47 protein-coding genes and 1 tRNA gene (2 of these 48 cut by a window edge) are annotated in these 57,671 nt (G+C 44.7%); 25 read left to right on the top strand and 23 right to left on the bottom strand.

Annotation, left to right across the window (positions count from 1 at the left end; all coding sequences use genetic code 11):
- The 4 genes from EPL05_RS04750 to EPL05_RS04735 all read right to left on the bottom strand — a co-directional run.
- On the bottom strand, positions 1 to 290 hold the 5' portion of the coding sequence (locus EPL05_RS04750) for a glycosyltransferase family 2 protein (RefSeq protein WP_128532607.1). The gene continues 661 nt to the left of window position 1, outside the view; only the first 290 of its 951 coding nucleotides appear in the window; its start codon is at positions 288 to 290; the stop codon falls past the left edge of the window.
- Positions 283 to 1,938 (bottom strand): hypothetical protein, encoded by a 1,656-nt coding sequence (locus EPL05_RS04745; RefSeq protein ID WP_128532605.1) that lies wholly within the window; start codon positions 1,936 to 1,938, stop codon positions 283 to 285. Before EPL05_RS04745 ends, EPL05_RS04750 begins: the two co-directional genes overlap by 8 nt.
- A gap of 333 nt (positions 1,939 to 2,271) precedes the next feature.
- Positions 2,272 to 3,687, bottom strand: coding sequence for an oligosaccharide flippase family protein (locus EPL05_RS04740; RefSeq protein ID WP_128532603.1), 1,416 nt, complete (start codon positions 3,685 to 3,687; stop codon positions 2,272 to 2,274).
- Between the two features lie 5 nt (positions 3,688 to 3,692).
- Positions 3,693 to 4,499: a glycosyltransferase family 2 protein gene (locus EPL05_RS04735; protein WP_128532601.1), complete on the bottom strand. Its 807-nt coding sequence runs from the start codon at positions 4,497 to 4,499 to the stop codon at positions 3,693 to 3,695.
- A gap of 279 nt (positions 4,500 to 4,778) precedes the next feature.
- Here EPL05_RS04735 and EPL05_RS04730 point away from each other — a divergent pair, with 279 nt between their 5' ends.
- The 5 genes from EPL05_RS04730 to EPL05_RS04710 are packed head-to-tail and all read left to right on the top strand — an operon-like array spanning position 4,779 to position 8,655.
- Positions 4,779 to 5,420 carry an RNA polymerase sigma factor gene (locus tag EPL05_RS04730; protein WP_128532599.1) on the top strand — a complete coding sequence of 214 codons (642 nt, stop codon included), beginning with the start codon at positions 4,779 to 4,781 and terminating at the stop codon, positions 5,418 to 5,420.
- Positions 5,417 to 6,691 carry a RodZ family helix-turn-helix domain-containing protein gene (locus tag EPL05_RS04725; protein WP_128532597.1) on the top strand — a complete coding sequence of 425 codons (1,275 nt, stop codon included), beginning with the start codon at positions 5,417 to 5,419 and terminating at the stop codon, positions 6,689 to 6,691. Before EPL05_RS04730 ends, EPL05_RS04725 begins: the two co-directional genes overlap by 4 nt.
- 1 nt (position 6,692) lies before the next feature.
- Entirely contained in the window at positions 6,693 to 7,244 is a 552-nt protein-coding gene (locus EPL05_RS04720; protein WP_128532595.1) for a YceI family protein, read from the top strand.
- Between the two features lie 20 nt (positions 7,245 to 7,264).
- Positions 7,265 to 8,209: a DUF5777 family beta-barrel protein gene (locus EPL05_RS04715; protein ID WP_128532593.1), complete on the top strand. Its 945-nt coding sequence runs from the start codon at positions 7,265 to 7,267 to the stop codon at positions 8,207 to 8,209.
- A 20-nt stretch (positions 8,210 to 8,229) separates the two neighbouring features.
- Complete coding sequence (locus EPL05_RS04710) at positions 8,230 to 8,655, top strand: QcrA and Rieske domain-containing protein (RefSeq protein ID WP_128532591.1); 426 nt, start codon at positions 8,230 to 8,232, stop codon at positions 8,653 to 8,655.
- 68 nt (positions 8,656 to 8,723) lie between these two features.
- On the opposite strand, the gene EPL05_RS04705 is transcribed toward EPL05_RS04710, so the two are convergent.
- The 4 genes from EPL05_RS04705 to EPL05_RS23885 all read right to left on the bottom strand — a co-directional run bounded on the left by EPL05_RS04705 (position 8,724) and on the right by EPL05_RS23885 (position 12,855).
- Complete coding sequence (locus tag EPL05_RS04705) at positions 8,724 to 9,695, bottom strand: zinc-binding alcohol dehydrogenase family protein (protein WP_128532589.1); 972 nt, start codon at positions 9,693 to 9,695, stop codon at positions 8,724 to 8,726.
- Positions 9,696 to 9,788: 93 nt separating this feature from the next.
- On the bottom strand, positions 9,789 to 10,391 hold the full coding sequence (locus tag EPL05_RS04700) for a Crp/Fnr family transcriptional regulator (RefSeq protein WP_243837214.1): 603 nt from the start codon (positions 10,389 to 10,391) through the stop codon (positions 9,789 to 9,791).
- A 213-nt stretch (positions 10,392 to 10,604) separates the two neighbouring features.
- Complete coding sequence (locus EPL05_RS04695) at positions 10,605 to 12,626, bottom strand: beta-L-arabinofuranosidase domain-containing protein (RefSeq protein WP_128532587.1); 2,022 nt, start codon at positions 12,624 to 12,626, stop codon at positions 10,605 to 10,607.
- Positions 12,627 to 12,684: 58 nt separating this feature from the next.
- Positions 12,685 to 12,855: a hypothetical protein gene (locus EPL05_RS23885; protein WP_166727630.1), complete on the bottom strand. Its 171-nt coding sequence runs from the start codon at positions 12,853 to 12,855 to the stop codon at positions 12,685 to 12,687.
- Between the two features lie 181 nt (positions 12,856 to 13,036).
- Between EPL05_RS23885 and EPL05_RS04690 the strand changes: the two genes are divergently transcribed.
- Positions 13,037 to 13,687, top strand: coding sequence for an START domain-containing protein (locus EPL05_RS04690; RefSeq protein ID WP_128532585.1), 651 nt, complete (start codon positions 13,037 to 13,039; stop codon positions 13,685 to 13,687).
- A gap of 221 nt (positions 13,688 to 13,908) precedes the next feature.
- Positions 13,909 to 14,598, top strand: a complete 690-nt coding sequence (locus tag EPL05_RS04685; protein ID WP_128532583.1) for a hypothetical protein — start codon at positions 13,909 to 13,911, stop codon at positions 14,596 to 14,598.
- Between the two features lie 11 nt (positions 14,599 to 14,609).
- Here EPL05_RS04685 and EPL05_RS04680 read toward each other — a convergent pair whose 3' ends face one another.
- Positions 14,610 to 14,816, bottom strand: a complete 207-nt coding sequence (locus tag EPL05_RS04680; protein WP_128532581.1) for a hypothetical protein — start codon at positions 14,814 to 14,816, stop codon at positions 14,610 to 14,612.
- An 81-nt stretch (positions 14,817 to 14,897) separates the two neighbouring features.
- Positions 14,898 to 15,197 (bottom strand): hypothetical protein, encoded by a 300-nt coding sequence (locus EPL05_RS04675; protein WP_128532579.1) that lies wholly within the window; start codon positions 15,195 to 15,197, stop codon positions 14,898 to 14,900.
- A gap of 241 nt (positions 15,198 to 15,438) precedes the next feature.
- On the opposite strand from EPL05_RS04675, the gene EPL05_RS04670 reads away from it, so the two are divergent.
- From EPL05_RS04670 to EPL05_RS04660, 3 genes are all read left to right on the top strand, one after another.
- Positions 15,439 to 16,209: an SDR family NAD(P)-dependent oxidoreductase gene (locus EPL05_RS04670; protein ID WP_128532577.1), complete on the top strand. Its 771-nt coding sequence runs from the start codon at positions 15,439 to 15,441 to the stop codon at positions 16,207 to 16,209.
- 286 nt (positions 16,210 to 16,495) lie between these two features.
- Positions 16,496 to 18,994 (top strand): TonB-dependent receptor, encoded by a 2,499-nt coding sequence (locus tag EPL05_RS04665; protein ID WP_128532575.1) that lies wholly within the window; start codon positions 16,496 to 16,498, stop codon positions 18,992 to 18,994.
- Positions 18,995 to 19,062: 68 nt separating this feature from the next.
- A complete protein-coding gene (locus tag EPL05_RS04660; RefSeq protein ID WP_128532573.1) occupies positions 19,063 to 20,064 on the top strand; it encodes an FAD:protein FMN transferase in 1,002 nt (333 codons plus the stop codon).
- Here the strand turns inward: EPL05_RS04660 and EPL05_RS04655 are convergent.
- Genes EPL05_RS04655 through EPL05_RS04645 form a run of 3 tightly spaced genes read right to left on the bottom strand, consistent with a single transcriptional unit; the run spans position 20,061 to position 24,298 of the window.
- Positions 20,061 to 22,256 (bottom strand): PepSY domain-containing protein, encoded by a 2,196-nt coding sequence (locus EPL05_RS04655; RefSeq protein WP_128532571.1) that lies wholly within the window; start codon positions 22,254 to 22,256, stop codon positions 20,061 to 20,063. The genes EPL05_RS04660 and EPL05_RS04655 overlap by 4 nt on opposite strands.
- A 16-nt stretch (positions 22,257 to 22,272) precedes the next feature.
- A complete protein-coding gene (locus EPL05_RS04650) occupies positions 22,273 to 22,758 on the bottom strand; it encodes a DUF2271 domain-containing protein (protein WP_128532569.1) in 486 nt (161 codons plus the stop codon).
- Between the two features lie 4 nt (positions 22,759 to 22,762).
- Entirely contained in the window at positions 22,763 to 24,298 is a 1,536-nt protein-coding gene (locus EPL05_RS04645) for an ankyrin repeat domain-containing protein (protein WP_128532567.1), read from the bottom strand.
- 220 nt (positions 24,299 to 24,518) lie between these two features.
- Here EPL05_RS04645 and EPL05_RS04640 point away from each other — a divergent pair, with 220 nt between their 5' ends.
- Complete coding sequence (locus tag EPL05_RS04640) at positions 24,519 to 26,045, top strand: rhamnogalacturonidase (RefSeq protein ID WP_166727629.1); 1,527 nt, start codon at positions 24,519 to 24,521, stop codon at positions 26,043 to 26,045.
- A 315-nt stretch (positions 26,046 to 26,360) separates the two neighbouring features.
- Entirely contained in the window at positions 26,361 to 27,182 is an 822-nt protein-coding gene (locus EPL05_RS04635) for an alpha/beta fold hydrolase (protein ID WP_128532563.1), read from the top strand.
- Positions 27,183 to 27,556: 374 nt separating this feature from the next.
- Here EPL05_RS04635 and EPL05_RS04630 read toward each other — a convergent pair whose 3' ends face one another.
- From EPL05_RS04630 to EPL05_RS04620, 3 genes are all read right to left on the bottom strand, one after another.
- Positions 27,557 to 28,930, bottom strand: coding sequence for an alginate export family protein (locus EPL05_RS04630; protein ID WP_128532561.1), 1,374 nt, complete (start codon positions 28,928 to 28,930; stop codon positions 27,557 to 27,559).
- A gap of 134 nt (positions 28,931 to 29,064) precedes the next feature.
- Positions 29,065 to 31,005 carry a sigma 54-interacting transcriptional regulator gene (locus tag EPL05_RS04625; RefSeq protein ID WP_128532559.1) on the bottom strand — a complete coding sequence of 647 codons (1,941 nt, stop codon included), beginning with the start codon at positions 31,003 to 31,005 and terminating at the stop codon, positions 29,065 to 29,067.
- The gene (locus EPL05_RS04620) at positions 31,002 to 33,116 is read right to left on the bottom strand and encodes a tetratricopeptide repeat-containing sensor histidine kinase (RefSeq protein ID WP_128532557.1); all 2,115 of its coding nucleotides are present in this window, start codon (positions 33,114 to 33,116) and stop codon (positions 31,002 to 31,004) included. The genes EPL05_RS04625 and EPL05_RS04620 overlap by 4 nt, the downstream gene beginning before the upstream one ends.
- A 315-nt stretch (positions 33,117 to 33,431) precedes the next feature.
- Here EPL05_RS04620 and EPL05_RS04615 point away from each other — a divergent pair, with 315 nt between their 5' ends.
- The 4 genes from EPL05_RS04615 to EPL05_RS04600 are packed head-to-tail and all read left to right on the top strand — an operon-like array spanning position 33,432 to position 38,072.
- Positions 33,432 to 34,235, top strand: coding sequence for an alpha/beta hydrolase (locus tag EPL05_RS04615; RefSeq protein WP_128532555.1), 804 nt, complete (start codon positions 33,432 to 33,434; stop codon positions 34,233 to 34,235).
- 21 nt (positions 34,236 to 34,256) lie between these two features.
- Complete coding sequence (locus tag EPL05_RS04610; RefSeq protein ID WP_208394675.1) at positions 34,257 to 36,053, top strand: amidohydrolase; 1,797 nt, start codon at positions 34,257 to 34,259, stop codon at positions 36,051 to 36,053.
- A gap of 40 nt (positions 36,054 to 36,093) precedes the next feature.
- Positions 36,094 to 37,131, top strand: coding sequence for an MBL fold metallo-hydrolase (locus EPL05_RS04605; protein WP_128532553.1), 1,038 nt, complete (start codon positions 36,094 to 36,096; stop codon positions 37,129 to 37,131).
- Between the two features lie 8 nt (positions 37,132 to 37,139).
- The gene (locus tag EPL05_RS04600; RefSeq protein ID WP_128532551.1) at positions 37,140 to 38,072 is read left to right on the top strand and encodes an alpha/beta fold hydrolase; all 933 of its coding nucleotides are present in this window, start codon (positions 37,140 to 37,142) and stop codon (positions 38,070 to 38,072) included.
- 80 nt (positions 38,073 to 38,152) lie between these two features.
- Here EPL05_RS04600 and EPL05_RS04595 read toward each other — a convergent pair whose 3' ends face one another.
- Together EPL05_RS04595 and EPL05_RS23880 are read right to left on the bottom strand one after the other, a co-directional pair.
- Positions 38,153 to 38,878, bottom strand: a complete 726-nt coding sequence (locus EPL05_RS04595; protein ID WP_128532549.1) for a LytR/AlgR family response regulator transcription factor — start codon at positions 38,876 to 38,878, stop codon at positions 38,153 to 38,155.
- A gap of 79 nt (positions 38,879 to 38,957) precedes the next feature.
- Positions 38,958 to 39,119 (bottom strand): hypothetical protein, encoded by a 162-nt coding sequence (locus EPL05_RS23880; RefSeq protein WP_166727628.1) that lies wholly within the window; start codon positions 39,117 to 39,119, stop codon positions 38,958 to 38,960.
- Positions 39,120 to 39,206: 87 nt separating this feature from the next.
- Between EPL05_RS23880 and EPL05_RS04590 the strand changes: the two genes are divergently transcribed.
- Positions 39,207 to 40,292: a sensor histidine kinase gene (locus tag EPL05_RS04590; protein WP_128532547.1), complete on the top strand. Its 1,086-nt coding sequence runs from the start codon at positions 39,207 to 39,209 to the stop codon at positions 40,290 to 40,292.
- Here the strand turns inward: EPL05_RS04590 and EPL05_RS04585 are convergent.
- Positions 40,261 to 43,197: a lantibiotic dehydratase gene (locus EPL05_RS04585; RefSeq protein WP_128532545.1), complete on the bottom strand. Its 2,937-nt coding sequence runs from the start codon at positions 43,195 to 43,197 to the stop codon at positions 40,261 to 40,263. The two genes, EPL05_RS04590 and EPL05_RS04585, sit on opposite strands and share 32 nt — an antisense overlap.
- 272 nt (positions 43,198 to 43,469) lie before the next feature.
- Between EPL05_RS04585 and EPL05_RS04580 the strand changes: the two genes are divergently transcribed.
- The 5 genes from EPL05_RS04580 (at position 43,470) to EPL05_RS04560 (ending at position 47,239) form a co-directional block, all read left to right on the top strand.
- Complete coding sequence (locus EPL05_RS04580) at positions 43,470 to 43,682, top strand: hypothetical protein (RefSeq protein WP_128532543.1); 213 nt, start codon at positions 43,470 to 43,472, stop codon at positions 43,680 to 43,682.
- 61 nt (positions 43,683 to 43,743) lie between these two features.
- Positions 43,744 to 44,850 (top strand): BF3164 family lipoprotein, encoded by a 1,107-nt coding sequence (locus EPL05_RS04575; RefSeq protein WP_128532541.1) that lies wholly within the window; start codon positions 43,744 to 43,746, stop codon positions 44,848 to 44,850.
- Positions 44,847 to 45,407: a hypothetical protein gene (locus EPL05_RS04570; protein ID WP_128532539.1), complete on the top strand. Its 561-nt coding sequence runs from the start codon at positions 44,847 to 44,849 to the stop codon at positions 45,405 to 45,407. Before EPL05_RS04575 ends, EPL05_RS04570 begins: the two co-directional genes overlap by 4 nt.
- Positions 45,407 to 46,078: a signal peptidase I gene (gene lepB / locus EPL05_RS04565; protein ID WP_128532537.1), complete on the top strand. Its 672-nt coding sequence runs from the start codon at positions 45,407 to 45,409 to the stop codon at positions 46,076 to 46,078. Before EPL05_RS04570 ends, lepB begins: the two co-directional genes overlap by 1 nt.
- A gap of 138 nt (positions 46,079 to 46,216) precedes the next feature.
- Positions 46,217 to 47,239 carry a TlpA family protein disulfide reductase gene (locus EPL05_RS04560; RefSeq protein ID WP_166727627.1) on the top strand — a complete coding sequence of 341 codons (1,023 nt, stop codon included), beginning with the start codon at positions 46,217 to 46,219 and terminating at the stop codon, positions 47,237 to 47,239.
- Positions 47,240 to 47,405: 166 nt separating this feature from the next.
- On the opposite strand, the gene EPL05_RS04555 is transcribed toward EPL05_RS04560, so the two are convergent.
- The 3 genes from EPL05_RS04555 to EPL05_RS04545 form a co-directional block, all read right to left on the bottom strand.
- Positions 47,406 to 49,553, bottom strand: a complete 2,148-nt coding sequence (locus EPL05_RS04555; protein WP_166727626.1) for an outer membrane beta-barrel family protein — start codon at positions 49,551 to 49,553, stop codon at positions 47,406 to 47,408.
- A 226-nt stretch (positions 49,554 to 49,779) separates the two neighbouring features.
- Entirely contained in the window at positions 49,780 to 50,109 is a 330-nt protein-coding gene (locus EPL05_RS04550; RefSeq protein ID WP_128532531.1) for a LytTR family DNA-binding domain-containing protein, read from the bottom strand.
- Positions 50,110 to 50,435: 326 nt separating this feature from the next.
- Positions 50,436 to 50,509, bottom strand: a tRNA-Met gene (locus tag EPL05_RS04545).
- Positions 50,510 to 50,665: 156 nt separating this feature from the next.
- Between EPL05_RS04545 and EPL05_RS04540 the strand changes: the two genes are divergently transcribed.
- From EPL05_RS04540 to EPL05_RS04530, 3 genes are all read left to right on the top strand, one after another.
- Positions 50,666 to 51,046 carry an START-like domain-containing protein gene (locus EPL05_RS04540; protein ID WP_128532529.1) on the top strand — a complete coding sequence of 127 codons (381 nt, stop codon included), beginning with the start codon at positions 50,666 to 50,668 and terminating at the stop codon, positions 51,044 to 51,046.
- 99 nt (positions 51,047 to 51,145) lie between these two features.
- Positions 51,146 to 52,576 carry an LptF/LptG family permease gene (locus EPL05_RS04535; RefSeq protein ID WP_128532527.1) on the top strand — a complete coding sequence of 477 codons (1,431 nt, stop codon included), beginning with the start codon at positions 51,146 to 51,148 and terminating at the stop codon, positions 52,574 to 52,576.
- A 102-nt stretch (positions 52,577 to 52,678) separates the two neighbouring features.
- Positions 52,679 to 53,884: a bifunctional 3,4-dihydroxy-2-butanone-4-phosphate synthase/GTP cyclohydrolase II gene (locus EPL05_RS04530; RefSeq protein WP_128532525.1), complete on the top strand. Its 1,206-nt coding sequence runs from the start codon at positions 52,679 to 52,681 to the stop codon at positions 53,882 to 53,884.
- Here the strand turns inward: EPL05_RS04530 and EPL05_RS04525 are convergent.
- A protein-coding gene (locus EPL05_RS04525) for a translocation/assembly module TamB domain-containing protein (protein ID WP_128532523.1) crosses the window boundary here: on the bottom strand, positions 53,881 to 57,671 show its 3' portion. Its footprint extends 664 nt past the window's final position; only the last 3,791 of its 4,455 coding nucleotides appear in the window; the start codon falls outside the window, past its right edge — the gene reads right to left on this strand; it ends in the stop codon at positions 53,881 to 53,883. The two genes, EPL05_RS04530 and EPL05_RS04525, sit on opposite strands and share 4 nt — an antisense overlap.

Here is a 57,671-nt window from a genome sequence, read left to right as displayed (position 1 = left end):
GTGTGGTAGCAAATATCATCCGCATCAAAACGGGCGATGTAGGGTGCGCGGGCATATTTTAGCCCGGTATTAAGCGCTGCCGCTACGCCTTTGTTGGCCTGGTGGAGAACCACAATACGGGCATCATTAAATGAACCGATCACGTCAAGCGTGTCATCTGTAGAGCCATCGTTCACGATCATTAGCTCAAAATCGCCGAAGGTTTGGGCCAGTACCGAGCTTATGGCCTCGTGGATATATTTACCGGCATTATAGGCGGGTATTAAAACGGTGATCTTTGGCTTAGGCATGCGCGAATTCTCCTTCCTGTTCGGCGGTTTCTTTGATGTTGAGGAACAGCAACAGTTCAAAAAATACCAGGATGGATAACTGCTCGAACCAGTAATCAACAAAAAGCACAGCCATCAGCAATAATAAAATGGGCAGCCCATAGGTAAGCTTGCGGTAATGCCGCGCAAAAAACCACAGGTAATAAACAAAGAAGATAACTAAGCCGATGAGGCCGTATTCGGCTAATAGCTGGTCGTAAACCGAAAAAGGGCTATTGGTTAAGGAATGCAGCCCGGTTTGCTTGCTGAAAAAATCGAGGTACACATCCAAATGGTTCGCTAAAAAATCGGGGTTAATGTAGGTGTATTGGTGCGGGTACCCGCCGGCAATACCCAGCCCTGTGGCCCGGAAGGCCAGTTTGGAGGAGAAATTCCCCATGCCATCACCGGTAAGTATTTTGGAAGGGTGCTGTATCAAAAATTTACCGGTTTGTAAAACGCTTATAGCCTTACCCGGCAAGGTGGGCACGCGGATGGTTTTGGCAGAAATAGGCAGCGCCGTATCGTGCGTATTGATGAACCGGATGAGCGGTTGCTGGGCCGCCTGCGGCACTTTTATACTTTGGTAAGTGGCCGAGTGAATGTTAGCCTGCGGCATTAATATGCGCCCATCATCGTTACGGATAACCGGTTTTACCATAATTTGCGGCTTGCCCCTCGTGTCTTTAATATACACGGCACTGCTTAGGCTATCCAGGTAAAGCTTCGCGAATTTTTCCTTTCGCTCTTCAGAGTTCAGTGTGGAATCCGGCCGCTCGCTTACCGGCAGTAACGCGGTTTGTATAACCGCATGGTGCGCAGGTTTTTCAAATGTGTTCTTGATGGTTTCGGCTACATAGGTGTTATTTTGCGGCGATACTTTCACCATAAAAGTAGCCAGGAGCATGAGGCAGATAATCACCAGGCTTTTCTGTATGCGGGTGCTTTTGAATATAAACAGCAGGGCGAGGATCAGCAGTAAAACAATATTGATAAAGTTGCTGCCGGTTAAAAGCAGGGTGGCCATGCAGGCCATCAGCATCAACGGTTTTTGGCGCACCAAAAAATAAATAACGCCCATGGCATTAATGGCGGCATTGGTGGTACTGGTATCAAAGGTTACGCCTTTGATATAGTCGCCCGTGCCGATAAAGTATTTTTGATAATTGCCCTGGTAGGTATAGGGATTGAGGGCATGCGTTTCGATGATAATACGGAGCAGGTTGATGGCAGATACCCCGGCGTTGATGGCAAAAAAGAGAAGGAGCGTATTGTGAAGCGTTTGGGCGCTTTGTTTTTCTACGGAAAGTTTTACCTGGTGGATAGCCAGTATGCAAAGCAGCCAAAAAAATAGCCCCGTGGCGAAAACGATAAGGTAATTGATGTTTTGGAAACCTTTGCCGATGAACAGGCCGATAAACGACAGCGGAATAATAAGCAGGTAGAATAGCGGCAGCCGCGAGTTTTGAAAACTGAAGCCAAACTTAAAATCGAACTGTAGCAGGTAGATCAGCGCTAAGGCGGGGATCTTTATCGCCAACTTTACATTTAAAAACAGCAGGAGTAAGGCAAGCAGTTTCCAGTCTGCATAACTCTTCCATTTTTTAATGTCGATGGGGCTTGTGGCCATTGCGTGTTATAGTTTTAGCTGAATTGAGGAGCAAACGGCAGCAGCCGTTTATCCGAAGGGAATTACATCCGTTTGGCTTAATTCTCTAAAAACATTACGCTTTGGAATTTGGAATGGTTGCCTGTGGTGAGCGGCGGTGGAGGATATTTATATTGATATATCGTGGATATTTTTGCGGCGCGAGTTGACTCCCCCGCATGGCGGCGATTTTTTTTTCTTTTCTTTCTTCACCTTCTTTGCGGAGCAGAAAGGGTCGAACAGCGTAGCGTATTCGGGGTGAGTAAAATATGCGAGCGATCAGAAATGGATTTTAAAAACCTCAAATACTAATATTTACGCCGAAAACGCAGCTGCCACGGTTTCCCTGTCGCTAAATCTTAATTGCTTGGTGATATAAAGCAACACGAGATATAGGAAAGCGCCCAGCAGTAATGCCAGCCAGCAATTGATCGCGCATAATTTCATAGCTGCCCCGCTTGCGAGCGCGCAACCCACGCAGATGGCCAGGTTTTGCCAAATGGTATTTAATTGTTTTATGCGATTATGGCTCATGTAAAATACCGCCTGCACTACGTACGATGCCAGGAAGCCAATGGCAGCGCCTTCGTTGCCAAAGTAGGGTATCAGCACAACATCCAGCCCGGCGTTTACCAAAAAGGTAATGATGAATCCTTTCAGGATCATCTTCATTTCGCCTTTGGCGAAAAAGATGGTCCACAAAAAGTTATTGAGGTACAGGAAAGGGATGCAAAGCGATAAGATGAACACGGTGCCGGCGTTAACCGCGCCATATTTGCCATTGGTAAGCGCATCAATAACCGGCGACCAAAGAAGGTTGAGCGCCAACCCGGTAAAAGCGGCGATGGCCATTTCGGCACGTAGCAGGTTTTGAAGGCCCGCGGTATCTACGCTACTCTGCTTAAACATTTTGGTGAATTTGGGTATCAGCAGCGGCGCTATGGCCAATAACGGCAGGGTGCTCATCTCAAAAACTTTATAAGCAAAACTGTACTCGGCCAGTTTAACCGCCGACGCCATGAAGCCGATAAACACCCAATCGAACCGGGCGATGGCCGAGGTGAGGATATTAACCCCCGTTTGCGGCAGCGCTTCGCGGAGTAGGGCGGTATATTTCGCCTGATGCAACAAAACACTAAAGGAGATTCTGGTGCAGCGACTGAAAACAACCATGGTGATCAACAACTCCAGCACATCGCCCACTATAAAAATAATAACGGCATTTTGCAGCGAAACGCCATGTGCCAGAGCCAGCACGAGTAAAGCCGCGCTCCGTACAAAGTTAGATATCACCAGCATAGTGCCAAGCATTTTGAAACGTTCCAGCCCGCTGGCTGCTTGTTTAAACGGGGTGGAAAAATAGATCATCAGCTTGCCCGCGCCAATGAGTAACAGCAAGGGGTAAACGCCATTTGTGGGACTAATGAATAAGCTGCCCAGCAGCAACGCGCCGTAAAACAAAAAACCGGTGAGCAATACATGGAACAGGTAAAGCGACAACACCTCCCGGGCATCCTCGCCAGAGGCGATCTTGCGGATAGAGACCTGGTCGATACCCAGCGAGAGGAGGTTAAAGGCCATCATCAGGATAGCCAGCGCGAGATTCAATTGCCCAAAACTATTTTTATCGAGCCCGGTGGAGAGCAGGTAAAAAATAAGCAGGCCTGCCAATTGGTTAATAACCAGTTGCAGGGTATTTGCCGAAAGATTTTGAAATAGTTTGCTTTTCAAAACGATCAATATTCAACCACCAGCTTTTTGGATGCCGATAACTTAGCCGAAGGTAGGTATTTGCCTTCTTCAAAAAGTTTTAAGTAATGATATTTAAGCCGGGTGTTTTTGTAAAGCATCAGCGCTATATCCAGCCCTTCTAGCCCATCTAAAAAGCCTAAGCGGATAAGGTAGCTGATGAGAAACCCAAAAACAGGAGAAAAGTAACATTTAAATAAAGTAGCTTTTTTGCCCGCATTCAAATATTTTAAGGCGCTTAATTGCGCGTAATGCACCGCCTTTTTATCGCACTCGGCTATGTTTTGTACCGAATAATGGTGCAGGTAGCCACCCACCCTTTTTATTTTCGCGCCATGCGGGAGCAGCAAAGTTTCATGCACTTCCGTTTCCGACCACCGTACCCGGGTGCGGTTAAACAGGCGGCGGTGGTGGTCGCGGCCCCATGTACCATATTTAATCAGCTTATCACCAAAGTACGAACGGAAACGGATATCGTAAACCACATCGGGGTCGTCAAAAGCCAATTGGTGCAGGGTGTGGATGAGCTGCACATCGGCTATTTCATCGGCATCAATACTCAAGATCCAGTCATGTCGTGCAAGCGCGATGCCCTTGTTTTTATTAGCGCCGTAGCCGTCCCAGTTTTTATGGTAAATGCGGCAACCGTAGGCTTCAGCAATTTTTAGCGTGTCATCAATGCTGCCATTATCTACCAACATAATATCATCGCTGATAAAACTTGCCATTTTAAGGCATCTGCCTAATATGGCCGCTTCGTTTTTGGTGATAATTACTACAGAAACCGGTATCATTTTAACGATATTGTATGATGAATAATAGGTTGTAACCCGCCGGGTAAGCCAGGAGGGTTATAGAGTATATCGTTTGCAAGGGGTTGAGGGTTGCCTCGGGATAAACCGGTAGGAGAAATAAACGCCGGTTGATTTTGCAGAAGGAATTTAACCGCTTTAAAATCAAATATTTAAACAGTGGTTAAATATTTTTTAAATAAACAGGCAACCTTTAAACCTGCATTTACGTGATGTAGAAAGAATAGGTTAAATTTATAGGCATATAGTTTAATAACCCGCATGGGCGACGAAGAGTTACATCAACTGATACGAGGCTGTGTAAAGCAGGACAGGAAATGTCAAAAAATGCTGTATAAAGCATTTTACGGCTTTTCTATGGGTATTTGCCTGCGCTATGCCAACAACCGGGATGAGGCCGCCGAGGTAATGAACCAGGGCTTTTTTAAGGTATATACCCATATAGAAAGGTTTGATATGACACGGCCATTTAAAGCATGGCTGGGCCGTATTATGATGAATGTTTCTATCGATTACTATCGCGCTAACCTAAAAATGGCGTATACCGACGACCTGGATAAAGCCGAGCATTTAACGGATGGCGAACTGGTAGACGGCAACTTAAACTATGAGGACCTGTTGCGCATGGTGCAGCAATTGCCGCAAGCCTACCGTACTGTGTTTAATCTTTTCGCGATAGATGGTTACTCGCACGAGGAGATCGGCGATATGCTGCACATCAGCCCGGGTACATCAAAATCGAATTTGCACAAGGCACGACAAAAATTAAAAACAATGATCTTAAAAGCAGACGATGCTGCCAGCAACCAAAACTATAGCCGGGGGATGGATTATAACCCTATAGTTGCTATATGCGGTAGCGATATCAAAAACGCTTTTTTTAATAACGGTATCAGGAAATGAAAGAGGGGCAGGAAAATATAGATAAGTTATTTAAAAAGCGCCTGGAGGACCCGGCCAACAACCTCGCCTACAACGAGGATGACTGGGACGCCCTTGAACAAATGCTGGATAAGGGTAAAAAGCGCCCTGTCATTGCTTATTGGCTGCCTCTACTGAGCGGCATAGCGGCCCTGATTTTACTATTTTTAGGCTGGTGGCTTTTTAAACCACAACAGGTTACCGTTAAGCCAGCCCAACAAGTAGCGGTTAAACCGGTGCCGCAAAATATAAACAGCGATACCAGCGGAAAAAATAAACCACAGGTAGCTGTAAATGTGCCAACCAATAATATAGCGGTTAACGCGCCAACAGCGGATAAGAACCAGGGGAATAGCTATTCGCCAAAAAGAAAACCTGCGGACGTAAAAGGAGCAACGGCTACCCCAAATACAGGAGCTACCATATTGGCCGCCAATGGCATAATTACACCGCAGCAGAACAACACGGTTGTAACGCCTGTGCAAAAGGATACCGTGCCACCGGCAAAAGCGAACATGATAGCTATGCAGAAAGATACCGCGCCACCTGCAAGAATTGGTGCCGATGCAAATTCCACGCAAGCTGTGGCAGCGCAGGTAGAACCGGCCAAAGCACCCGAAAAGGTGAAAGTGAGGGCAAGCTACTTTGGTGCTAATCGCCCGAGGTATGCGCTGAGTGTAATCGCTTCATCAGATATTAACGGGGTTAACTCCTTTCAGCAGAGCAAGGTGGGCAGCAATTTTGGGGCGATGTTTTCCGTAAGCATCAAAAAATGGACGATAACCACCGGGGCAACTTATTCTGTTAAACCGTATGCAACTACGTTTGCCAATTACACCACGGCGTACCAGTTTAAACAGGATCCAACCAACGTAACCGCGGATTGCCGCATGTTGGATATCCCGCTGAATATTGGTTACCAGGTTTACCAGAAAGGGAAGAACAAGTTTTCGCTGGGTACGGGGCTGTCATCTTATTTTATGCTGCACGAGAACTATAAATATACGTACAGCTCAACATATCCTGCCGGGCCGGCAAATTACGTTGTAGCCAACCCGCAAAATTATCTGTTCAGTAACCTTAATTTAAATGCCACGTTCGAGCACCGGGTAAATTCAAAGTTCAGTTTGAGTTTACAGCCTTACCTGAAACTGCCGCTGAAACCGGTGGGGTATAGCCAGGTAAACCTGCATACCGCGGGGGTAGCCGTAGGTTTCAACTGGAACATAAATTCATTCACCAAACCAAAGTAGCATGAAGTACATCTGTATTATTTTACTTGCCTGGTTAAGCATCAAAAACCAGGCGGGGCAGGATTTCTATGCCTGTAAAAACGTAAAAATTAGCCTGTTCTCCACCGCGCCGCTGGAGGATATCCAAGCCAGTACCAGCACCGGTACATCGGTTTATAACCCCGCTACAGGCGATCTGGCCTTTAGCGTTGGCATTCGCTCGTTCCAGTTCCCAAAATCGCTGATGCAGGAACATTTTAACGAGAATTATTTAGAAAGCGATAAGTACCCCCGGGCAAGCTTTAAAGGAAAGATAAAAGAACCTATCGACCTAACCAAAAATGGCAGCTACCCGGTGAATGTAACCGGCGAGTTGGATGTGCACGGTGTTAAGCAAACCCGTACCATCGCAGGCACTGTGGTGGTTAATAATGGCACGGTAAGCATGTTATCAGAGTTTATGGTGAAGTGTGTAGATCATCATATCGACATCCCTACACTGGTATTTAAACACATTGCCGAAAGCATAAAAATGAACGTATCAGCAACCTATACGGTAGTAAAAAGCAGCTAAAACCCTATAACAAATAAACAATGAAGAAGCTAATATCCCTTGCAGCCTGTGTTGTAATTAGTACCGGCGTATGGGCGCAAACTAAGCCGGCCGAAAGCAAAACCGCGGCAGATTCGCTGCTGAACAGTATGGATAGCGCTACCAGGGCCGAGCCTGTTATTGCCACCTTTAAATCAACCCGGTTAATTTTAGGTGCCACTACCGAAACCGTTAAAAAGAACAACCTCAACTTTTTAGTGATCCACCGTTTTGGGGATATTGGCGGCTCGGAGGGCGGGGGTAAAACCTTTTTCGGGCTGGATAACTCCAGCGATATTTATATCGGCTTTGAATACGGGCTTAGCGATAACCTGGATATCGATTTTGGCCGGAGTAAATTCGCGCAGCAGGTAGACCTGGGGCTTAAATACGCCGTAGTGCACCAAACATCAGATAACGCTATGCCATTTGCCGTAACGTTATTAGCCAAGGCCGGTGTAAAGGCCTATCATGATGATCAGGGTGCTTTTCCCGCTTTCTCGGATAGGTTTGCCTATGTAGCGCAGGCCATCATCGCCCGTAAATTCTCATCGAATTTTTCACTGCAGGTAACGCCAACCTATGTGCGTGATAATTCCCCCTTCCCGTTTTTACCGGGTAACGACCGCGGCTTTTTTGCCATGGGCATAGCGGGGCGCTTAAAAGTTACCAAACGGATGGGCATCGTAGTAGATTACGCGCACCCCTTTTCCTCCTTCCGCAGCAATGCAACCGGAGGAAACGCCTTTTACGACCCGCTGGGCGTAGGCATCGAAATAGAAACCGGCGGGCACGTGTTCACCATTGTGTTCAGCAATGCCAAGGCCATCTCCGAAACCAGCTACTTAAGCGCCAGCCAGAGCGATTGGGGCAAGGGGCAGTTCCGTTTGGGTTTTACCATTTCGAGGATGTTCAGCTTTAACAAAAAGGCCAAGAAAGCTTATTAACCCTACAAAATATATACACCATGGAAAGACATGAATTTTTAGCGAAGCTGGGCATTGGCCTGGCGGCTGTTTGTACCGGATGCAGTTTGGTATCCTGCGGCAGCAACCCCAAAAACGAGGACCCCACACCAACCGCCGATGGCAATATATTCACCACCAACCTCGATGCCGAATTGCTGAATGTTGGCGATGCCAAAGTATCCAACGGCGTAATATTAGCACGTACCGCAGCAGGCAATGCGGCAGCATCTTTCTCGGCAGTGCAGGTAGCCTGTACGCACGAGGGTACCTTCATCAATTATAACCCGACCGCGGGGATCTACATTTGCCCGCTGCATGGCAGCCGTTTCAGCAAAGAAGGCTTTGTACTGCAAGGGCCGGCAGCATCATCTCTCAAAAAATACAACGTAATAATTACCGGTACAAGCTTAGCTGTACGGGCATAAAAATAGATTAATTGTGATGTGGTAAGGGCAGCCTATTCCTGTTTAGGTAGGCTGTTTTTTTGTTGTGATCAGTCAGTTACCATCACAATTTTACCCCCGGCTGCATTACTGTCCATCAGGCGGTGGGCATCGGTAATTTCATTCAATTTAAACACACGGCCAATTTTTGGCTTTACAGAACCAGCTTCGATATCATTTAAAAAAGTTTGGAAATGTTCTTTACTTATCCGGATCTGCCCGCTATCGTAAACGGTTAGGTTAACCGCTGCAGGTATAAATTCCATAGGCGCAAAATCCGCAACAGACCATTGTTCGGATAGCATACCCGTCATACACACCGACCCACCAACTGCCGCGCATTGCAGGGAATCTTTTAAATTAGAAACGCCAACCAGCTCGAGCACATGATTTACCCCAGCGGGGAATAACGCTTTAAGTTGCCCGGATAAATTCCCGTCGTCGATCAAAACTTCGTTGGCGCCGTTATGCAACAAAGCACCCTTGCTTTCGGGTTTCCTGGTTGTGGAGATAACTGTTAAACCGGCATTTTTCGCAAGCTGTGCAGCCAACAAGCCTATGGATGATGTGCCACCCCTGATGAGCAAACTTTCGCCTTTTTTTATTTTCAACGCTATATGCAGGGACCCGTACACGGTTTGGAACATTTCGGGCGTTGCGCCCAGCAACTCCCAGGGCAGGGGGCTTTCAAAAGGTATAAGGATGTTTTTGGGTAAAACGGTATATTCCGCATAGCTGCCATCATAGGCTCTGCCCATTTCGCCCATAAAGGCGGCTACCTTTTGCCGCGGCTTAAACTCACCCGATGGATCAGTTACCACTTCTCCTACGCATTCTATCCCCAGCACGCGGGGAAATTGCACACCCGGTGATAAGCCTTTCCGGGTCATCAATTCCGAACGATTCAGCCCAAAGGCTTTCACTTTTACCAAAACCTGTCCATCGCCCGGGGTGGGTAGGGCGCGCTCTTCCATTACAAAATTCTCGGGGCCGCCCGGCTGATACACTACAATAGCTTTCATTTTACGAATAATTAATACAAGGCAAATATCGGCTCTTTAGGGTACGGTAACCCATAAGGTATCTTAAGAAATAATCTTAAAATATTTTAAGAATTAGCTTTTGTAGATAAGGTTTTTACCGATGGTGCTTAAAAACTCCGGCGTAACGCCGAGGTATGATGCAATTTGGGTATTGGGGAGCCGGTTGGTAAGATTTGGGTACTGCTTTAAAAAATACGCGTACCGTTCCTCGGCCGATGAGCTGATATTTTGGAGCACGCGGTTTTGCAGGTCGATATATTTTTGTTCGATGATGACGCGGAAATTATGATCGATCTTATGATGGTTGGTGTACAGGTACAACAAGTCGCTGTGTTTTATCTGCAGCGCCGCGGTTGGTTCTACAGCTTCGATGTATAACTGACTTGGTTTTTCGGAATAAAAGCTGCTGAGATCGGTGGCCCAGTCGTTCTCCGCCACAAACTGGATGTTATGCTCCTTCCCGTTTTGATCAACCGCGTACATTTTTAAACAGCCCGATATCACAAATGTAAAATGCCGGCAAACATCGCCCTGTTGCAAAACCAGTTGGCGGCGCTTAAAGTCCCGTTCACTAAAACGCGCAGCCAGGTCATTTTCCTCCTTTGTATTCAGCGGGAAGTAATCCTTAAAATAGGCGATCAGGTTTTGTATCGGCATCTTTGTAAATCTATCCAATTGGCACTATAAAACAAAAATAGAACTATGCCGCAGGAACATTTGGGAGGGGGCGAAATCTATAAATTGTCTAAAATTCTGCAAATAAAAAGCTGTTTTTGTGTTAACCCTCTGTTTTTATAATAATTGATTATCAGCCATCTATAAGTTAACACAACAAAAATATGTTAACTTTTGTAAACTTTTTTGGCGCGTATACCCGCGACATTGCAGCTACCACACCACCGGGAACTGCGAAACGCGGAGCCGGGTACAGCCGTAAGGTATCAGTATAATATCTTCCTCCTTTTCGGCATCCAGCCCGTAGCCAATGCTGTAGGGGAGTTGCCCGGTCATATCGTTATACAAGCCCCATGATGGTACGCGCCTGCCCTTGGTTTTGATAATGATGGGACTGTTGTTCACACTCCAGGGGTAGCTTGCTACTGTGCCTGTGGTTACAACTTTATAATGCTCGTTCAGTTTATTATCCGGCTGGGCTATCAAAGCGTAGTTCCAGGGTGTAGTGGGGCGAATTTCGTCGTAAGCGTTACCATAATCTACCGAGTCTTTATCCGTGATCTTTACATGGCTTACCTGCTCGCCAATTTTAAGGGCGTATACAATTGGCCCGCGCTCCACCGATATGGAGTTCTCGTACCAGTTGTTTTTAAACACGTGCATGGGCAGGGTAAGCTCCACAACATCACCGTTCTTCCATTCGCGGCTTACCTGCACTATCTGGTTGCCTTTTGGTTCCAGCACCACCTGCCCGTTAACTTTTATGGTAGCTTTTGTACACCATTGCGGTATGCGCAAGTGCAGCGGGAAGGCAAGCTGTTTAGCTTTTGTGCTCAAGGTGAATTTGATGGTTTCGCCAAAAGGGTAGGCGGTTTCTTCTTTAAAGGTAACCTCCTTTCCATCGGCAACAAAGGCCTTTACATCATTGGGCGAATAAACTAAAGCGGCAAGCCCTTTATCCGGCGTGGCGTACCAAAGGTTTTGGGCGAATTTTGGCCAGCCCTGGTGCATGTTTGATGTGCAGCAGGCGTAGCCCGTAAGCAGGCCGTAACAAACATCGGTACCGCTGTGGTTGGTATCAAAGTTACGCGTGTGGCGGGTAAGCATCACCTGGTTGGCCTGCTGAAAGTATTGCCTGTCTACAAAATTACTGTCTATTTGGGTAGGCAGGGCGTTAAAGGCGATCTTCTCCAGCCGGTCGGCATAGTTTACGTCGCCGGTAATTTCTAAAGTGCTTTCCAGCGTAAACATCATCTCCACAGCGGTGCACAGTTCCGAACCCTGGGTGGGGTTATTACCGTGCAGTGCCTCGTCTCCGCCGAATAGGCCGTGCGCCATTTCATCGTATTTACGCAGGTCGCTATAGCTTTTGATAGTTGCGTCCAGGTATTTTTGATCGGTATGCTGCTGGTAATAAACAATAGGCTCTTTCATGCCCTGGGCAAGGTTAACGCCATGCACGCTGCCATCCTGCGAAAGCAGGGGGGTGTTTAAAAACGCGTCGGTAAAATCAAAGGTTTGTTTGTGCAACAGGTCGGCCAGATCCAGCAGGAATTTATCGCCCGTGATATTGTAGAGCCAGTACACCACCATCAGGTTATCGCCTGCGCGGTAGCGCGACCAAAAAGTATAATGGTCCAGCGGTTTGGATGGCAGTTCCTTTAACTGAAATTTAAAGTAATTCGTCATGAGGCCGATCACCCGTTTATCGCCCGTGGCCGAGTAATACTGTTTCAGTATCTTCAGCATCACCATTTTCGGCCACCAATCGGCGGTGTTATCGCGCTGTATGCCGGGCTCATTGGCGTAATCTTTCGCGGGGCCAAAGTAACCATCGGCGCGCTGGCTTTTAATGCTCCACTCTACCCAGGGCTTTACCTTGGCTATTAAAGCCTTATCACCTAAAATATAGGCAAGTGGCAAAAGCCCGTCCAGCCAGTAGGGGCCGCGTTCCCATTGGTCGCCATCGCCGCCCAGCCAGCCGTTGCGCTTGCTCATCACCAGCGGGTATAGTTTATCCAGGTTGCCCGTAGCGCCATTTTTTTGGCGGATGAGCATCTCGCGCAGCCATCCTTGTGGTTTTATGGCACCCAAGGGCAGCTCTAAATAAGGGTTTTGGCGCAAAGGGGCGCGGTTGGCAACATAGTTTGTAACCGTACCGGCAGTTTGCGCCTGTAGGGTTGAATAAAATAAGGAGGAAACGAGCAAAGAGCAAATGGTTAATTTAATTTTCATCACGATAAAAATTATTTTACAATTAGGGTTTGGGCGGATGGTTTTTCCAGTCGTTTTATCAGTTTTTGCCGAGGTTAATGCCCCGTTTTTCGATAAACTTTTCGGATAGCATAGCCACCATAGCCGAGAGCGACAAGGTAATAACAAAATTGATGATTAACACGCTGGTGGCGTTTAAACGGCCCGATATCAGCGTGCTTATTTTGTAAGCGAGGGGGTATGCAAACAAAAAATGAAAGATATAAATGGAGAATGAGAGCTGCCCGATACTGTGGAGGTTTTAGTGTGCAGGGGCGTGGTTCGGTCTCATCTGGGGGTGCTTTACCTGTATATTGTCATAATTGTAGCAGGAATAATACATGAAGCTAATAATTTCTATTTTGCGGCGTTTAGCAGTATAAAGTTGTTCCATGTATAAAAAGTTGCTTTTATTCGTATTTATATTAAAGATATCCACCGCATCCGCCCAGTATAAATGGACCCCAAAAACGGATAAGGACGGTATAAAGGTTTTTACGAGTTTAGTGCCGGGATCTAAATTTAAAGCCATAAAAGTGGAGGCGGATCTGGATGCTACCGCGGCGCAACTGGTAAAAGTGCTGCTGGATGTAAAAAACTGTACGGAATGGGTTTCGCATACTAAACTGTGTACGCTCATAAAACAGGTGTCACCGTCAGAAGTGTATTACTATTCTGAGATAGATGTACCATGGCCCGCCACCAACCGCGATTTTGTTGCCCACCTCATTGTCCGCCAGAACCCCGAAACTAAAGTGGTAACGGTAGATGGCCCCGCCGTGCCGGGTTTTGTACCGGTGAAGGAAGATATTGTGAGGATAACCGCTTCCAAAGGCGAATGGATTATTATACCCATTGAAAAAGATAAGATAAAAGTGGTGTATACCCTGCAGGTAGATCCCGGAGGTAACATCCCCGCCTGGTTGATCAACATGCTTGCCGCGGAGGGCCCCACCAGGAGTTTCCAGGGATTAAAAAAGCAGCTGAAAAAACCGGAGTATGCTCACGGGGTAAGTTTCATAAAAGATCAGACCGGGCGTTGAAAACACTGCCGCTGCCATCAAAAAAAGGGAATAAAAAAACACTAAAAAAGCAGTAATTTATCCCTAAAAAGCTGCAAAAATTGAAAATTCACGGAAGTTTTCGCAAGTGATTTTGCAGTTTTTACCGTTTTTCTATCAGTTCGTATAAAATAGGCGCGTAAAAACTACTGTAACCAATGGTTGGCAAATGGCGTCAGATGCCATTATTTACAAGCCTTATCATGCGGTTAAAACTTTCCACTAAATATATCTTCACTTTTTTATTATTGGTGCTCATCATGCTCGAACTGCATGAAACAGTGCATATTATAACAGGCCGCATCATCTGCGGTGCTTGGGGAAGCCGTGATTTTAATGTTTGGGGTTTGTGCGAGGGTTGCGAACTAAACCACCCATTTTCGTGGGTAGCCACGCTGGCTGGTCCGCTGTTCTCATTTATCCTGATATGGCTGGGGATGTGGTTGTTGTGTTCTAAAAAACCTAATAATCAGTCAGTTGGGTTTTCGTTGGTGTTTGCCAATATTCCTTTCGGGCGCATCAGCCAGGCCATGATGGGCAGTGGAGATGAGATGGTAGTAACCCGTCACCTGCTCAAAACAGGTTTTAGTTATACGCAAATGGTAGTTATTTGCTCAGCCATATTGCTGCTTTTAGGGCTACCGCCGATAATAAAAGCTTATAGGGTTATCAGCAATAAATGGGCCTGGTTGTATATTTTGGGGTTTTTAACCCTGCCGCTGGTATTTATATTGAGTTATGTGCTTAGCTTTCTTAACTATCTATTAAACAATGGATTATTATCTAAACCCTGGGTGTTTGGGACGCCCTTGCTAATTACCCTGCATACTTTTATTGTGTTGGCAGCGCTAATTGTCACACGCAGAAATCTAATGCTGATCAATAAGGATTAAGTAGAAGATAATCAGGGTTTTGGCTTTAAATTTGCCTTGAGCATTACCCGGCCTTTTTTGGTTAAAATACAAGCCGGCGATCGTTCCTTTTCCGCGCCCTTGGCAACCTCTATCAGGTTGTATAATCTTAGGTCCTGCAGGTCATCCTTGCTTATGTTTATCGCCATCCCCTTCTCGGAAATTACTTTTAGCGCGGCAACAACGTCATCGTGTTTCATGGTATTATATTTAACAGTAAAGATATCACAATATAAGGCAAGAAAGGCTCAATTTCAAAGAGCACTGGCTAAAATAGTGGGCTAATCGAGCTCTATGGTCAATTCCGCGGAGAATAGTGTGCCGGTATTGGTTGTTGTCAACTGGTGTTTATGGGGGTGGTAAAGGATGTCCAGCCTGCGCTTTACATTCTTGAGTCTTATGAAATGTAATTTGCGCCAGCCTGCAGGTATTTTCAAGGCGATGTGAATGGTGGTTTGCCCCAGCAGGTATATACCACCAGGATGAGCCTTAGCAATTAAAGTACATGTATCTTTAATTCGGTGTACATAGCCCGGTTGATCTTTGATCTCCAGGCTATGTGTGCTTGTAGTTGGTCTCACTAAATATATCCGTAGGCTAAAAAAATAACCCGCCTCATGCTTTTTTAAAAAGCCGTTTAATACATTTGATAAAGGTTACCCCAACCGAGCCAATTTAATAAACCAATTGCGACCACCCCTTAGTGGGACTGTACTATAATAAATTGTATGCCAGCCAAGTGCAGGCATCTTTAACGCGTTAAATATTTTTGGCAGGCGGAGGAGGGTATCAATTTTAATAAATCCGTATTAATGTAGTACCATGAGTTTTAAAAATAAAGCAGCCATAGTAACGGGAGCAGGCCAAGGTATAGGTTTCGAAATTTGCAGGATGCTGGCAGAGCAAGGCGCAAAGGTTGTACTGAACGATATAGACCCTGTACTCGCAGTTAAAGCATCAGTCATCATTGGAGAGACCCAGGCCGGCAATTGCCACGCAATGCCCGGCGACTGTAGCAACGTAAGCTTTATTAATGAGATGGTTGCCACGACAGTAACCTTATACGGTAGCTTGGATATAGTAATAGCCAACGCAGGGATAACCTTGTATGGGGATTTTCTTACTTATTCGGAAGAGGATTTTTCGAAAGTGATGAACGTGAATTTGGCAGGCACCTTCTTTTTAACTCAGGCAGCTGCAAAGCAGATGAAGCTACAGGGTAACGGCGGTTCAATTTTATTTATGTCGTCGGCAGTGGGGCACCAGGCGCTTAAAAGTTTAGCCGCCTACGCCATGACCAAGGCCGCATTAGAGATGCTGGCTAAAAACCTGGTCATCGAGTTATCGCAATACAAAATAACGGTAAACACCGTAGCCCCCGGTGCCACCTTAACAGAACGCACTATCCAGGAAGCCGACTATGAGCGAATCTGGAAAACCATAACACCCATGGGTCGCCCGAACCATGTATCGGACATTGCAAGCACCGTTTTATTTTTGGTATCTGACGGAGCAAGGCAAATTACCGGGCAAAGCCTGCTGGTAGATGGCGGCTGGACTGCTGTAAGCGTTTTGCCAGACGGGCTGAAGTAAATGGTCCATAATTAGCTTGTTTTACTTTTGGACTGACTGTTTTACTTGCGCCATCGGCGCTATCGCTTTGTAGCATTAGCAAGGAAAGTTTTTTAACCGTTTGGTGTAGTCCAATAGAATAAAGCCCGCCATACGCCCTGGAGTGGTTGCCGTTCCATTTCCCTGTCGATTTCTTGTACGTTTCCCTCACCGTAAGTTTATTTAAACTTATTCTAAATAACATTGTAATATTAGCGCTAAGTTTTTATTTTTGCGACAAATTAGAATTAATCTAAATAAAAACAACATGAAAAAATACTATATAATTCTACTGCTTATACTCTCCGTTAGTCTATACGCGCCGTTACTTCTCGCACAATCTAAAACCGGAAACATAGCCGGTACAGTAAAAACCAGCGATGGCAACCCTGCCGCTTACGTAAGTGTAGGCCTTGCCGGTATCAATAAAGGCACCACGGCAGACGAAGACGGTAATTACGAACTAAAAAATATTAAACCCGGCAGCTATACCATTAAAGTATCTTTTGTTGGCTTAAAAACACAGGAACAGCCTGTAACAGTAACCGCCGGTAAGATCAGCCGGTTAGATTTTAACTTAACTGAGAGCGCATCTCAACTTAAAGAAGTTGTTATAACCGGCTCGCAAACCCTCAACAAGCCGGTATCCTTAGGTAAAGCTAATATCCGCCCGCTGGATCTGCCGCAAAGCACAGGTGTTATCAGCAGCACGGTAATTGCCGATCAGCAGGCGGTTCGCCTGGGTGATGTGCTTAAGAACGTGAGCGGTGTTTCGCTTACGCAAACCCGTGGCGGTGTGGCCGAAACCTTTTCGGCCCGTGGCTATAGCATTGGGGTTGCAGGTTCTGGCGGCAGCATTTTTAAAAATGGCATTATATCTAATACACAGGGTTTCCCGGATGCAAGTACACTGGAATCGATAGAGGTGCTTAAAGGTAGCTCAGCGCTGCTTTACGGCAACGTATCTGGTGGTGTGGTGATCAATATGGTTACCAAAAAGCCAAGGTTTGACTGGGGCGGATCGGTATCTATGCTGCTTGGCAGCTACAACCAGTACAAGCCAACTCTTGATATTTACGGGCCTATCACCAAAAATCTTGCATTCCGTGTAGTTGGTACGCATGAAGATGCTAATAGCTACCGCGATGTAGTGAACACGCACCGTACTTATATCAATCCATCATTACTTTATAAAATAGGCCAAAAAACGGATGTTCTTTTTCAATTTGATTACTTAAAATCGGACCTGGTTCCCGATGCAGGTGTTGGTATACCCAATAACCGTATTACCGTAACCGAAGTGCCCAATCAACCCCGCAACCGTTTTATTTACCCAAACTGGGCCTATAACAACACTAAACAAACCGCAGGTTATTTAACGGTAAACCATAAATTCAACGATAACTGGAGACTAAATGCCATTGGTGCCATTCAAAACACTCGCGTAAATGGCTTTGGGGTGGGTGTACCTACTGCAATTTCAGCCGCCGGCGATTGGGACAGGGCTCTGAGCGCGGTAAAATCCGGCGAAAAAGATTATTCCGCTCAATTAAACTTAAACGGAAACTTTAAAACCGGCCGTTTCCAACACCAGTTGTTGCTGGGTGCCGATTTTACCAGGATAGTGATTGAGGGAAGAAACTTTAACTTCACATCGGCGACGGGTTTTGTTGGTACCAAATACGACAAAATTAATATCTACGACCCTGCAACATTTAATGCACGGAATGATGTCCCCACCATTACTGATACAATGCGTACAATCACACCGCAAAATCGTACCGGCGTATATGTTCAGGATTTGATTAGCCTTACAAGCAAATTCAAAGTACTGGCCGGTGTACGCTGGTCGTACCAAAAAGCTTTCCAGTCTACGATTCTTAACTACAACACTCAAAAAGTTACCCGTGGTACGGCAGTAGACAAAACGGATAAGGCGTTCTCACCAAAAGTGGCCCTAATTTACCAGCCGCAGCAAACCACTTCGGTTTACGCAAGCTATACCAATAATTTCACCATCAATTCGGGCACCGATATTTTCGGCAATAACTTGAAGCCATCTCACATTAACCAGTACGAATTAGGTATGAAGAACGAGTTTCTGAACGGCCGTTTATCAGCCAACGTAAGCCTTTACCGCATTCAAAACAGTAACCTGGCCCAAATAGCACTGTTCAACCCAGACGGCAGTTCAAATACAAACAGTAACGTAAGGCAGTTGAATGGCGAAACCACCAGCGATGGCTTTGAAGTAGATGTTAACGGAGCGCTGTCAAAAAACTTTTATTTTATAGCAGGCTACGGTTACAACTTTATGCGCTATACCAACACCACCGGTGCCCGAGGTTCACAGGTTGAAGGCGAGCGCCTAATCAACAACCCGGCGCATACCGCCAATGGTTCTATATTTTATACATTTGATAAGGGTAACATAAAAGGCTTTAAATTAGGCGCTTCTGCTTTCTATACCGGCAAGAGAATGGGCGGCAACAACAATACTGTCGGTTACAATCCGGGAGAACTTAACAGTGCATCGGTAAACCCTAAGACAGGCGTAGTTACTCAAATTTCATCTTACAATGCTCTGCTACCACTAAAAGGCTTTGCAACCGTCGATCTTTCGGCAGGTTACAGCTTTAAGCACGTATCATTACTGGCTAAAGTTTCCAATATCTTCGATACCATGAATTATATCGTACACGATCGTTACAGCCTTAACCCTATCCCGCCGCGTATGTTCGCAGCAACATTGGGGTACAAATTCTAAATGCTGGCTTACTACAATAATTAACCGGGCGCGTAAAGTGCCCGGTTTTTTTACGAATTTTAAATTTTATGAAGAGAATCCTTCTCGTAGTTTTAATGTTATCGGCATTTAATGCCAACTCCCAAGTGCTGCGCAACCGGGTAACCAAGTTAATGGGCAGCCGCTGGCAAATCAGCATCGTGGCTAAAGACTCTATTTCGGCCGAGCAAAATATAGATACCGTGATAGCCCAAGTCACCCGTATTGAGTTCCTGATATCCGATTGGAAACCTCAAACACAGGTATCGCAGGTGAACGCCAACGCGGGGATCCGCCCGGTTAAGGTAGATAAAGAAGTATTTGAGCTGACCAAGCGCGCGCTTCATCTATCGCGGATAACCGGTGGCGCTTTTGATATCAGCTTCGCGGCGATGGACCGGATCTGGAAGTTCGATGGCTCTATGAAGGCTATGCCCACGCCGGAGGCTATTAAAAGATCGGTTGAGAAGGTGGGCTATAAAAACATTGTGCTGGATAGCGTAAATTCCACTATATTTTTAAGGTTGAAGGGGATGAAGATAGGCTTCGGTGCCTTAGGAGAGGGCTATGCAGCAGATAAATGCCGCGAAATGATGCTCTCGCGAGGTATTAAAGCCGGAATTGTAAACGGCTCCGGCGATATGAGTACCTGGGGTAAACAACCCAATGGCAGGGACTGGACAATAGGCGTTACCAACCCCTTTAAAGAAGATACAATTATCGCCGTAGTGCCGTTGCGGCAGGGATCTGTAGTAACATCCGGCAGTTATGAGAAATTTGTGGTTTTTAACGGGAAACGTTACGCGCACATTATTAACCCGGCCACAGGCTACCCTGCAACAGGCTTGTGCAGCGTAACCATATTTGGCCCCAGCGCCGAAAAGGCCAATGGCTTTAGCACATCCATGATGGTTTTAGGTGAGGATGCGGCCTTAAAATTCATTAAGAAGTTCCCGGCGTACAGATATATTATCATTACGGATACCGGCCGGATCTTTTCATCGCCCAAGCTTCATCTTAAAAAACTCCAACTGAAAAGGAACGGCGCTTAGTAGCAGTCGGACAGTACCTGGTTGTGCGATTGGTAATAGCTGATGCTTTTGCCATTTTTTTTGCTGCAGATGGTTTCCAGTAGTTCCATTACATCCTTTTGCATGGCCAGCGAGCCGCAGAGCATTAGCACACTGCCAGCTTCAAGCGCTTTGGAAATGAGTTCGGCATCCCGTTCTATCAAATCGCTTACGTATTGTTTTTCCCCTTCGCGCGAAAACGCGGTGTGGATGTTGGTGAGTTGCCCGGAAGCATGGTTTTCCAACAACAAACCCTCATACATTTCAAAAGAAGAACGTTGCCTGAACCCGCAATAAAGCTGGCAAGGTGTTTTATTAATATTTTGGCTGATCATGCCCAAAAACGGTGCTATCCCCGTTCCGTTAGATATCAGGATCACTTCTTTAGCCTCCGCTGGGAAATAGAAGTGTTTGTTCTCCACAATGCGTGCGCGGATTTTTTCGCCAAGTGTCAACCTATGTAAAAAGCCGGACCCCAGCCCATCAGGCTGAAGCCTTACGCTTAAATTTATTTGCCCGGCTATCACGCCGATGGAATAAAGCCGTTCGCGGTGATCGTTTATGGGGTATATAGCCAGCAGATCGCCGGAGTTTACACGCAGCCTGCGCTTCCCCTGTAGTTGTATGGTAAAGGTGCCGTCGGTACGGTTGGTAGATGTGGTGGCGGTTACCGTAAAAGTGTCCAGATCCTTAGGTTGCGTATTTTGCAATTGGGGCAATACGTTTAGCGGGATGCCTGCCTGTTGCGACCATGCTTCGGCCCATAAGCTAAACTCCTGCGGAGACCTGTCGTTAACGGTATGGATATCGGTAAGCGGGCTGGCCCATTGCTGGTGCGAGAGCAGGCTGTTTACCTCGTACGCGAATTTGCAAAAATCGGGGTAGGCATGCGAGCCAAAGCCAAGTACCGAATAATGAACCGGGTTTTGCTGCGGGTGCTTTTTAACCAGAGCAGCAAATTTAGTGGCATTGGTAGGCGGATCGCCAAGCCCGTAAGTAGCAGTTAACACAATAATGTGTTTAGCCTCCGGGAAAACTGCGTAATTATTCAACTCCGTTACATGCGATCTTTCGCCGGCTTTGAGCAATGACCTATGGATAGCCTGCGCGAAACCAAATGTATTACCATTTTCGGAGCCAATCAGTATAATGAAATTGCTCTCATTGGCTTTGTACTTGTTTTTGGTGCGGTTTGCCCTGCGTTTTAAGGTAATGGCAAAGCCCGAATAAATGAAGAAAAGGATATTTGCGGAAGCTACGGCCAACACGATAGCCCAAATGCCGCTTGCGCGACCGGTATGCAAATCAAGGCTGAGATTAGTGAGCATTACCGACATGGGGTATTTTACCTCTGCCAATATTTCGCCGGTAACCTGGTTAACGGCAACCTCGCGGGCTTTGAGCTTTAGAGTATAGTAATCTTCCACATCCTCAGAGAATGGAAACTCTATCGACTCAACATCAGAAAGCTTTGTTTCCTTAAAAATGGCAAACTCGGCCGCTTTTCTTTCAGGTTTGGATTGGATGGCGTCAAAGTCAATCTTGGGTGATTGCTTCGGCGTCTCTATCAATCCGAAACGGGCCAAGGAAAGATAAGTGCCGCTAAGCGCGATAATGAATATCGGTATCAGCGATAGCCGGCCCAACACTACGTGATAGTATTGTGCGAAGTTATCCCGCGCTATTTTGGTGAAAAAACGTTTAAGCCCGCGTTGCCGCTGTATGATGAGGATGGTGCCCGAAACGGTGATGAGCATCAGTAAAAATGCCGTAAGCCCGATAAAGAACCGCCCCGCCTCGTGCAAAAATAGCGAACGGTGTAATGCCGTTACCCATTGGAAGAATTCGCTCTGTTTGCCGGGAGTACCGATGATCTTTCCGGTGTTTGGATCGATAAACGCCTGTAGCTTTTTTCCGTCGGCATCAGTACCTTTAACCTGTACAAAATGGTTGGCATCTACAGAAAGTTCGGTGATATCCGGATAAGCTTGCCGCAGAACAGGCAATGCCCGGGCGAGTGTTATTTCGTTGAAACTATCGACACGGTAAGGTTTTATTTTTTCGGCTACGGGCTGAAAAGCGAGGATTATACCTGTAACAGATGCAAGCGTGAGAAGAAGAAAGGAAGATACAGCCAGGGCTAAATGGCTGTATCTCCATACCGAAATGGTCATAAAGCAAAAAATAACGTTAATTAGCGCTGAACCTTACATAGCGGATATACCCGGTACCCTCGCTCTTGGCCGAAAGGGTTTCTGTAGTTAACGGGATCTCCAGGTCTTTTACATTATAGGCTTTGTCTTCCACAGCACTCTCAAAACGTAGTTTATACCCCGAGTTTATTTTTGAATTTTCTATTTCGATAACGTTAACGCTGCGGTCGCCGCCGGTTACCGATGCGCCGGTAATGGCACTAACAGCCGCTGTGTTTTTTAGATGGAACTTGTTCCATTCTTTGAGTGTTTTGTACCACTTTTTATCAGAACCCAATACGTAGAGCGTTTTTTCGTAAGCACCCTTACCATCGATCAGCGAAATGGAGATGTAAGCGCCTTCGCCAATGTAATTGGTCATCTGGATCATACATTTATACTTGGTGGTTTGCGCGAATGAAGCGGATGTGCCGGCAAAAGTAAAGGCCAGTACCAACAGGACTATTGAAGATATTTTAGACATGAATTTATTTCAGAAAGTTAACAGATACTTTGTTTTTAGATAAAGACTCGTTTTCGGTGGCCAGGTCAAATGCGGTTTCTTTAAAATTTGTTACCAACTCTTTTTTGGCACCTATCGATAAAAGGTATTTCAGCATAGCATCGTCTTTAGCTACCAAAGCTGCTTTGTGCAATACGGTCATGCCTTCTTTGTTTTTGGCGTTCACGTCGATACCCAAAGGCTCAATACGTTTTAAGAGAGAAGTATCATTTTTAGCAAGCGCCAGATGGTAAAGTGTATTGCCATTCTTTTGCGCGGCGGTAATATCCAGGCCTTTTGCTTTCAGTATTTGCAGCTTGGTATCAAAGTCTTCGGGCTTCGGGCTGTTTGCCGGGCGTTCGCCCTGGCCATTGCCGCCCGGTCCGGTTTGCGGGCGGTAAGATTCAACCGCGTAATAGGCCAGGTTATTGCCGTTTTTATCAAAGATATTAATATTGGCTCCTTTGGCGATGAGTAAACGTACTACCTCCGGTGAGTTGCTACGTACAGCCATTGCTAAAGCCGTTAAGCCTTTTGAATTTGCCTGGTTAATATTTTTTATTTTCGGAAGCAGTGTTAAAATTACGACAGTATCGCGGTTGGTTGCCGCTGCATTCATCAATACAGTGTTGCCCTCTTCGTCGGCCTGATTTACATCAATACCTTTCGACATAAAATATTCGATGATCGGGCCCTGGTTAGGCTTACGTACAATATAATGTAAAGCGTTTTCACCCGTTTTAGCCGTTACCGTTGCCTTTAGGCTAAGGCTTTCCAGGTACTGGTAAATGGGGAGGCCAATGCCGGGGCCACCACCACGCCTTGCGCCACCCTGTGCGGCCATTAATATGGCGTTAGGGGTAGGCTTTACACCTTTTTCTACAAGGGTTTTTAATATATCAATGTTGCCGGCGCGTGCCGCGTAGCTAAACGCGTTGTTACCAGCGGCATCGGTGCTGTTAAGGTCCAAGCCTTTGGCTACAAAATAGTTGGTCAGCGCGAGGTCCTTATCATTGGCAATAGCCAGCAACAAAACATTTGCACCCTCTGCGCTCAGTTCTTTTTTCAGATCGATACCATGGGCGATAAACAGATCGTAGATCTTTGTATTCTGCTGGCCGCTGTTGGCAGCAAACAGTAGCGGGGTATAACCGTGGCTATCCTCCAAATTAATTTTAGCTCCTTTATTTAACAGGTTTTCGGTGATCTCCGCATTTCCACGATATGCGGCCCAATGCAGGTAAGTGCGGCCATCGTGTGTTAATTTGGCTACATCGTTGCCGGGTTGCGCAAGCAAAAATTCAATAGTTGCATTTGGCGCCTGGGCATTAATTGCCAATACTACGGGGTCGAAACTCGAGGCATTAAACTGGGCAGGATTATTTCCTTTATCTATCTCCGCTTTTACGGCGTTTACATCCGGCGAAGTTTGCCAGAACGATTGCTCTAACAGTCTGTTCTGCTGAGCCTGTGCAGAGATGATAAATAAGCACAGAAAAATGGGCGTGAGTAATTTTTTCATACAATTTGCAGCTTGTAAAGCGGAGCACAAAGTTAATAAGAATTAGTCTAAATAAGGATAGGAATTTTTAAATTTGTTTAGAGTCGTTTGTGTGTATTATTCATTGGCAACGTTTGCGTGGATTTTGCTGGGTAACTATTACGAAAAAGCGCTTGAAAAGAGCTAATATCGTATTTAGATATCCATTGTCTTAAACGCCATGGCAGAACCTGTAATTAACATGAAAAGATTTTTTAGATACATGGTATGTTGCCTGTTAGGCTTCAACGGAATTGCGAACGCGCAGCAAGGGCCTGTATCATTCAAAACCTTTTACAATGTAAGGGCTTATGGAGCCAAAGGCGATGGCAAGCAATTGGATAGTAAAGCAATTGATAAGGCTATCAACGCATGTGCGGCAGCTGGCGGCGGTACGGTTTACTTGCCGGCTGGTACTTATTTAAGTGGAAGCATCCATTTAAAAAGCAACATTAATTTATTTATAGATGCCGGTGCAACCATTTTAGGCGCGCCGCCCGAGTTAAAAGCGTATGACAATGCCGAACCGTTTACCGATACCGCTTACCAGGATGGCGGGCACACTTACTTTCATAATAGCTTAATTTGGGGCGAACACCTTACTAATGTGTCTGTCACAGGGCGGGGCATGATCAACGGTGGCGGCCTCACCAGTAAAGACAATGAGCATAAGGGCGACCCGACAGGAGGCGCTATAGGCACCGGCGATAAAGCCATCGCTATCAAGTTATCAAGCAATATCCTCATCAGGGATGTTACCATTTTTCATGGCGGGCATTTTGCCATTTTACTTACCGGGTGCAATATGGTAACGCTGGATAACCTTACCATTGATACCAACCGAGACGGGATTGATATAGATTGCTGCACCAATACCATGGTATCTAACTGCCGAGTAAATTCACCAAACGACGATGCCATTTGCCCTAAAAGTTCCTACGCCCTAAACCGGCCCTTTATTACCGAAAACCTCACGATAGTTAATTGCCAGGTATCTGGCTTTAGAGAAGGCACCTTGCTTGATGGTACCATGATACCGCAAAAGGCGGGCTGGTCTAACGGGCGCATTAAATTTGGCACCGAATCTAACGGAGGGTTCCGCAACTGCGTGGTAACCAATTGCACCTTCCGGGCCTGTAACGGCCTCGCGCTGGAAGAGGTTGACGGAGGGATTATGGATAACATCATCGTATCCAATATCACCATGATGGATATTTCGCATTACCCCATCTACGTAACACTTGGCAGGCGCAACCGCGGGCCAAAGGGCACAACTAAAATGGGTGTCGCTAAAAACATCCTGATCAGCAATATTTCGGTAACCGGTGCCGACGCCATGAGCGGGATTCAAATTACCGGTTCGCCCGGGTACCCGCTGGAAAACATCACGCTGCAAAATATTTCGATTGAATACAAAGGTAGCGGCACAAAGGAGCAAGGCGAAAAACCCTTCCCCGAGCTGGAACGCGGCTACCCCGAGCCCTTCCTGTTAGGGCCAAACCCGGCTTACGGTTTGTTTGCCAGGCATGTAAAGGGGCTTCGCCTTTTTAATCTATCTTTCACTACCAAAACCCGCGACGATAGGCCGGCGTTAATCGTAACCGATGTTAACGGCCTGGAGATAGACAGGTTTAAGGTACCACAGGTTGCGGGCAATGAATTATATCGGTTTACAGATGTAAGCAACGCAGACATTAGCAATGCTGCCTGGATAGATCTTAAAAAATAAATCCGATTTTTTTCATGATTTGATTTGCGCTAATAATAACTGGCTATCAAGGTTTTCGGCCCGATCTCTCCGGATCGGTTTGTTTTGCCAATGTTCAATTTCGGCTATTTTTGTTTGGGTGGATTTAGAGGTCAACTTTATTTGTTATTTTAGTCTTTCAAAACGGCCCTGGTTCTAACACCGGTTTCTGCGCTACCTGCAGACCGCTTGCAGGATTATTTCAGGTGGAGTAAAGAGATTTTATCTACCACTTATACTGTTCAAAACAGAACGTTGTCCCTAATATATTAATCACCATAATCAAAATCACAAGCAATGAGTAAAATCACAGTAAAAGACGGAACCGAAATTTATTACAAAGACTGGGGAACCGGGCAACCTTTATTTTTTCATCACGGCTGGCCTTTATCTGGAGACGACTGGGACACACAAATGATGTTTTTCCTTGCACAAGGGTATAGGGTTATTGCCCATGACCGCCGCGGGCATGGCAGATCGAGCCAAACAGCCACAGGGAACGAAATGGATACCTACGCGGCTGATGTAGCCGAGCTTGTAACGGCGCTTGATTTACAAGACGCGGTGCATATTGGCCATTCTACAGGTGGTGGCGAGGTAATACGCTATGTAGCTAAATACGGAAAAGGCCGTGTAGCCAAAGCGGTGCTTATTAGCGCTGTTACGCCGTTGATGGCACAAACCGGAGATAACCCGGATGGGATTCCTTTATCGGTATTCGACGGGATTCGCGAAGGTACAGCAACCCAAAGGCCACAATATTTCCAGGATTTTACCATGGCTTTTTACGGCTACAACCGTGAGGGCGCTAAAATATCCCAGGGAGTTAGAGACAATTGGTGGCGCCAGGGCATGATGGGCGGCATAAAGGCACATTACGACTGTATCAAAGCGTTTTCGGAAACGGATTTTACCGAAGACCTTAAAAGTGTAGATGTGCCTGTATTGGTGCTGCATGGGGAGGATGACCAGATCGTTCCGTTCGAACTGACCGCAGTAAAGGCTGTAAAACTTTTGAAGAACGTCACGCTTATTTCTTACCCGGGTTTCCCTCATGGTATGCCTACCACAGAGGCGACAACGATTAACAAAGATCTATTGGCTTTTATAAAATCATAAATAAAAACTGAAGTATATTAAAAAAGAGCCGTTACTATTTTTAGTAACGGCTCTTTCGTTTATTTTGTGGAGGACTGTATCCTCAACTCTGTTCTCCTGTTTTTTTCGTTTTGGAGGTCGGTACATTTTATGGTGCCGTCGCAACCGTTTATCAACCTGCTCTCGCCATATCCTTTGGGGACGAGCTATTTACCTCATCATCAACCAGCAGCGCTTTCAACATATCTTCACTATTTGCAAGCTTAAAGGTAAACATTTAAAAATCAACCTTTACACGTTTGAGTGAGCGATGGTAATGACTGTTTGTAGTATAAATTGATTGAGGGAACGGCCAATAAAGATGCCCTATTCTATTGCTTTTGCTGGCCATTAATTTAAAATTTAAGCGTAATGGTGCTGCCAACCATAATAATATCCTTACCGGGCCCGCTTTCCTTTAAATAATCGCCGGCACTGAACCAGGTAAGTTCCTGTTTAAAAGAAAGAAATTTGTTTGCATTGTAATCAAGCGCGGTGCCTAACTGGCGGCCTATTTGTTTTGAGCTGGTGTTTTTACCAGAATAAAGTAATTTGCTGTTTACCGCATATAGGCCATCATTTCTGCTCATTCTCCAAAACATATCGTAATCTTCTGAAAGGGTAAGCTTTTTCGACAAGGAAATTTGGATATAAGGGTGAGCATCGAGCAAGTTGGATGGGCCTATCAACGCAGCAAGCCCAAAGTAGGAGCCTCTTGGAAAAAGCGGGTTAAATGTGTTTAGCTTTCCGTCGTTGTAGTTTTTATCGCCGCTAATCGCTTCGGTTTTTAGCCCGATCAATGGTTTTAAAGCTACTTTATCAAACGTGTAGGATATATTAGCGGATGCTGTCCAGGCGGCTATAGTGCTGCTGCCGAGCTTTCCAAATTGATATAAACCCTCTAAATCGTATTGCCAGGTTGGCGAATTTTTCCAAATTCGGGTACCTATAGAGTGGCGCTGTTCGCGGCCTTTACCGTCATCAAAAGACGCTGTTTTTTTGGTGATGCCGAAATAATACACATCTATATTTTGGAGTACCGGCACTTTATTGATCACGGCATAGCCACCCCAAAATTTAACGTTACCGTTAAAGGTGTCGTCGAATATATTAGGTTTTGCCTGTACATAGTGGCTATAAAAAACATCCAGCTTTACTTTTTTGCTGCCAAACATCACTTTGGCACCATCAAACGATTGCCTGTTGTTTGGCGCTTCGCGTACGGCAACCAGCCGTTGCGAGCCATAGGATAACTCCTGGCGGCCCAACCTCAGGATGAGGCTGTTATTTGTATTGATGGGGAAGGAGAGGTCTGCAAAGGCCTGGTGCAGGTCCAGTGGGTTATTATCTACCGGAGAAGGATCTTCTACCTGTCCGTTAGCCAAACTGCTTTGCAGCTGAACAAACGTGCGGAAATGCTTCCCGGCGTGAAAATCTACATGCCCCAGGTAACGGGTAAGCACAAAACCATCATTATCTGCAGGTGATGAGCCCCAATCGGGATTTTTGTAATAGAAGTATTGATAACGCACCTCTCCGCCGAAACTGAAGTAAGTTTTTTTGTCCTGCAATACCGGGCTGAATTTGAGCCGATGGTACCAATTGGTGCTGGTATCTTTTGCGAGGTTTGTGTAGTTCTCGTCGAATCTTAATGATTTAAAACTGCTTTCCTGTGCAAGGCAGGCAAACGATGATAGGATGATGGCAAGAGTTATGCTAAATGTTTTCATGTAAATCAATAGCCAAAGTACAAGCCGTTTATTTAAGTTATTGATTTATAACTGTTTGTTTAAAATAAAAAAAGCCGAATTACGATATGTAGTAATTCGGCCCATCGTTAAATACGATATAAAGCGGTTACCTATTAACCACCTACGTGTTTGCGGGTAATGCCCAACCGTTTCATTTTTGAATTTAAGGTGGTTGAAGGCACATCCAGCAGTTCTGCAGCACCACCCGGGCCCGAAATGCGGCCGTTACATTTTTTAAGTACCGCTAATATGTATTCCCGTTCGTTATCGTCAATGGTTTTCACCTTGGTATCGGTAACGGCTATATCTGTTTCCGGTTTTGACGAGGGCAGGCTGATCCTTTCTATCACATTCCCCCGGTTCAGCAGCACATTGCGCTCTATCAAATGCTCCAGCTCCCGTACATTACCGGGCCAGTGATAATGGGTAAGATCACTCAAAGCTTGTTGCGAAATACTCATCCCGGCTTTGCCTGCCCGCTCGGCGTATTTTGCAACAAAATGCCCGACCAGTTCTGGTATGTCCTCTTTTCTCTCTCGAAGGGCGGGCAATACTATTGGAAAAATATTTAAGCGGTAATACAAGTCGAGCCGGAATTTACCCGCGGCCACTTCTTTCTCCAGGTTGCAATTTGTAGCGGCAATTATTCGTACATCTACCCTTATTGTTTCTTTGCCGCCGAGTCTTTCTATTTCTTTTTCCTGCAATACCCGCAGTAGTTTGGATTGCGCTTCTAAGGGCAACTCGCCTATCTCATCCAAAAAAATGGTGCCGCCCGCCGCCTGTTCAAATTTACCTGCTCGCTTTTCAACTGCACCGGTAAAGGCCCCCTTTTCATGCCCGAACAATTCCGATTCGATAAGGTGCGTAGGCAGGGCCGCGCAATTCACTACGATGATCTGCTTTTTACTGCGCGAAGAACGTGAATGGATAGATTTGGCGAAGCGTTCTTTCCCGGTACCGCTTTCGCCAAGTATCAAAACAGATGTTTCCATAGGGGCAACCAGCGTAAGGTGGTCCAATGCCGTAAGCAAAAGGTGACTGCTGCCTATTATACCATCAAAACCCGTTCGCAGCTTTTGTTGCGGCGCTGCATTTGGCTTTACAACCTGGTAAGCGGGCTTTACATTTTTATGACTTACAAACAGGCCATCAATAGCCATCGACAGAGGTTTTTGAAGTTTATTAATAAGCGCCAGATGCCTGTTTGCATAAATATCATCCTTACGGCTGTAAAACGAAAACGTAAAGCCCGGCCTGCCCGTAACCGGCACGTACATCACCAGGTTCGACCTCATGTGGAATGTTCTCGCTACGAATCTTTTCGCCGCGTTATATTTACAACGGTCCGTGAAATCATTCTCATTATACACTGCAGAAAAGGTGTCGTCGGTGGATGGTTCCTGGAGCTTAAGCAGCTCCGCCTTTTTTAAACCAGATATATTCATCAGTTCATCAAAGCCAATTACCTGGTAATCGTTAAAACTGGTACGCAAAAAACTGATGCCATCATATGGTAAGCTATCCAGGTTTTTCATGCCAACTGCCAGGTAGTCAAAAGGCGCATAGGGCTGTATGGTTTTGGCGATCTTTAAAAATTTTTGGCTCCATTCTGTTTCTTCGCTAAGGATATCTATAAGGGCGCTTTGCAGCATCTGCTCATTGTTGCGTTTGATCAGCATGTTTTGCTCGTGCAGGTACTGGGCAATTTCCAGGCTTACCAGTACATCCTTTTCGCGGAAGGGCTTTACCATAAACCCGTATGGCTGGGTGGCTTTCGCCTCTTCTAAGATCTTCTGGTTGGAATTTGCAGATAGGTAAACAAATGCGATCTGCTCCTCGGCCAATTGTTTAGCCAGGTCTATACCGGTAAGCTTGCCTTTTAGGTGGATATCGAGCAATACCAGCTGCGGTTTTTGCCTTGCAATAATCTCCCTCGCCTCCTCAACCGAATCGGCTATATCGCAAACATCGTAGCCTGCTTTTTCCAGCATCATGGATAGATCATTGGCCACAATAAATTCGTCTTCTACGATTAGTATCTTTTTGCTCATGATGATAAGGGTTGGTCGTTTTTAATGGCTTTTGAAAATTTTTCGTCAACAAATTTTATGATGATGGTTAGGCCGTCCCGGTTTTCAACCGCAAAGGTGCCACTGAGTTGTTTGCTTAAACCTCTCATTAAGCTCATGCCTAAGGTTTTGCTTTTAGAAAGGTTGGCTGCTGCCGTATTGCCAATGCCATTGTCGCTGATCTGTAACTCGTAGCTGCCTTCACCCAGATCGGACAACAATATCTTGATCTTACCATTACTTTCCTGTGGGAAAGCATATTTGATGGAGTTGGTGATGGCCTCGTTCAATATAAGACCAAGCGGTACAGATTTGGTCACATCCAGTTCTATAGGGGCTATGTCAATATCAAACTTAATTTTTGATGCGGTATCAAAGCTATCGGTTAAGTATTGGACAAGGTCGCCGATGTAAGCAGGCATGTTCACCAGCGCCAGGTTCTCTGATTGATAAAGCTTTTGATGGATAAGTGAAATAGACTGCATCCGATGCTGGCTTTCCCTGATGGCTTTATAAGCAACATCATCGTTAAGGTAGGATGATTGCGTGTTCAGCAGGCTGATCACAATCTGAAGATTGTTTTTTACCCGGTGATGGATCTCTTTCATCAGCCATTCTTTCTCCTCCAGCAGGTTATCCTTTTCGGCAATAAGATTGGTTAACGACCGGTTTTGGAGGTTGATCTCCGTTTGCTGTACCTGCAACTGGCGGTTAACCTTTTGCTTTAGCAAATAGCGGTTGTAACTCAATCCCAGTAACAGCGCTAATAATATGGTGCCTGCAATGTAAAGTTTTTGAGCGGTTGCCTGCAGTTGAGTTTGCTTTTTAAGTATAGCGATATTGCTTTCTTTCGCTTTTAATTCCTGATTTTTTTTCTCGGTTTCGTATTGGATCTCTAACTGGGCTACCCTGCCCGAATTTTTTTCGTTAAATAACTGATCTTTTAATTTAATGTATCTCCTATAACTTCTTATTTCATTTGGATAATCCGCTTTCGCGGAATCGATCTTATATTGAAGTTTGTAAGCGTTTACCAAGACATCGTAGTTGCCGGTTCCGCTTCCCAGTTGTTCGAATTTGAGAGCATGGATCCTCGCTTGATTAAAATCTTTAATATTTAAAAAATATAAAGCCACAGTTTGCTCTATTAACGGCTTGTTTTCACTCCCGGCATTTATTTTAGATACCAGCTTCAATAAAGTGTCGCAGTGCTTTTTTGCTTCGCCATACCGCTTTAGGTTGGCCAATATGTTAAGGCACGACACGTTAATGAGAATACGATTGTCCAAATCTGCCGGATGGTAAGTTTTTTCGGTTTCCCTCATTAGTTTGTAGCTTTCGGCTGCCCTGTTCAAAAATTTCATAGCATTAGCTATGTTGTAACTTAATAGCACGATTGAATTAATGTCGTGGTTGTTTGTAGCTACCCTTAATGAGTTCTTAAAGTAAATGAGCGCCTGGTTATATCGTTTAAGATTAAAATAGGTCACCCCTATACGGTTATAGATAGTACAAAGCATCAAAGTAGTATCGCCAATAGTCTCTGCTGCTCGTACAGCTAACAACCCATTTTTGATAGCCTCGTCATAATTTCCCATTTGCGCGTTTACAGTGCCCAGTAGGTCATATACCCCACGCAGATCTTTTTCGCCCGTGGCCTGGTACAGCATCAGGGATTGTTTTAAAGTAGATAGCGATTTTGCATAATTGGTTTGTACCTGGTAAAAGTCGCCAAGAATTTTTAAAGTGGCGGCCGCTCGGTTTTTGGCACCCGCCTTTAAAAACAGTGGGAGGGCCTGTTCATAATAAAAGATTCGTTTAGTCATGTCGGCCCCATGAAAGAAATTATAGTATTCTTCCATTTTAAGCCACGCTTCTGCGGCTCCTCTCAGATCTCCGTTTTGCAGATCTATGGCTATTGCTTTTCGCACATCGGCATTACATTTAGCGCTGTCGTTTTTCAGCGTCCAAGCTTTAGCGGATGCCATGTAACGGTCGCCTTCGCTTTTTGTAACCGTTTGTGAATAAGCCTGCAGGCAGGAAAACAGGAGAACAAAAAATGCTAAAAACCGTGCGTAAGTTACCCTCTTCATTATTTCGTTGCTTCCATGCGCGATAAGGTTCAAAACGCAAGCCTTAAATTTAAACAATTGTTTATTAGTCTTTTATAAAATAAAATTGCCAGCCGGTAACCGTATATCGCAGTTGGTGACGATATATCGCCATTTGACGAAAACGAGGTGCCTTTTTACCGTCTATCTCGCCTTACCTTATCTCGTTGCTTTTAGTCGTAAGATAACGACATAACGTAATCATTTTTTGATGTTTTAATTTAAGTATCTGATAATCAATTGAATTATAAATTGGTATTGCCATTGTTTTAGTGGGTCATATCAATTTAACAACAAATGAACACATCAGATAACCAGGCAAGCGGTTTAACCACCAAAACCATTGTATTTATAACCGGCGCTTTTGTAAGCGCCAATAGCTGGGATAAATGGAAAATTTATTTCGAATCGGCAGGGTATAAAACCATCGCTCCTTCATGGCCGCATAAGAACGCATCGGCATGTATCCTTCGCAAAGGGCACCCGGATGCAGCCATAGCCAGCCAGCGGTTAGCCGATCTCACTAATTATTATGCTGCCATAATTCAACAACTTCCCGAAAAACCAATCCTCGTTGGCCATTCAATTGGCGGGCTTATTACACAAATATTGCTACAGCGCGGGCTTGCAGAAGCTGGTATCGCCATTCATTCGCTACAGCCGCAGGGCGTTATGACCTTTAAGTTCTCCTTTTACAAGGCAGGCTGGGGGCCTTTGGGCTTTTTTACCTCTTCTAAGAAATCCTACCTCATGTCGTTCACCGAATGGCAGTATGCGTTTACCAACGGCATGGAATACGAGGCCCAAAAGGAAGCCTATTACAACTTGGCAGTACCCGAATCTAAACTGGTAGTGCGCGATGCTATTACCAGCGCCGCCAAAGTTGATTTCGGCAAACCACATGCGCCGCTTTTATTCCTGGCCGGCGGGAAAGATAATTTCATGCCTGCATCACTCAACTATTCCAACTTCAAAAAATACAGCGACAAAGATTCCATTACCGATTACAAGGAGTTTGGCAACGCCAATCATTTTGTGTTGGGCCAACCCGAATGGGAGGAGAAGGCCGCCTACATTTTAAACTGGATCAAAACTTTATAAACACAACTCAAACATTAAATCATGAAAAACAACAACAACACGGCAAAATACCTGCTCCTGCTATTTACCATTATAGCAATGGTATTTATGGCGGCTACATCCCGCGCCCAGCAAAAGGCCGACCTTATTATTTACAACGGCAAGATAGCAACTATGGCCAAACCGGGCGAATTTAAACAGGCAGTGGCGATGAAGGACGGCATTATCCTGGCCACAGGGTCATCTGCAGCGTTAATAGCAAGTTACAAATCGGCAAGCACCAAACTCATCAATGCAGGTGGCAACACGGTTATCCCCGGCATAAACGACAGCCATATGCACGCCGTAAGGGAAGGCCTCAACTTTAATATGGAACTGCGCTGGGATGGTGTGAAAACCCTGAAGCGCGCCATGGAAATGTTAAAAGAACAAGCCGCCAGAACGCCACCCGGAGCATGGGTAAAAGTAGTAGGCGGCTGGAACGAGTTTCAATTTGAAGAAAAGAGGCAGCCCACTATTGATGAGATAAACGCCGCAGTGCCCGATAAGCCTGTTTTTATTACTTACCTGTATGGCAAAGCTTTCCTTAATAAAAAGGGAATAGAAATACTGGGGTATGATAAGCATACCAGTTACCCGGGCAGTGTAATAGAGCTGGATAAAGATGGCAACCCAACCGGGCTGCTCTATGCCAAAGAAACCCCAATGGCCATTTACCGCACCTTGGCGCTTACCGGCACCCTTACCCCCGAAGAACGCATAAACAGCTCGGAGCATTTTTACAGGGAAATAAACAGTTTCGGCATCACCAGCGTGATTGACGCTGCAGGCGGTGCCCAAAACTACGACGCAGATTACCAGGCCTCGCTGGCTTTGGCTAAAGCAGGCAAGCTTACCGTGCGCACGGCCTATTACTTATTCGCGCAGAACAAGGGCAGGGAGTTTCAGGATTACGAAAAATGGATTACCCAAACCTACCCCAATAAAAACGACCATATCCTGATGGCCAATGGTTACGCGATGGAAGGCGCCGGCGAAAACCTCATCGCCTCAGGAGCGGATTTTGAGAATTTCCTGGAGCCAAGGATAGTATTGTCTGATAGTATGGAAACCGACCTGGAGCCGGTGATACGCCTGCTGGTAAAAAACAGGTGGCCCTTTCGCCTGCACGCCACTTATGGCGAATCTATCGACAGGATGCTGAACGTGTTTGAAAAGGTAAACAAGGATACCCCATTTAACGGCCTGCGCTGGTTCTTTGACCATGCCGAAACCATTACAGATGCTGAGTTGGTTAGGGTTAAGGCATTGGGTGGTGGTGTTGCGGTACAATTCCGCATGTATTTTCAGGGAGAACTGTATACCAAAATGTATGGCCAGCCCAAAACGCAATTGCCGCCAATAAAAAAGATGCTGAGCATGGGCATCCCGGTTGGCATGGGTACCGATGCGCCACGGATATCTACCTATAATCCATGGATGGCACTGCACTGGCTGCTTACAGGTAAAACCATTGGCGGGATGCAGTTTTGGCCAAAAGAGCAGGTGTTAAATAAGTACACTGCTTTAAAACTCTATACTTCAGGCAGTGCCTGGTTCTCTGGCGAGCAAAATGTAAAAGGCAAACTGGTAAAAGGTATGTATGCCGATATGGTGATCCTCTCTGCCGATTACTTCAGCGCCACGCCGGAAAAGGTTAAGCAGATCAACTCCGTATTGACTGTGGTAAACGGCAAAATTGTTTACGCCTCGGGCAAATACGCTGCTCAGGATCCATCCATTCCTGAGGTTATCCCAAGCTGGTCGCCGGTAAAATACTATGGCGGTTATCAAAGATAGAATTCAATATACTCTCTAACAACTCATAAAACAACAGAACATGAAGACTCAAAAAATAAACATAGTAACTGCTTTTTTACTGCTGCTCATCTCACTTGGCGCATCCGCGCAAATGGCCATGCCGCCACAGGTACCTATCTGGGATGCTAATAAAGTTGAATTAAAACTACAGAAGTTAGGCGAGGGTATCTATGCCATACTGCCAACTACAGCCGCGAAAGAAACCCCGCAGGGCATCCCGCAGGCTACTACAGGCGGCTTTATCGTTGGCAGCAAAGGCGTACTGCTAATTGAAGTAATGCTGAGCAAACGCCTGTACGATCAGGAAGTTGCCTTAATCCGATCGGTAACAGATAAGTCCATCATCTACGCGGTAAATACCAGCGACCATGGCGACCATTGTTTCAGCAACTACCTGTTGCCATCCTCCACACTAATTATCCAAAATGAATTTGCGAAAGACAATCTGGCCAAAAACTATGAAGGTATTAAACAATTTATGGTGGCATTATTTGGCGCGGGCAGGGGTATCGAAAGTTCGGTTTACAGGCCTGCGGATATTGTGATCCCCAAAAACAACAACCTCAAACTGGACTTGGGTGAGGGTAAAGTTGTGGAGTTTTTGAATGTAGGTACCGCGCAATCCCCGGCAGATCTGTTTGTATGGATGCCAAACCAAAAAATATTCTGGGCAGGTAATCCCTTTATTGCTGAAAGTCCAGCAATTCCCTGGTTGTTTGATGGCTACTTTTTGGAACCAGCCGCCAACCTTAAAAAGGTATATGATTTTTTGCCCACCGATGCTATCATCATTCCCGGCCATGGCAGGGTGACTAACAAAGCCGGCATTAAATACACCATTGATTACGTGGAGGCACTAAAACAACAAGTAGAAGCTGCCGTGGATAAAGGCCTTACGCTGGAGCAAACCAAAGCAGCTGTTAAGATGGACGAATTTAACAAAGGCTACGTATTGTTCAACTGGCTGCACTTCAATTTTAACCTGCCTAATGCCTATAAAGACATCAGCGATAACAAGAAAAAACAATCAGAATTAAAACCCACATCATATAAATAATTACAATCATGAAAACCACAACACACATCAAACACTTCGCACTAATTTTCCTTTTCGCTTTGCTAACTACAGTAAGCTTTGCCGCCATTGTAAAACCAGCTACGCCACCCGCGGGCTTCAAAAACCAGTACGCCACTGTAAACGGCGTAAAGATCCATTACGTAATAGGAGGTAATGGCGAGCCTTTATTACTGGTACATGGTTTTGGTCAAAACTGGTACATGTGGAACCGCCTGTTACCCGAGCTTTCCAAACACTTTACCGTTATAGCGCCTGACATGCGTGGCGTTGGCGAATCTGGCAAACCTGCCGACGGCTACAGTAAGAAAAATATGGCCGTTGATATGCACGAGCTGATGAAAAAGCTGGGCTATCAGCACATTAATATAGCCGGCCACGATATCGGCCTGATGGTGGCTTACGCTTACGCCGCGCAGTTCCCAGCCGATGTAAAGAAGATAGCGTTAATGGATGCTTTGCTGCCGGGTATTGAGCCGGTTTGGAGCCAGGTGAAAGCGCAAGCCTGGTGGTTTGGCTTTTTTGCACAGCCACATTCAGGCGAACTGGTATCCGGTAAAGTTGGCTTATTCTTCACCGATTTCTGGCCAACTGTTGGCTTCAAGAACAACTCTTTTACCCAAGCAGAAAAAAATGAGTTTATAAGAGCCTATTCGGTACCTGGTGCTACCACGGGCGCTTTCCATTGGTTTGGCGAATTTGCTAACGATGGTAAAGACAATGTAGAATTTGCCAAAACAAAACTAACCATACCTTTACTGGCTATGGGTTCTGACCATTTTGCCGGATCATTTTTGGCCGAACATTCAAAACTTGTCGCAACTGATGTACACGAAGCCATCATTAAAGATTCGGGCCATTGGGTGGTACAGGAACAAACCGCCCAGGTTCAAAAAGCACTGCTGGATTTCTTTCTGAACTAATTAGTAAGAAAAAGTATAAACCCACGAAAGCCACTCCATTGAGCGGCTTTCGTGGGTTTTATCGCGTGAACTAATAATAACTACGAGGCTGAGCCTGTTCGTTTAGATATTAGCGATTTTTTTTCTAAAAGGTCAAAAAAAGCCGTTTTGTATGCACTGCCGATACTTAAAATAGTTTTATCATCCAGCGTAATGTGATTACCGGTGATGGTTTTGATCTTGGCGTAGTTTACAATAAATGAACGGTGAATCCTGGTAAATGAGCTTGAGGGTAAGTAATTTTCAATCTCGCCGATAGTTAAGTAGGTGAGTTGTTTGCCTTCGGTAGTATGAATAACTATATAGTTGAGTGCTCCTTCAATGTACAATATATCTTCTATTTTGATCCGAAGAAGCTTGCCTTTAACTTCGCCTTTGATGTAAAAATAATTAGGATCGTTTCTTTCAGGTACTGTTCTTCCTTTGAACCTGCTAACGGATTTGAGAAAGCGGTCATAAGCGATAGGCTTGAGCAAATAATCAAAGGCGTTTTTATCAAAAGCGTCCAGCGCATGTTCCGCGTAGGCCGTTGTGAATATAATAGTGGTATAAGGCGCTGCAAGGTCTGCAAACTTTAAGCCGGATAGCTCCGGCATGTTGATGTCTAAAAATGTAAGGTCGGGGGAGTTTGCGGAACAGATCGCGTCGAGCCCAATTAACGGATTCAGCGTACTACCTACCAGTTCAAGCCCCGGAGTTCGGTTAATGAAATCCGATAACACCTCAACAGCATGAAACTCGTCGTCGATAACGTAGCATTTTATCATTGCGTTAAAATACAAAAAAAAATGCTTGGTAGTTAAGAAATAGCCAGGCCGCCAATCAGCAACCAGGCTATCTCGAAATTTAAGCGACCTCGCGGCCAAATGTGATGAAAGTACTCACAGATGTGGTAGTGGTGGTAGTTGGGTCAATAGTTGTCGTCTCGAAAAATTTTTGTTTGCCATGTGGCGGTTTGAAGGTAAATAGGTTTTTTACTGTTAAATTTACTTTACTTTTGGTTTTCATGATTTAATGTTTTAATTGAAAGTTAAGTTTTGAATTTTTTTGATGTAAAATAAAAAACTTACACCGGGAGCTTTATGCTGTAGACAAATGGAAACGAAAGCCAAGAAACTTTTCCCGGTAAACAGCTTTACGGGAATGCTCGCAAGACATTGTGCCGTCTGGGTGATCTTTATCGCCTATGAATTATCATACCTGTATGTGGTTACGGGTTCTTTGAGCAACTTCTGGGATTATGCTTTGCACTATCTGCTCAACATCGCTATCTTTTACACCAACACCCTAATTATCAGCCGAAGCTTTTCTTACAGGCCGAGATATTTTTTAGCATTTATTAGCATCCTGTTTGAAATTATAGTTTACCTTTTATTGCAATACCTGTTATCCAAACTGTTAACTTCTCTGGGAATCAGCAACCGCTCTGGGAGTTTTAATATGGAAAGATTCTTTATCCTGAATACCTACAGGGCTTTTTATTTCATCGGTATCAGCGTTGCATATTGGTTTGCCAAATCGGTATCCATGCAAAAAAAACTGATTCTGGAGCTGGAGAATACAGGCTTACGTAAGGCAAAAGAAAGCTCGGAACTTGAAAAAAACCTTATGCAGGCGCAAAACTCCTATCTATTAGCCCAGCTTAACCCGCATCTGCTTTTCAATACGCTAAACTTTATATATAACTCCGTCCGTAAAGTTTCTGCCTCCGGGGCTGCGGCTATTCTGCATTTGTCTGACATGATGCGCTATTCACTCAGTATACCCGGGGCCGACGGCAAGGTTTTGCTGGAGAACGAAGTAAATCATTTACACAATATGGTGCATCTAAACCAGCTAAGGTATAATGAGAAGTTGAACCTGCATATTAACTTAGACGGTGATTTCACAAAAGACCGGATAATACCACTGTTATTGATCTCCTTTGTAGAAAACCTTTACAAACATGGCGATTTGCTCAGTACGGAGTTTTCATCAGCTATTAGCCTCAGTTGCCACGATCACTTTTTTACAATGGTATGCATCAATAAAAAAAAGCTGTCAACGGGTTCTGAGGGCTGGGGGATAGGCCTTCAGAACGCAAAGGCCCGCCTACAAAATATTTATAGCGACAGGCATCAGCTTACGGTAACCCAGGATAGCCGAATATTTAAGCTGGAATTATCGATACGGCTTGATTAGCAGTTCTGGCCAGTTTAGCCGATTCGTGTTTCATTAACAAGTAATAAACAACCAGTTCCTGCTTCCTTTGCTCACTAAGAAAGAATCTATTGAGGTGCATGTGAATGATGTCTGCTGCCCATTTAAACTGCTGATCAGTCTTGGAGCGTGCAGTTCCCTGTGCCAGGTAGCGAATAGATTGAGCGAAATCGGAAGAGTGTTTCCATAGCAGCGCTTTTTTCACCATTAGATCGCCGTTTTCCCAGGCTGTAAGTAATGATTTCATTTGCTTGTATTTAGAATCAAGAGCGTATTTCAAGTCTGCCTGGTCGTTAAACTCACAAAGCAGGGAATGAGTTACCTGGGTGAGGAATGACAGCCTTTGAACGCCAAAAAAATTGAAATTTTCCATAATGAGCGATACGTTTGAAAAGATAATAAGCAGATTTGGAGGCATGACTTCATTTTTGATCAATGCTTTAAAAAATCGAATGTTCAGCTCACTGCTCTTGAAAAAGATTTGCTCGAAAGAATCCATAGTCAAATGCCCATAACGTTCCAGCTCCCGCTCATAAATAGCAATTAGGTAATCAGCTACCAGCCCGTTTTTTAAGCATTGTTTTAGCTGGTGGTTCAAAGATGCTATTACTGTGGCATCAAGATCTTTTTTAACCTTTAATCTTATTCTCAAATGGGGTTCGGGATCTGTATACCGTATGAAGAACCATTGCATTACTGTATTTTGACCGCACAGCGGCGCTATGCAACGTTTATACAGGATTAATAAAACTTCGTTTTGACGGGAAGGATGTATATAAACTTTATAATAGACCCAACCGTCTCCGGGTACAATCCGCCTGGTGGATTTTGCAGGGGGATGGCGCGCTAAGTTTGTAGCTGCGTAGGTGCGGCCTCTTCGATATAAGGTAGCAATGAACTGACCGGCATACGGTTTGCCGCCTTCATCTTTAACAAGGGGCGTGTCGGTTATTTCATATAGGTGTTCTTTAATGGTGATTTTTTTTTGCCCTTTAATTATTGTTAAAAATACCGTGAGCTGTTCGGTGCTCATTAGATCGAAAACGAGTTGATTGTCATGACTTGTCAAAGCTATCCAACGGGGGAGACTGAGTTTTTCAATTATACGGTTAACCTCTGCCGGCAGGGTAGGGTTTAAGGACTGTAAGTCTGTTAGTTCTATTCTTGATAAATACCAGGTGGCCAGATAAAGGATGCTATCGCCAAATTGTACCCGCGGGTAAAAATTCATTCCCGGGAAATAGTTTTTAAGATCAAGGTTGAGATTGCCATTGATGCCCTGGAATTGCAGGTCGCATAAAAAACGGTACAGCGATAAATGGTTACGTTTAAAATTAAAGGCGGAACTTAAACGGGGTATTACCCTTTTTTGCATGCTTTCCGAAAACAAAATTATTTCGTCGTTCACAATGGAAACGTACAGGTCTGACGGCGTGAATTGCTTGCTTTCCGGAAGCACGGATCTGGTGAGAACGGGGATCTCGTAGGCGTAAATATGTTGCCGGCGGTTGATATTTGCAGTATGCGATTCACAAATGTGAGCGATCTCCGCAAATATCACCCCAGGGTTTTGTGCGGCTTCAAAATCGGCCACCTCTTTGGCAAACCCCGCGATTTTCTCATCGAACGGAGTAAACCGCCCTATCAGCGCCGTGCCGGTGATGCCCCCGATGCTTTCGACAATGACCTGGCCATTAACCACTTTGAATAATGTTGACATGGTTTGGGGTGTGGGTGCTCCCTGTATATTATCGTCTATCGCGCTTATATCGCCCGGCGTAAGAACAATGGTTTTACGGGCGAGCGTACTTGTATTCCACTTTTCCAGCAACAATGAATGCGCGCTACTCCAATAAACCGGTAGGTTGTAATCGGCCTTTGCGCTCCAGTTGATGCCGTCCAGTAAATCTTGTCCTTCAATTTCAGCTTCCAGCCCCTCGTATCCAATGCCTGTTTCCGGATCCAGCGCGTAAAGTAATGGAATACGCTGGCCCTCAAACTTCCGGTTAAAGGCTGTCACGAACCGTTGCATTGGTTTGTCGAGGGGAGCATTTTTCAGTAGAATATGTAAACAATCTACTGCTTTTTTTATGGTGCGTTGATACCGGGTATGAAGTGAACCGGAATAGCATTCACCTATAAGGTTTAGGTAACAGGGTGCAGCCTGATCCGTATCCAGGTCGGGAGCATCATTATGAGAAACAAAATAGTCATCACCAATTATGTTTACGTCATGGTCATCAACTAAAAACTGAATGGAAATTAGTGTTTCCAGCAGTTTCTCCGCTTCGGCAACTGTCAGGCCGGTTTCGGCACCAATAAAGCTCACAATTGATGGATATGTTTTCAAGCTGTGGCAAAATGCAATGATCTTCTGCAAGATCGGAATCTTAACGATGGATTTAATGAAGAACTTTCTGTCAGATTCATTGGGCTCTCGCCATGCGGTCAAAAACCTAAACTCTCGCCCCGCGGTATAAATCGTTGTATTCACCTGAAAACGCCGATGTTGGAATAGGGGTAACAATTGTTGCTGCACACCAAACTCGAAGTCGACCATTGTATGTGCCTTGAAATTTGTGAGGACGGCTTGTTCGGCTACGCCCCATTGCATTACAGATGTTGCGGCAAATAAACCAAATGGCGTTGGCCTAAAACACAGCCGGTTAAAATATTTCCAAAGCGTTGTACGCATTTTGGTGTCCATGTGCTCAAGCAGGAAACCCTTTTTTTCCAACTGTTCGTAAAGTGAAACACTGGCCAGTTTTATTGCTTTTTTAAAGTAGGGGTTTTGCAAGGCTTCCTCCAAGTTTTTCAAAGAATAGTCCTGGTAAGAAAACGCCGGATTGCGAACAATCAGGGTTGGAAAAAAAGCGTATTCGCTCATCTTAGGTTTTGGTTTTCGGTTGGTTATGAAAGTACCTACTATAAAAATGGATTTAATGATGCTAAGCAAATATATATTTACACCAATGTTAAAATGATGTAGACGAAATTAGCCGGCATCACGCTGCGCCATTGATATAAACAGCAAAAAACAGGGTTATTAGCCAGTGAATACTGATTTGTTCAGCAGTAATACTTAACGGGCGCAGGGGCCAATAGGGATGCGTTTTTTATCTAAATACCTTAGAAATATAAATACTAAACTAAATTTTTATGAAAAACAAAAAAACCATTTTAACAGGGCTTGTTGCTACAGCACTGTTCGCAGCACTTGGCTTATCCAGTGCTTTCGGTCACGCAACCACATTGTCAGACCTGAGAGCAAAGGCCGTTGGCAAAACGCCTTATTGCACACCTGCAAGCGATTCTGATTGCCAGTCATCTGCAACCGGAAACATTTACGCTGGTTACAAACCAGGCGCCTAATCTGCGACTCCTAAAAGCGGTAATTGCTTTTGCAATTGCCGCTTTTTTAATTTTTCTTCCTATGAAAAAACACGCTTTTAGCTTTTTCCTCTTATATACCGCTATTTATTTGTCGCTATTTTCCTGCCACAATAGTAACAAAGCTCAAGTTGCATTTAACGCCCGTTATGCAGTGTTAACAGATACCCTTACGCCAAAAAGTTTCAAATTAAATAAAAACCTGAGGATGGTAAGCACCGGCATCAAAAACAGTGAGAACACCAGTGTAGATGTTATAGATACCTTTTTAATTTGCAAAACTTTAAATGCGCCAAAAATATTGAATGTTTATGGCCAGCGATCAAAATTGTTTTTAGGAGCCCTCATCAACCGAGGAGAAGAGCCCGGGCAGTGCTTGGGCATTGCTAATATACTACCTACCAGCCAAAAAGGTATAGTTTGGCTATTTGATATCACCCTTGGCAAACTCGTTAAAATTAACCTGCCTCTAACCCTAAAAGACACCACTGCAAAAGTACTCGATGAAATTGTATTAGCCGGTAAATTAAGGGGTGCAAAATCCGTTACGCTAATCAACGATAGTACGTTTGCAGCTTGTAGCTATTATTATAATGATTACCGTTATTTCGTATTCAATAAAACAAATGTACTTTTCAAAGCCGGCGAGTTGCCCCCTTCGCCCGTTAATTGGCCATCAAATAAAATTAACGGAAAATTTGCCATTGATGCAATCATTTACAACGCCAGCCTACTCTTTAATAGCAAAACCCGGCAAGCGGTGGCGGCTTATAATAAGACCGACCGGCTTGAATTTTACAAGGATAACCAGCTTGTTAAAATAGCCCGCGGAATTGATTTATTTGATCCAACCGTTGATTTCAAGGAAGAGGGAGAAAATCTGTTTATGCCGGTAGAGAACACCGAAACCCGATACGCTTATATCCACATCGCAGGCACCGACCAATCCCTCTACGCCCTAAACAGTTCCGGCAATGCATACAAGTCAAAGGGTAACCGGATACTTACCTTTTCCTGGGACGGAAAACCAGAAGCTATTTATAAACTGGATGCCAATTATAGCGGATTTGCAGTGGCCAAATCAATGAACACTACCACTTGTTACGCGCTTAGAAATGACAGCGGGGAAATTTACGTCACAACCCTATGAAGTATTATATCTTTTATACAATTCTGTTGGCAACGGTGTTGCCGGGCTGCCAAATGCATTCGGATTGTGGCAGCAAAAATAGCGATATCATGGGCAAGTATTACCACCAATCCATTCAGTTCCCCCCCAAACTGATAGCGTTAAACAGTGGAAAAAAAGAAGGCCAAAGCGCGCCCTCGGAAATTAAGCTTAAGGGAAACGGCTTTTACGTAGTTCACTTTTTTACGGCAGATTGCGACGAGTGCATCAACGAACTCAATAAAATCCAGCGGTTTATAGCAAAAAACCACCTTCCCAACACCAAATACCTTTTTATTGCCAGCGGCCCAACTCAAATCTATGTGCTGAATGCGATCAAGAAGATCAATTTTAAATATGATGTGTATTTTGAAAAAGAATATTACTCTTTTAAAAACATTAACCACTTCACGCTTTCCGACAGAGTTTTCGACACCCTGCTCATTAATAGCCAATCGGAATTGCTATTAGCTGGTGCCTTATTCGATGATGACTTCACCAAGGGGCTTTACCTGGAAACCATTAACTGTACTAACTAATGAAAACGTTTTGGCTAAAACACCGGGGATTATTGACTTACCTGCTTGTGATGTGTACGGCGGTAATTGTTCTCCGTATATTTTTCATTTCTATTTTTACAGTTGAGCAAAACTCTATGAACAATTCCTACATCAACGGCGATAGGGTTTTGGTTTATAAGCAGTTTGGCCCCGTTAACCGGTATGACGTAGTGATTGTTAGGCACCATGGCGAGTTTTACATCAAAAGATGCATAGGTTTGCCGGGAGACAGGATACAGATTGCCAAAGGGAGGGTAAGTATTGATGGCCGGCTGCTCGATGAATTTAAAAGGTTTGCCATTAAAACTAACCTCGATAGTATAAAAAAAAGTCAGGCTTATACCCCGGATTTTGATATAAGAGATATATACAACGCGCAATGGACGGTTGACGATTTTGGCCCATTAGCTATTCCCGCCAAAAATAAGCCTTTGCATATCAGCAGCAAACAATTGGTTAATTACAACTATTTGAATATTGCAAACACTTCGCCGGTTACAGATGGGCAACTGGATCTTACCGCTGACCGGGATTATTATTTTGTTATGGGCGACAACCGGGAATTCTCGAAAGATTCCAGGTCATTCGGGCTGATCCGTGCCGACGAGATCATCGGGAAGGTTGGGTTCGTCGTCTGGCCGCAATTTTAATAAATTATTATGAAGGGTATCCTTTTCTGTTTATGCTCAATAACGCTTCTCACTCCTCCGGATCCGGAAAAAGTGATGACAGATATGCTTGCTAAACTTACTAATATTCAACATGTACAGTACTCCTATCAAAGAGATGTGAAATATTTTTCTTCCGGAATTGAAGATAAATTATCTGGCACCATATTTTTGCAGGCGGATCCCAACGAAAAGATAATCGGCTTTCGGTATCAATGGGAGGATGAGAACTGGAAATACGTTTATAACGGCACCGAAAAATTCGACCTGGACAAAAAAAATCAGACTATTGAAGTCTTTCATAATATTAGCCCGGAGCAATTCAGCTATACGTCAATTTTTTACAACTCATTTATCAGCTTAAAAAATGCACTTCCACTGCTTATCAAAGATAACGACGTCACAAAAGCAGTCTCAGACACCACCATAGGCCAATCGAAACTGATCGTGCTGCGGCTGGGTATTCGGAACAAGGTTATTGGGCACTTAGGCGATCTGCGACCCTTAACCACCAAAAGAACCATCAACTATACTATTCTGATCGACCCGGTCAGTTATCTCCCCACAGCCATCTTGCAAACCAACAGTGTAAACCAGGATTTTATTAAAACAACCTTTACCCAGGTTGATGCCACGGTAGCCGGGCCGCCCGAAAAAAGCTGGTACTTTTCAACTTACCTCACGCAATTTAAACAGCGGGTGCAAAGCCTGCCTAATACTTTGATCAGCAGCAGTGAAACCGGCCCTGAGTGGGTATTGCCCGAATTCGGGACTGAAAAAAAGATTTCCCTTACTGATCAAAAAGGAAAGATTGTATTGCTGGAATTCTGGATCAGAAACTGTGCATACTGCCAGGCAGCGTTCCCAGAACTCTCAAAGATCGCCGGCAAGTTCAAAGGGCCCAATTTTCAGTTGCTGGCCATCAACTGCTACGATACCAAAAATTCGATTGCACCCATCTTACAGCAGCACGCGCCCGAATATCAGGTACTTTATAACGGCCTAAAAGTTGCAGATGCTTACGGTATAACGGGCTATCCTACAGCTGTTTTAATTGATAAAAACGGAATTGTGGTTTACGCAGGAATTTTTAATGCCTTAAAACTATCCTCCAAAATAAAGGATTTACTGGCAGTAAAATAACGCATTTTTATGTAGCGCGGCATTTGTGAGCATGACAAACTAACCTATTCCTGTGCATTAGTTCAATCCCGGCGGTCGGCCATACTTTCATGTATAACCAGTATTGGAGTTGCCCATAAGTTGTGTAAAGGTGTTTTAAGTAATTATGCGTATTACAAGATGGCTTTTATTTGGGAATCGTTATCTTATCATCATTGTCAATTCCCCTGTCCGCTCGTTTGATCTCTTTTTTAAGTCGTCCGAAGCTGTAATTTAAACTTAAATTAATGTTGCGGAAGTATGTATAGGAGTTGAAATTTTGATTGAAGTCGGTTGCGTGAATTTCGCTTTTAGCCAGTCGGTATTTATTAAACGGATTACTTATAGCAAGAGCTGCAACCAGTTTGTTTTTCAGCAAACGCTTACTTAAGCTAAACGAATGGTAAAAATAGGAATTAAGTCGCCCCTGCAACAGCAACGTAGGGCCGTAAAATCCTCCGTTGATAGATGTTCGCCATGTTTTTAGGAAAGCGTAAGAAAGGTAGCTATAAATAAAACCCTGGTACCCATCATTCTTGTAAAGCTCGGTTCCTACTATTCCCTGTAAGCGGGTGTAGGCAATACGCCCGTTGATATTTAGGTTCATGTTTTTGATGATGGGGTAGCGAATACTTACCGACATGCCCAGGTTATGAATTTTGCCGATGTTTTGATAGGTTGAGGTACTTACCGAATCGGCCAGGGTCCAAAATGGCTGTACAGTATTGTTGGAGAATACATAACTCAGGTTAACATTAAATGAACCTTTTTTAACATTGGTATAACCAAGTTCAAAGCTATGATTTAAAACAGGAAGCAGATAAGGGTTGCCCGTGTACCTGATTTTAGGGTCTATGATCTCTACAAATGGGTTCAGTTGGTCTATAGACGGCCGTTGTATACGCTGGGTATAACCAAATGTTAAGGTATTGTATGGATTGAATACCCGCTGTATGGATATTGAAGGAATTACATTAGTATACCGCTGTTTCGCGCTGGTATTATCCAAGTCAATATAAGTATGCTCAAGCCTTGCGCCGGCCTTAAATCCCCAACTCCCTAAGTCGAGTGAATAAGAGTTGTAAATGCTGTAGATCTGCTGCAAATAGCTGAAATTATCGTCGACAGAAGGATATGTGAACGCACTAAAGTTGTTCCTATTAATATATTTTCCGCCGGCTTCCAGCGTAAGTTTGTGATAGGTATTGCTGTAATCAAACTGGGCAGTATGTTCGGCAAGGCCGTCGTGGTTGTTTTGTACAAAATCGAGGCCGTCGAAATTTATTGGATGGCTAAAGGAATTTTGATTTTGCTGCCTGTCGCGTTCGTCCGAAAAATTATAAGAAGCCGTTAAGGTTTGGTCCGGGTCATTCTTAAACGAGTGCTGATAGTTAATGTCTATTTCTAAACTGAGGCTTTTTGATCCGTCAGTCCGTGCCAATTGGTACGATTGCGTTTTTGCCATATCTGAAAACGTAGTAAACTGATCAACTCGGTTTGTTCCTTTGATTTGGTTGTAGTTGATTGAGCCGGTAAAAAGGTTGAGCGTATCAGGTTCAAAGCTTAGAAACTCATTTACATAAAAGGTACGGCCCTTATAACGCTGATCACCCGTTTGCTGGAGTGTGGAGGCATCCACGCCCAGCCCGGCCCGGCTGTTTACAAAGGAGGCGGAGGGCTTTGTCTCCTCATTAAACCCGATAAGGCTGGTTAAACCAAATTTTCCGTTCTTAATGTTCAAACTATTGGCGATTCCCGAATTTAGTTTACTGTAATTGGCGTTGAGCGAGCCGTTATATCCATCGGCTAATCTTTTCACTGTAACGATGTTGATAAGCCCGCCGAGGCCCTCGCCATCATACTTCGCCGGTGGTGTGGTGATGATCTCTATTCGCTGTATACTGGCAGCCGGCATACTTTTTAGGATGGTTGAAATATTTTGAGAAGGGAAGGGTGCTGGCCGCCCATTGATCAATATCTTGAAATTGGCGTTTCCTTTTATTTGGATGCCGTCGTCGATTCCTACGGAAACCAACGGGACCTTTCGCAGCATATCCAGCAGATTCAGGATTTTGCTTTCTGGGTCGGCCTGCACGTCGTAAGCCAAACGGTCGATTTGTTGGCGGATTAACGGTTTACTGCTAATCACTGAAACGGTTTTAAGTTCGCGGATGTTAAGTGTCAACCTGATAGTATCCAGTATAATACCCGAATCTGATGCCCGCACTTTAACCGGTATTTTTTTGGACTGGTAACCGGGAACAACTATTTCAAGAGAGTAGCATCCCGGAAGCATATTTAGAAAGGTAAACCTGCCGTAAGCTGAAAGGGTTACGCTTTGACGATTATCCAGTCTAACCCGCCCCACAGAAACTGGAAGTTTGGAAATACTATCGATCACCAAGCCGTTGATTCCGACGCCATTACCCGATGATTGCCCCAAAGCGGGTGTATTGATTAGCCAGGCTGTAAAAAAAAAAGCAATCAAAAGCCATTGTTTTATCATAAGCGCAGAGATTAAATTAGGTGAGCAGCAGTGCCACCAGCTTTTTGGTAGAAATGGTGTAAGGGATCAGTTCGTTGGCCAGCAGTTGGATGAGCTTCTTCCGCCGGTTAATGTTTTTGATGTACAACCTGTTCACCAGGTACGATTGGTTCACCCGGATGAAACCAAAATCATTCATCTCCTTTTCAACGCATTTTAATGTTTTTGACAGGATATACACCGGGTTGTTTACCGAAATGATTTTTGTATAGCAATTATCGGCCTGGCAATACAATATTTGATCTGGCGCTAAAATATGCACCATATCTGCATTGTTGATAATCATCCTTCCATTCGTGGTTAACATCCGTTGCTTTTGAAAGTCGTACACACTAAACTAAGCAGCTGTAGGCAGTAAAAATAAATTATTACATAAACGGAGTTATGCAGTATGCAGAAAAGACTCAGACATCGATAATGGATCGATTAATTGTTTCGATGGCCATGTATTCACACGTATGCTATATAAGCATAGCTTGGTTATATATACCCGCCGCCAGCTTTGAAGTCACGTGACTGCGTAATTCCGGGCAGGGGCAATTTTTAAAGAATACTTCATTAGGTCATGTTCAGCGATAAAAAAGCGCTTTGAGATAGCAAGAAAGGCCACTCTTTCGAGTGGCCTTCTGCCAGTAGCGGGGAGCAGGATCGAACTGCCGACCTTAGGGTTATGAATCCTACGCTCTAACCATCTGAGCTACCCCGCCGGGTTTGTTGTTTTAATGCTCCAAATAAGAGAGCAACTCTTTCAGTATATATTTTGATGGTTCCTGAAAAAGGTTTGCAAATATAGCAGAAATTCGTTTTCTTTAGAAAAAATGTTAACATTTACATCCTAAGGGTTGCTAACGATTAAACTGCACATGTCCGAGAAGAAGAAATTCAACATAGAGTACGAGATAAAATCCTCCCCAAGGATACTGTATACTTTTCTAAATGAGGCCAATGGCTTAACGCAGTGGTTTGCTGATGATGTAAGTGTGCGTGATCAGATTTACACCTTTACCTGGGATGGCGAGAAACAAAATGCAAAGCTTGTAGCCATAAAAGAGAACAAACTGGTGCGTTTTAAATGGCTGGACGACGAGCCGCAGGCGTATTTTGAGATGGAAATCATTCAGGATGAGCTTACCAACGACGTTGCTTTGAGCATTACTGATTTTGCTACGGAGGAGACCATTACCGAGCGAAAACAAATTTGGGATAACCAGATAGACTACCTCATTAGCGTGCTTGGCGCGTAAACGAATTTTAATTTCTGTATTTTTGCGCGCTTAATTACAATATGCATTGGTAATTACAGTTATGCATTATGCAGTTGTTGTACTGCCGGATTCGTCACGATGAAAAAAATACATCTCTTACTGCTCAAATCATTTATAAGGCCATTTATTGTAACCTTATTTATTGTAATGTTTGTGCTGCTGATGTTGTTTTTGTTTAAATACATTGATGACCTCATTGGTAAAGGCTTTCAGTGGTATGTTATTTTAGAGCTGATGATGTATAACTCGGCAACCAACGTAGCAATGGCGCTGCCGCTTTCGGTGCTCCTTTCTTCTATCATGACCTATGGCAGCCTTGGCGAAAACTACGAACTGGTGGCTATTAAATCTGCCGGTATATCGTTGCGCCGCGCAATGTACCCCATGATGGTTGTTGTGGTTGTTTTAAGCATTGGCGCCTTTGCGTTTTCCGACTGGATGCTGCCACGGGCAAATCTTAAATACTATTCTTTGTTGTACGATGCCCGTAAACAAAAATCGGCCGATCTGTTGCCCGAAAATGTTTTTACCAACCGCTTTGATGGTTATTCTATCCGCGTAAAAAGCAAGGACCCTGATGGCCAAACCTTGTACGGCATCATGATCTATAAAAGGGAGGCGCTGGAAATAAACCAAAGCATAACGTTTGCCAAATCTGGGCTGATGTACCGAAGCAAAGATGACCTTTATCTTATTTTGAAGCTTAAGGATGGTGTGCGCTACCAGGAAGATCCCAGTGACAACAACTACTTTCAGCGGCAGAAACTTACCCGGTTCAGGTTTGGGGAAACAGAGCAGCGGTTTCCGCTGTCGGGTTTTAAAATGACACGCACCAATGAGAATGAGTTCAGGAGTGCATCCATGATGATGAATCTGAAGCAGATACAGCACTATGTAGATTCGGCTAACCGCAATGTGGATAGTACTGTAAATACCAATTATACCCTGATAAAACCCTACATCAAATATTTTTCGGTACCGGCCAAGTCGGCCTCGGTTAAAAAGGTTATACGGGCCGATAGCGTGCTGCTACACGGCGTAAACGACCAGTTGAACGCCTACAACAATGCGGCAAGCGAGGTGCGCCAGGTGCAGGATATGATTCGTAACCGCACAGATAACTATAAAGATGCAACCAAAAGCATCCGCAGGTATATTTTGGAGTACCACAAAAAATTTAATCTTGGCGCGGCCTGTATTGTGTTTTTTTTAATCGGCGCACCGCTCGGGGCTATTATACGCAAGGGTGGTTTGGGGCTGCCAGTTGTTATATCGGTTATTTTCTTTCTTATTTATTACATCATTGGCACTATTGGCGAGAAATCTGCCAAGGAGGGCGATCTATCGCCAATTATAGGGTCTTGGGTTGCTATCGCCATACTGTTGCCAATTGGTATCTTTCTTAGCTATAAGGCCGCTACCGACTCCGCTTTGTTTGATATGGATATTTACAAGCGTTACTTCAAACGTCTCCGGATGCGATTTAGCAAGGCAAATACGCCTGCATAGTTTTACAAAATGGAGACCTTATTCATTTAATTATCATTTAAATTTGCTGTGCCTTTTACCTCCTGTTTTTAATTAAATAAAGGCTCACGAAATACAGATACAATGCTGAACACCATACCGGAAGCAATAGAAGCTATAAAAGCTGGGAAAACCATTATTGTGGTTGATGATGAAGACCGTGAGAACGAAGGCGATTTTTTAACCGCCGCCCGCAATGCAACGCCCGAGACCATTAATTTTATGGTACGCTACGGACGTGGATTGGTTTGCGCCCCCATCACCGTACAGCGCGCCCGCGAACTGGAATTGGAGCCGATGGTGAGCCATAATACTACCTCGCACGAAACAAACTTTACCGTATCGGTAGATCTGTTGGGGCACGGTTGTACAACCGGCATATCCGCTACAGATCGTTCTAAAACAACACTTGCTTTAATTGATCCTACTATAAAACCCGCGGACTTAGGTCGCCCGGGACATATTTTCCCGTTGATAGCCAAAGACGGCGGCGTATTGCGCCGTTCGGGACATACCGAAGCCGCTATCGATCTTTCTGTTTTAGCGGGTTTTGAGCCTGCCGGCGTTATCTGCGAGATAATGAAGGAGGATGGCGATATGGCCCGCCTGCCGGAGTTATTGGTAATGGCGAAAGAATTTGACATGGTTATCGTATCTATTAAAGATTTGATAGCGTATCGCTTAAATACCGAATCGCTGGTGCGTAAAGAGGTTTCTGTAAAGATGCCTACGCAATGGGGCGATTTTGATATGATCGCTTACACCCAGCTGGATACCGGCGAAAACCATTTAGCGCTTGTAAAAGGCGAATGGGACATAAACGAACCTGTTTTGGTGCGTGTACATAGCTCATGCGTTACCGGTGATATTTTTGGCTCTTGCCGCTGCGATTGCGGCCCGCAATTACACAAAGCGATGGAGATCATCAGCAAAGAGGGTAAAGGCGTTATTGTTTATATGAACCAGGAAGGCCGCGGCATTGGGCTGGTAAACAAACTTAAGGCTTATCACCTGCAGGAAAACGGGCTTGATACCGTTGAGGCTAACATTAAGCTTGGCTTTGGGATGGACCAGCGCGACTATGGTATTGGCGCGCAGATACTGCGTAGCCTGGGCATCTCAAAAATGCGCTTGCTTACCAACAACCCTAAAAAACGGGCCGGGCTAATAGGTTACGGTTTAGAGGTGGTTGAAAACCTGCCGATAGAGATCGCATCAAACCCGCATAACGAGGCATATTTGAAAACCAAGCGCGATAAGATGGATCACGCAATTATGCGCGAACACTAATCGTCTAAATTGTCTTCTGAATCGTTATCGTCCGGGGCGCTGTTGGTTACCGGTGGCGCTATCGTAGTGGCCGGTACAGGCAGCGGTGTTGTTGGCGCTCTATCGCGCCTGCTTTGCCTGAAAATGTTGCGTAAAAACTCACCGAACGTATCGAAATCGCGCTGGTAAACCAAGCCAATACCATTCACATATTGCACTCCCAACTGATCGTTTATAGAGTTTAGCGTGGTGCTGTTTAACGCACGGTAGGAGTATCTACCCCTTAAGTTACCGTCTTTACGAATCAAGTACTGAATTTCAAAATCCTTGTTAAGCGACTTGAAATCGGCATTGAATAAACTGCTGTTGCTGTTAAAAATATCGCTGGTACCCGTATTGGAGTAAAAACTTCCGTTTAATAGCAAGCGGTCGTTCAAAAACCTGAAACCAAGGCTTGCATCGTTAAGCGAACGGATGTTTAAGTCGAAGTTTTTGATGTTGGATTGTGAGATAAAGCTGTTCAGCTTATTAAATGCAAACTCGCTTACCGCTGCGGTAGCGGTGCCAACCACCTGGTTGGTGATATTACTGCCCGTACCCGATGCAAAGTTACGGCGCACAATGATGCTTAGCGCCTGCTGGCTGCGGTTGTTATTATCTGCCAGGTAGGTACTTAGGTCATCTTTAATAGATGGGTCTACAGGGAAGGTAAAGTTAAAATCGATATTAGGCTGTATCAGCGACTTGGTAATCAGTAATTCCGCCTGTACCAGCACCTGTTTGGGGCCATAGGGCGATGTTAAACCCGCGGCGTTATATAGCGGCGCTATATCGGTCCGCACCTCGTACAGGGCCTTTAAATTGATCTCTGCGTTAGATGGGTTGCCCGTCCAGCGAATAGTACCGCCCTGGCTTACTACAAAGTTTTTACTGATGAAATCTTTGGCGGTAAACTCAAATTTCCCCGACGTGATCAGAAAATCACCAAACATCTCAAAATCGCCCAGGCTGTTTATATTCAGTTTGAGGTTGCGAGCCTGGCCAGTACCCTCTAATACGCCGTAGTCTGTACTAATGCGTACGATGGTTTTTTCGTCAATGGTTAAGTCAAAGTTTAGGGTAACGCCGTTAAAGGCATTTACCTTGGTATCAACTTTTCTTGTAGTGTCGTTATGGTCAACAAATTTTATAAAATCGTAATCCGCAGCGGTGGATGAGGTATTAAGCGGGATATTAAATATGGTACCGGCCTCGGTGCTTGCTGTAATATCTATCTTCATATTATCAACCGGGCCATTAAACTTAAAGGTACCGGTACCGTAAGCGGTGCCGTAGTACAGGTGGTTATCTTTAAAAGTAGAGTTTAGCGCCAGCAGATTTTTGGCTTCCAGCGTAATGTCGATGTACGGGTTCTTAATATTGGTCAGGTCAACCTTACCATTGGCTGTTCCGGTGCCTCCTCTAAAATCCTTCAACACCATGTTATCTATGCCTATAACGCTGTTATTTACGCTTAGTTTATGCGTAACAGTATAAGCGGTTTTAAGGTAATCAACGGTAACGCCGGTATTATTTAAGGTAAGGTCGCCGTTTAATTGGGGGTTAGATGGCGAACCGGAGAGCTTGAGGTTGGCAGACACTGTTCCTTTGAGGTCAGAAACCAGGCCTTTTACAAATGGCTCGAAAATAATAGCTTCGGTATGGTCCATCTTTACATCAAAATCCAGGTTATCCCCGGCGTCGTGCCCTAAAGTGTAAACGCCTGCAAGGTTCAGGGTTTCCAAGCCCTGGTGAGTAATGTTTATTTTCACATCGGCCTGCTCGCGCTGGTTATCCAGTTTCGATTTGATCTTCACGTCGCCTATCAGCGTTTTATTCATCGTTAACGAATCGATGGTTAAATTGGCATCAACGCCCGGCTTTTTAATAACCGAGGTAAAAACTACATCGCCATTAAGCGCGCCTTTTAACAACACGCCTGATGACTTGGTAAGCTGGTTAAGCGTTGCCATGCTGAATTTTTGGAAGGTAACCTTCAATTCGTCGGCCGGGTTATCAGATATAAAGCCGTTTATTTTTACTTTTTGCGCGCCATTGGAAAGCTCGAAGCCCGATACCTGTGTTTTGCCATCAAGCAGGCGGATGCGTACCTGATCCTGTATCTTCCATTTCTGGTGTTCAAGCACCACGTCTGATGGCAGCAGTTTAAGCTTAGCGGTTGTATCGCGCCCAAACTCAACCAATCCGTAAAGGTCTAACTGGTTGGTCGCGTCTTTATCAGAAAGCTTAACGTTAAAGTTAAGGCTATCGTTTTTTAGGAAGTTGGCTATGTTGATGTTCTTGATATACAAGCTGTCGGTAAGGTCTATCCGGTTTAAGGATGCGTTTAAGCTCAGCATATCATCACTGGTGCTTTCATCGATAATGAAATCGTGAAAAACAATTTTGCCAAGCTTAATAGTTTTTATAAACCCGCTCAGCGTCGCAGTTTTATCGTAGGAGTTGAACTTGCCTACAAATGTGCCCTGATCGGGTATTTTCAGGTCGGGCCGGAAGATGGCCAGCACCGGGTCGAGGTTTTTTAAGGTCAGGTTAAAATCAAAATTCTGTGGTTTTGGGGCAGAAATTTCTGTTTTTAACGAAGGGATATACTTCTTGGCAATTGTTTTAAAATAAGACGGTAGGGTGGCCAGGTTAAAGCTGCCTTTAATACTGCCATCGGCAACATCAGAGTGCAGTGAAATGGTGCGCGCATCACCTTTGCCGTCTGCGTTTATGGCTACAGTATCTACTATATAGCTTTGGTGCGGATCTGTTACCCTGATACAGGTAAGCAGGATGTGCCCATCCAAATTCTCCAGGTTATTGCCCGAAAAATTGGTGTTCATTTGCGTGGTAACAGTAACAGTATCCTTTATGAATTTTAGCTCGCGCAGGCGGGCATTATCCACATTGCCGGTGAAATCAAAAATGGGGAGTGTTGGATTGAGGTTTACGCTACCCGCTATATTGAGTTTTATATTTTTATCGTTGATAGACAGTTTACCTGCCGCTACCTTTTTTATAAAGGTACCGCTGGTTACCACGTTGTTGTAATTATAACCTTTAAAGCCGATGTACTTAATGTTCGCGTTGCCTTTAACGGCAAGTGTTTTCAAGTCGTCGCCGCTGCCGCTTAAATTGCCCGATAGGGTGGTACGCCCCAGGGTTTTATCATCCAGTAGAGTGCCTAGGTCGAAATTGGTTGTTGTGAGTTTACCGCTGTAACTTGGTACACCCTTTTTGTTTATTTTAAGGTTGATGTCCGGATCGAATCGGCCCAGCTTGGTTTTAAACGTGCCGAACGCCACAAAATCATTTTGCAAACCGGTAAACCTGCCGCTGAAATTAACGTTACCAAACTTGCCTACTATAGCGGGCAGTTTAGCTGTTGGTTTGCCGGTAAAGTGTTTGTACAGGTAATCCAGATCTTTTTTGTTAGTGGCCACCTGCTCAAATTTTAATGCGAGGAAGGTGTTCTCCCAATCGGGCAGGCCGGTAAGGTTAAAGTCGCCTTTTATAAAAGTAGCTTGCGCCGCGGTTACGGTAAGGTTTTTAGCTTTCAGGTTGTTCACCATGCCACGGATGCGGCCATCTACACCCAGTTCAAAGTTTATTTTACCCAGCGAGGATGTGAAATAAGCCACATCTTTTGATGACAGGTGCGATGATTTAATATCGGCATCCATACGCACCTTGTTTTCAAAATCGTCAAAATCGTTAAACGATTTAAAGTTCATCCTGAAGAAATTGCGCACTTTGGAATTTG

This window comes from Mucilaginibacter gilvus (genome assembly GCF_004054195.1).
In the GTDB taxonomy this organism is placed as follows: domain Bacteria; phylum Bacteroidota; class Bacteroidia; order Sphingobacteriales; family Sphingobacteriaceae; genus Mucilaginibacter; species Mucilaginibacter gilvus.
Note: the sequence above shows the minus strand (reverse complement) of the source record. Positions and strands in the feature narration are given on the sequence as shown.

What these genes read in the sequence shown, in the direction of transcription:
- EPL05_RS04630 (WP_128532561.1), bottom strand. Translation starts at nt 28,930, where the DNA reads ATGAAAACATTTAGCATAACTCTTGCCATCATCCTATCATCGTTTGCC.
- EPL05_RS23880 (WP_166727628.1), bottom strand. Translation starts at nt 39,119, where the DNA reads ATGAAAACCAAAAGTAAAGTAAATTTAACAGTAAAAAACCTATTTACC.
- EPL05_RS04580 (WP_128532543.1), top strand. Translation starts at nt 43,470, where the DNA reads ATGAAAAACAAAAAAACCATTTTAACAGGGCTTGTTGCTACAGCACTG.
- EPL05_RS04710 (WP_128532591.1), top strand. Translation starts at nt 8,230, where the DNA reads ATGGAAAGACATGAATTTTTAGCGAAGCTGGGCATTGGCCTGGCGGCT.
- EPL05_RS04695 (WP_128532587.1), bottom strand. Translation starts at nt 12,626, where the DNA reads ATGAAAATTAAATTAACCATTTGCTCTTTGCTCGTTTCCTCCTTATTT.
- EPL05_RS04685 (WP_128532583.1), top strand. Translation starts at nt 13,909, where the DNA reads ATGCGGTTAAAACTTTCCACTAAATATATCTTCACTTTTTTATTATTG.
- EPL05_RS04595 (WP_128532549.1), bottom strand. Translation starts at nt 38,878, where the DNA reads ATGATAAAATGCTACGTTATCGACGACGAGTTTCATGCTGTTGAGGTG.
- EPL05_RS04645 (WP_128532567.1), bottom strand. Translation starts at nt 24,298, where the DNA reads ATGAAAAAATTACTCACGCCCATTTTTCTGTGCTTATTTATCATCTCT.
- EPL05_RS04585 (WP_128532545.1), bottom strand. Translation starts at nt 43,197, where the DNA reads ATGAGCGAATACGCTTTTTTTCCAACCCTGATTGTTCGCAATCCGGCG.
- EPL05_RS04745 (WP_128532605.1), bottom strand. Translation starts at nt 1,938, where the DNA reads ATGGCCACAAGCCCCATCGACATTAAAAAATGGAAGAGTTATGCAGAC.
- EPL05_RS04590 (WP_128532547.1), top strand. Translation starts at nt 39,207, where the DNA reads ATGGAAACGAAAGCCAAGAAACTTTTCCCGGTAAACAGCTTTACGGGA.
- EPL05_RS04650 (WP_128532569.1), bottom strand. Translation starts at nt 22,758, where the DNA reads ATGTCTAAAATATCTTCAATAGTCCTGTTGGTACTGGCCTTTACTTTT.
- EPL05_RS04550 (WP_128532531.1), bottom strand. Translation starts at nt 50,109, where the DNA reads ATGTTAACCACGAATGGAAGGATGATTATCAACAATGCAGATATGGTG.
- EPL05_RS04615 (WP_128532555.1), top strand. Translation starts at nt 33,432, where the DNA reads ATGAACACATCAGATAACCAGGCAAGCGGTTTAACCACCAAAACCATT.
- EPL05_RS04690 (WP_128532585.1), top strand. Translation starts at nt 13,037, where the DNA reads ATGTATAAAAAGTTGCTTTTATTCGTATTTATATTAAAGATATCCACC.
- EPL05_RS04725 (WP_128532597.1), top strand. Translation starts at nt 5,417, where the DNA reads ATGAAAGAGGGGCAGGAAAATATAGATAAGTTATTTAAAAAGCGCCTG.
- EPL05_RS04610 (WP_208394675.1), top strand. Translation starts at nt 34,257, where the DNA reads ATGAAAAACAACAACAACACGGCAAAATACCTGCTCCTGCTATTTACC.
- EPL05_RS04570 (WP_128532539.1), top strand. Translation starts at nt 44,847, where the DNA reads ATGAAGTATTATATCTTTTATACAATTCTGTTGGCAACGGTGTTGCCG.
- EPL05_RS04535 (WP_128532527.1), top strand. Translation starts at nt 51,146, where the DNA reads ATGAAAAAAATACATCTCTTACTGCTCAAATCATTTATAAGGCCATTT.
- EPL05_RS04735 (WP_128532601.1), bottom strand. Translation starts at nt 4,499, where the DNA reads ATGATACCGGTTTCTGTAGTAATTATCACCAAAAACGAAGCGGCCATA.
- EPL05_RS04605 (WP_128532553.1), top strand. Translation starts at nt 36,094, where the DNA reads ATGAAGACTCAAAAAATAAACATAGTAACTGCTTTTTTACTGCTGCTC.
- EPL05_RS04575 (WP_128532541.1), top strand. Translation starts at nt 43,744, where the DNA reads ATGAAAAAACACGCTTTTAGCTTTTTCCTCTTATATACCGCTATTTAT.
- EPL05_RS04720 (WP_128532595.1), top strand. Translation starts at nt 6,693, where the DNA reads ATGAAGTACATCTGTATTATTTTACTTGCCTGGTTAAGCATCAAAAAC.
- EPL05_RS04655 (WP_128532571.1), bottom strand. Translation starts at nt 22,256, where the DNA reads ATGACCATTTCGGTATGGAGATACAGCCATTTAGCCCTGGCTGTATCT.
- EPL05_RS04625 (WP_128532559.1), bottom strand. Translation starts at nt 31,005, where the DNA reads ATGAGCAAAAAGATACTAATCGTAGAAGACGAATTTATTGTGGCCAAT.
- EPL05_RS04665 (WP_128532575.1), top strand. Translation starts at nt 16,496, where the DNA reads ATGAAAAAATACTATATAATTCTACTGCTTATACTCTCCGTTAGTCTA.
- lepB (WP_128532537.1), top strand. Translation starts at nt 45,407, where the DNA reads ATGAAAACGTTTTGGCTAAAACACCGGGGATTATTGACTTACCTGCTT.
- EPL05_RS04660 (WP_128532573.1), top strand. Translation starts at nt 19,063, where the DNA reads ATGAAGAGAATCCTTCTCGTAGTTTTAATGTTATCGGCATTTAATGCC.
- EPL05_RS04730 (WP_128532599.1), top strand. Translation starts at nt 4,779, where the DNA reads ATGGGCGACGAAGAGTTACATCAACTGATACGAGGCTGTGTAAAGCAG.
- EPL05_RS04620 (WP_128532557.1), bottom strand. Translation starts at nt 33,116, where the DNA reads ATGAAGAGGGTAACTTACGCACGGTTTTTAGCATTTTTTGTTCTCCTG.
- EPL05_RS04600 (WP_128532551.1), top strand. Translation starts at nt 37,140, where the DNA reads ATGAAAACCACAACACACATCAAACACTTCGCACTAATTTTCCTTTTC.
- EPL05_RS04540 (WP_128532529.1), top strand. Translation starts at nt 50,666, where the DNA reads ATGTCCGAGAAGAAGAAATTCAACATAGAGTACGAGATAAAATCCTCC.
- EPL05_RS04530 (WP_128532525.1), top strand. Translation starts at nt 52,679, where the DNA reads ATGCTGAACACCATACCGGAAGCAATAGAAGCTATAAAAGCTGGGAAA.
- EPL05_RS04640 (WP_166727629.1), top strand. Translation starts at nt 24,519, where the DNA reads ATGAAAAGATTTTTTAGATACATGGTATGTTGCCTGTTAGGCTTCAAC.
- EPL05_RS04635 (WP_128532563.1), top strand. Translation starts at nt 26,361, where the DNA reads ATGAGTAAAATCACAGTAAAAGACGGAACCGAAATTTATTACAAAGAC.
- EPL05_RS04715 (WP_128532593.1), top strand. Translation starts at nt 7,265, where the DNA reads ATGAAGAAGCTAATATCCCTTGCAGCCTGTGTTGTAATTAGTACCGGC.
- EPL05_RS04670 (WP_128532577.1), top strand. Translation starts at nt 15,439, where the DNA reads ATGAGTTTTAAAAATAAAGCAGCCATAGTAACGGGAGCAGGCCAAGGT.
- EPL05_RS04680 (WP_128532581.1), bottom strand. Translation starts at nt 14,816, where the DNA reads ATGAAACACGATGACGTTGTTGCCGCGCTAAAAGTAATTTCCGAGAAG.
- EPL05_RS04705 (WP_128532589.1), bottom strand. Translation starts at nt 9,695, where the DNA reads ATGAAAGCTATTGTAGTGTATCAGCCGGGCGGCCCCGAGAATTTTGTA.
- EPL05_RS04555 (WP_166727626.1), bottom strand. Translation starts at nt 49,553, where the DNA reads ATGCTTCCGGGATGCTACTCTCTTGAAATAGTTGTTCCCGGTTACCAG.